This is a genomic window from Pseudomonas sp. GGS8, assembly GCF_024168645.1.
Classification (GTDB): Bacteria; Pseudomonadota; Gammaproteobacteria; order Pseudomonadales; family Pseudomonadaceae; genus Aquipseudomonas.
In genome coordinates, this window is record NZ_JALJWF010000001.1 from 735001 (window position 1) to 792671 (window position 57671).

The window sequence follows — 57671 nt, forward strand, 5'->3', positions numbered from 1 at the left end:
GCCAAGTGTTCTTCAATGAAAAGGGCCAGCCACAGGCTATTTATCAATTCAATGCGGATGGAGCGCCGAAGACGCGAATGATTGCGCCTGAAGCGTCCGAAACGGCAGACTGACTTTGCCCGAAATGCCATGAGCAATCATTACCCGGCCACCATGAACCTCACTCGCACCCTGATCATCGGCAACTCCGGTTCGGGCAAGAGTTGGCTGGCCAAACAACTGGCCGAGCACCTGCAAGTGCCTTGGACCGATCTAGACCTGATTCACTGGGTATCCGATGAACACAGCATCGCCCGGCCCCGCAACGAAGCACTGGGAATGGCGCGGGTGGCGGCGAGTGAAGAGCGCTGGGTGATCGAAGGTGTTTACGGCTGGATGGTCAGCGAACTTCTGGAGCAGGCCACTGCGCTGATCTGGTTGTGCCTGGACGACGAAGACTGTGTAAACAACATTCGCCAGCGAGAAGCGACGCGGGACGAGAAAGAAGAGTTGCTGATAGCGTTACTCGACTGGGCCGGTAGCTACCGCACTCGCGAAGGGTCCAGCGGATTTGCCGCGCATCAGCGCTTGTTTGAAGGGTTTAGCGGTTGGAAACGCCAACTGATGAGCCGGGTTGAACTCTCGGCTTTCGTCAGCGCAATGCAACCAACCGACTGATTGGCCTCGCCATTTTTTGGGGAGTTTATCCCACTGACGGAGACACCGGTTCTGTAGGAGCAGCCTTCTGCAGCTCCTACAGGGGAAACGGCGTATATCCAGAACGTGTCAGGCCGCTTTCACCGCCCGCCCCACCCCTCTGACAATCATCTCCACTTCCCGCTCATCGATCGTCAGCGGTGGCAGCAGGCGAATGGTCTTGCCCCGTGTCACGTTGATCAGCAAACCGTGATCCCGCGCGGCAATCAGGGTCAGATCGCGGATCGGTTGGACCAGTTCAATGCCGATCATCAAACCCTGTCCGCGGATTGCCAGAACGTTCGGGTCGTCAGCCAGTTCGACGCGCAACCTGGCAAGCAGACGTTCCCCCTGAAGTCTGGCGTTTTCCAACAGGCCCTGTTCTTCAATGATTTCCAGCACGGTGCAACCCACCCGACACGCCAGCGGATTGCCGCCAAACGTACTGCCGTGGCTGCCGGGCGTGAATAAATCCGCAGCTCTGCCCCGCGCCAGGCAGGCACCGATGGGCACTCCGTTACCCAGGCCTTTGGCCAAGGTCATGACGTCCGGGATGATGCCTTCGTGCTGAAATGCAAACCACTGGCCGGTACGGCCGATGCCAGTCTGGATTTCGTCGAGCATCATTAACCAGGCGCGCCGGTCGCAGAGTTCGCGCACCGCTTTGAGATAACCGGGCGGCGCCATTTGCACACCACTTTCGCCCTGAATCGGTTCCATCAGGATCGCCACGATGCGTGGGCCGTGGGCTTGCTGCACCGCCTCCAGCGCCGTGAGGTCGCCGAACGGCACTTTGATGAAATCCCCCGGCAACTCGTTAAAACCCAGGCGCACCGCCGGGCCATCGCTGGCCGACAAGGTGCCGAGGGTCCGGCCGTGGAATGCGTTCTCCATGACCACTACCAGCGGCTGCTCGATGCCTTTGTGCCAGCCATAAAGCCGCGCAAGCTTCAGCGCGGTTTCGTTGGCTTCGGCACCGGAATTATTGAAGAACGCCCGCTCCATGCCCGACAACCGAACCAGTTTCTGCGCCAGCCGCTGTTGCCAGTCGATGCTGTACAGGTTGGAAGTGTGCAACAGCAACCCAGCCTGTTCGCTGATGGCCGACACGATTCGCGGATGGGAATGGCCGACGTTGGTCACCGCCACACCCGCCACCGCGTCCAGGTATTCACGACCGGCCTGATCCCACAGGCGCGTGCCCAGACCTTTGCTGAAACTCAAGGCCAAGGGTTGGTAAGTGCTCATCAGGCAAGTGGCGGTCATGACATCAAGCTCCATCAATAGTCGGTGTTTTTGCAGTATGGTTAGCCACCTGAGCTGGATAAATACTGCAACACTTCAATCATTTTAAAGCTGAGCTTGATAATGGATTTATTCCAGGCAATGACGGTTTACGTAAGAGTGGTGGAAGCGGGCAGCATGACCGCCGCCGCTTTGCAGTGCGAAATGTCCACGACCATGGTCGGCAATCACCTGCGGGCTCTGGAGCAACGCTTGGGTGTGCGCCTACTTAACCGTACGACACGGCGTCAGCGTTTGACGGAATTTGGCACGGCGTACTATCAGCGGTGTCTCGAAGTGCTGGGGCTGGTGGCTGACTCCGAACGCCTGGCCGAACAAACCCTCGACGAGCCGAGCGGCACTCTGCGTATCACCGCACCGCTGACCTTCGGCACCGAACGGCTCGCGCCGGCCCTGAGTGAATTCACCCTGCGCTGTCCGCAAGTCAAACTCGACGTCGTTTTGACCAACCAGCGCCTGGACCTGCTCGATAACGGTTTCGATGTGGCGATTCGTCTGGGCACTACCGAACTATCCAACATGATTTCTCGCCCGCTCATCGACTACACGATGACCCTGTGTGCATCGAAGGATTATCTGGCGCGTCGAGGTACACCGGAAAAACCCGCCGACCTGCAACACCATGACTGCCTGGCCTTCGCCTACCCGGCCGGCGATGATTGGCACTCGGTAGCCAAACAATGGCGCCTGAAGGGACCAGAAGGCGAAGTCATGGTGGAGGTCAGCGGGCCGATGCTGATCAACAGTTCGGCGGGCCTGCATCAAGCGGCGCGAACCGGCATGGGCATCGTGATGGTGCCCGATGCGCTGGTGGAGCAAGACCTGCGAGATGGAAAACTGGTGGCCTTGATGCAGGACTACCAACTGCCGAGTCGGCCGATGAACCTGGTGTACGCCCAGGACCGCTACCGTTTGCCGAAATTGCGCAGCTTCGTCGACTTTGCACTGCAGTGGTGGGGCAAACACTAGCCGGGGCAATACGCCATGAACTAATCTCCTCGACTGACGAGTCACGTTGATATCAGGACGGCAGGGAGACCGATGATGGGTGAGGCATCGAAAATCGAGCCGTTGAAGTTCGATCTGTCAGATTTTAATGAAGACATGCTGCACACCATTCTGGAACTGGTCAGCGATGGCATCTGGGACTGGAACGCCAACACCGGGTTCGTCTACCGCAACCCCGGGTGGTACGAGATGCTCGGCTATTCGCCTCATTCCCTGGATAACAATGTGTTGACCTGGGAAAACGTGATCCACCCCGACGATTATTCGCGGGTCATGGCGTTGTTTGATGACTACCTGGATCAGCGCGCCCCCGGTTATCAGGCCGAGTATCGCTGCCGCATGCGCGATGGCACTTATACTTGGATCGAAGATCGCGGCTACGTATTGGCACGTAATGCCGACGGCTCGGTGGCGCGAATGATCGGCGCGCACCGTAGCATCGAAGACAAGAAGCGCCTGTTCGAAGAAATGGAACGGCACAATCAATCCCTCGAAGCCATCGTCGAAGAACGCACTCGGGAGTTGTCCCGGGTCAATCAACAGCTACAAATTCAACTCGAAGAAAACCGCAAACTGGCGGAAACCGATGTGCTGACCTCCATCGCCAATCGCTATCGCCTGGAAAAAGCCTTGCCTCAGGAATGCGATCGCGCCCAACGCTTTCGCCAGCCTCTGTCACTGATCGCGATGGACATCGATGACTTCAAAAACATCAACGATCACTACGGTCATGCCCTGGGTGATGCGGCGTTGGTGCAGGTGGTCGAGAGTGTGAAGCACTGTGTGCGCGAAGGCGATCTGTTGGCGCGTTGGGGGGGGGATGAATTCATCATGATCCTGCCTAACACCTTGTTGGCCGACGCCAGGTCACTCGCTGAAAGAATCCGTCATGGCCTGGCAAGCCTGCTGCCGGTCGGGGACTATCAAGTGACCATGAGTTTTGGCGTGGTGCAACGCTTTGAAGAAGAACAACAGACCGGGTTGCTGGCCCGGGCTGATCAGGCGCTGTATCGGTCGAAGATCGCGGGCAAGAATCTGATTTCGGGTTGAGGCCCGCTGTCTTCCTACATGCCCGCTTTCACCAACACTGGCTTTTCCTGATACCGATCCGGATACAGTTGCTTCAACTGCGCCACTTTCGGCAGGTCATTGATCACGATGTAAGGATACGTCGGATGCTCGGTCAGGAAGTCCTGATGCTCCTCCTCTGCCGGGTAGAAACCGTTGTAGCTTTCCAGCTTGGTGACAATCGGTTTATTGAACGAATGGGCAGCGTCGAGCTGGGTGATGTAGGCCTGGGCGACGCGTTGCTGTTCGGTGCTTTTCGGGAACAGCGCCGACCGGTACTGAGTGCCTCGGTCCGGGCCCTGGCGGTTGAGTTCGGTGGGGTTGTGGGCCACCGAGAAATAGATTTGCAACAGGGTTCCGTAACTGACCTGAGCGGAATCGAAGGTCACTTCGACAGACTCCGCATGGCCGGTGTCACCCTCGCTGACCCGCTCGTATTGAGCGGTGCTGGCTGCGCCACCGGCATAACCGGAAACCGCATTCTTCACTCCTTTGACATGCTGAAACACGCCTTGGACGCCCCAGAAGCAACCGCCGGCAAAAACCGCCGTTTCGCTGTGCGCCTGGGTGGTTTCGTCGAGCTTCGGCGCTGGAATGACGACCGCGTCTTCAGCGCCTGCGAAAGAAAACGCAGAGCACTGGCCGATAACGCTGGCGACGGCCAGACCCAGTAAGGTGCGACGCCAGTTGAATGGGGTTTTCATGGGCTGTCTCCTGAATGAATGGGTGGCGATCAACCAAAGGTAAACGCATACGCCGACACACCCGGATCGAGAAACTCGATGCTGAACGTCCGGTCCTTTACACCTGCGCTCTGGCGTACCAGTTGATACAACCGCTGCTCGGTGACGCTGCCACTGCCATCGGGCGCCACGTCAATACCGTGGGCATCGCCTGGGGGCTTGCCGTCAATCAACACTTTGAAACGCACCGGTTTGCGGTCGGCACCGGGGCCCAACACCAAGTGCAGGTCGCGAGCGTGAAAGCGATAGACGATACGACTGTCCGCTGCAATCGAGACGGCCCGCTCCGGACCGACAGCCCATTGACCGTCCAGGCTCCAGTCATTAAGGGCCAGTTGTGACGGTGGGCTATAGGCAGTCGCCTTGTCCGGTACCAGGCCGGTTTCAGGGGCGAAATGCTCCGCCCGCCGGTAGCCGACATAGGTTTCGGGCGATTGCACCTCATTCATATCCGGGGCGAGTTGAACACCCTGGGCGTTGGCATTGATCAGCCCGTCCGCGACTTTCGCCGCCCCAGCCTCACGCAACAGCTGCTGAATCACTTGCTCGGATTCGGCGTACTTGCCTTCACCAAAGTGGTGATAACGAATGCGTCCCTGAGCATCGGCAAAATAATGGGCCGGCCAGTATTCGTTGTTGAAAGCACGCCAGACCTTGTAGTCATTATCAATGGCCACCGGGTAGGTGATACCCAGGTCCTTCATGGCTTTGGTGACATTGCCCACATCCCGCTCGAAGGCAAACTCGGGCGCGTGGACACCGATCACCACCAACCCCTGATCGTGATACTTCTCGGCCCAGGCCTTTATATACGGCAGGGTGCGCAGGCAGTTGATGCAGGAGTAAGTCCAGAAATCCACCAGCACGACCTTGCCCTTCAACGCCTGGGCGGTAAGTGGGGGCGAGTTGAGCCATTGCACGGCTCCGTCCAGGGATGGAAGGTTGCCTTCTATCGGCAGTGTGTTCGGTGTATTCGCAGTCACTTTCATCGTGTCGCCAGCGGCCATCATGCTGCCAGCAGGTTGATCGTCGGCCCGTGGAATCTGCGCCATCATCGCTCCGCTGTTAGCCGGTGTATTACTGGCCAACCGGTTGACCAACGCCTGTTCGATACCGCCGGTGGACGCCGTTGAAACCCGCGCCAGAATCCCGGTGTCCAGCCCCAGGGCAATTGCCACCACACCGATCAGCATCGCGGCGCCCAGGCCACGACGTAGCCACTCGCCAGCGCCTATCGAGCGCTTCATCGCGGCAAAGACCTTACCGCCCAGCAGCAGTGCCGCGGCGAGAGAAGTGGCGGCACCGGCCGCGTAAGCCAGTAGCAACAGAGTGGTCGCGATGCTTGCCCCTTGCAGCGCCGCACCGGTCAGCAGCAGCCCCAGAATCGGCCCGGCGCAGGGTGCCCAGAGCAGGCCCGTGGCGACGCCGATCAGGAATGAAGCGCCGGGACGCGGCCGAGTATCGGCGCCCGCGGCTTCCGACAGCCGACCGCCGGCCGCCACCAGTGGACGCGTCAGGCGTTCGGCCAACCGCGGCAGCAACAGCGTCAGCCCGAACAGTGCAACGAACAGCAACGCGAGCCAGCGACCGTACTGATTGACTTGCACCACCCAACCGCCGCCCACCGCCGCCAACGAGGCGACGAGCGCGAAGGTCAGCGCCATCCCCGCCAGCAACGGCAAGCCACTCTTCATAAACGGCTGCCCGGTGCGAGCGAAGACAAAGGGCAATACCGGCAGAATGCATGGGCTGACAATCGTCAGCACACCACCGAGATAAGCGAGGACCAGAAGCCACATAACGTCGACCTGCATCAAGTGAGTGAAAGGAAGTGCCCATGGATCACGCCTGGGGCTTGAAGGTCAGCGCCAGGCCGTTCATGCAGTAGCGCAAACCGGTGGGCTTTGGCCCATCCTCGAAGACATGCCCCAGATGACCGCCGCAACGACGACAGTGCACCTCTTCGCGCAATACACCGAAGGAGCGGTCCTGTCGGGTGGCCACCGCGTTGTCCAGGGGCGCCCAGAAACTCGGCCAGCCGGTACGACTGTCGAACTTGGTGTCGGAAGAAAACAACGGCAGATCACAACCGGCGCAGGCAAAAACGCCCTTGCGGTGTTCATTGTTCAGCGGGCTGCTGTAGGCCCGTTCGGTGCCCTCTTCGCGCAGTATTTCGTATTGCTCGGCGCTGAGCCGGGCGCGCCATTCGCTGTCGCTGCGAGTCACCTCGAAAACCTCCTCCGCGCGGGCTTCATCGACCAGCGCGACGCTTGTGGAAAATTTTGGCAATACACCGATCACCAGGGCTGCAGCCCCCAGCCCGCCGCTCGCTACAAGAAACTGTCGCCGTGAAAACATGGCCTTCTCCAAAATTCCAGGTGCCTTGCATGGAACACAGCCTAGGCTTGAGTTGATCGCCAAATCCTCACGAGGAGTTAAATAATTCGTGATAACTCAACCTCAGGAAAACCCGCACAATGTGTTCATTGCGTCACAAAGGACTGAGCTCCATGGAACAGACCAAACGCGTGCTGGTGGTCGAGGACGACCTGCACATAGCCGACCTTATCTGCCTGCATCTTCGCGATGAGCAGTTCGAGGTGGTGCACTGCGCCGACGGCGATGAGGGCATGCGGCTGCTGCAGCAAGGAAGCTGGGACGCACTGATTCTCGACCTGATGCTACCCGGCGTCGACGGCCTGGAAATCTGCCGTCGCGCCCGGGCCATGGCCCGCTACACCCCGATCATCATCACCAGTGCGCGCTCCAGCGAAGTGCATCGGATTCTGGGGCTGGAGCTGGGCGCCGACGATTACCTGGCCAAACCCTTTTCGATGCTCGAGCTGGTGGCACGGGTCAAGGCACTGCTGCGACGGGTCGACGCCATGGCCCGCAATCTGAAAATGGACGCCGGCAGCTTGATCACGGACGGCCTGTCCATCGATCCGATCACCCGTGAAGTCGCCCTCGATGGCCGTCGCCTTGACCTCACGCCACGGGAGTTCGACCTGCTGTATTTCTTCGCCCGACAACCTGGCAAAGTCTTCTCGCGCATGGACCTGCTCAACGCAGTGTGGGGTTACAGTCACGAAGGCTACGAACACACGGTCAACACCCACATCAACCGCCTGCGGGCCAAGATCGAGGCCGATCCGGCGCAACCGGCGCGCATCCTCACAGTGTGGGGCCGTGGCTACAAATTCGCAGCAAGCGGAGAGCAGCCATGAGGCTGCCCCTGACGCAACGCCTGTCCCTGGTGTTTGCCGTGCTGTTGCTGGTGTGCTGCGGCACATCGGTATGGATGCAGGTGCGCTCCAACCAAATGCATGAACTGGAAGTGGTGCAGGGTTTGTCGCGGGATCTGGCGCAACACATCGCCCACGACACCGTGCTGATGGACCGCAATGGCCCGATGCCCAATGCCGTGCGCGAACTGTTCAGCCAACTGATGCTGGTCAATCCCAGTGTCGAGGTCTATCTGTTGGACACCGGAGGCCGGATTGTCGGCAGCGCCGCGCCCGAAGGCCGAATACATCGGGAGCAGGTCGATCTGGTGCCGATCCAGCGTTTGCTAAAAGGCGAGGCCCTGCCGATTCTGGGTGACGATCCGCGCAGCGTCGATGGTCGCAAGGTGTTCAGCGCCGCGCCATTACGGGTCAACGGTCAGCCGGCCGGTTATCTGTATGTGGTGCTGCTTAGCGAAGAACACGACCGCTTCGCCGAACGCGGGGCCACCAGCGCGGCGCTCAATACCGCATTGTTGTCCATTGGGCTGGTGGCGTTGCTGTGCCTGATTGCCGGCCTCACGGCATTTGCCCTGATCACCCGGCCATTGCGCCGTTTGACCGAGAAAGTCAGTCAATTCGATATCAACGGCGTTCCAACCGCTTCGCCCGAACCTGAGCCGGAGCCTTTAGAAAAAGCTGCCAGCCACGATGAAATAGCCGTACTCGACGCGGCCTTTCGGCAGATGCAAGCGCGCCTCGGTGAACAATGGCGCTCGCTGACCCGTCAGGATCAGGAGCGTCGCGAACTGGTGGCCAACATCTCCCACGACCTGCGCACACCGCTGGCCTCGCTACACGGTTACCTGGAAACCCTGTCGCTCAAGGACGCCACCTTGTCCCCCGCTGACCGCCGTCGTTATCTGGGAATCGCTCTGGATCAGAGCCGCAAGGTCGGCGGTCTGGCGCAATCGTTGCTGGAGCTGGTGCGGCTGGAACACGGTTTCGTGCAGCCGGTGCTGGAGCGCTTCTCCCTGACCGATCTGGTGCAGGATATTTTTCAGAAATTCGAACTCAGCGCCGAAGCGCGCCAGATCGAACTCAAGGCCACTTTCGCTCCCAACGTCGCGGTGGCCTGCGCCGACCTGGGGCTGATCGAGCGAGTGCTGACCAACCTGTTCGACAACGCCCTGCGCCACACCCCCCAAGGGGGAGAAATCGAACTCAGTCTCCGCCCTCAAGAGTCTTTTATCGAAGTGACCGTCAGCGACACCGGCCCCGGCATCGCCCCCGAATTACGCGAAGGTCTGTTTCTGCGTCCATTCAACATTGGCGGCGCACGGCGCGATGGCGGACTGGGATTGCGGATCGTGCACCGGATCCTGCAATTGCACGGTCGCAAGATCGAGCTGATCGATGTGCCGGGACGCGGCGCGACTTTTCGCTTCTCCTTGCCGGTGGATGAGCAAACGGCAGAGCAGTGGGTGGTTCGGTCTAAAACCTCTCACCAAAAATACTGACCAGCCACCTGTTCATCCGTGACAACGCAGCGCGGGTCCAATAGATTAGGCGGCCTGAAAAGGCCCTGTGCTTTCTCGCCTCAATCCAAGTTAAAGAAGTAGTGAAATTTCAATGTCCGATTCCAATACCGCTGAATCCGTAGTCACCTTGTCGTCCAAAGCGGAATACGAAAACTCCATCAATCTTTCACAGCACGTGCCTCAGGCCAAGACCATCAGCGAGATGGTTCTGGACGCTTTTCAATCCACCCGGGAAAGCGACCAGATCCGCGAACTGCGCGCCGCGATTCGCCAAGCTCACGACAGCTTCGATGACGATAAAGCCTACGAATTGATGGGCGAACTCAAGCAATTGAAAGACGCCGAAGCCGCAGACATTGCCGCCCTGGAAGACCTGAGCAGCAAATTCCCGATCAGCCGCATTCTGTCCAGCTTCAAGGATGACCCGGCGTTCCAGGAAATCGTTTATGGCCTGGCGCTGAAAGTGCTGAACCAGACTCACCAAGCCATCAGCAACCCGAGCAGCGGCAAGAGCAAAGCGGCTCGCGCCAAAAAAGAAGTTGAAGTGTTCACCATCAGCAAGGACGGCATCAGCGTCACCCTGCCCCTGCGCACCCCGCGCTCGCGCCTGAACGTTGATCGTGAAGCGCTGGAATTCCTGGGTTTCACTTTCGTCGGCGAAGGCGAAGAAGCGGAGCTGGAAAGCGAAACGTTCCTGGACAATGCCGGGGCCGAACAAGCGGTCAACCGCAAGAACATCATCACCGCGCTTCAGCAGCAAACCGCGTTCGACGGCTACAGTATCGCCGCGCAGTAACACGCCACACCTCAAAGCCCCGCCCTCGGAAGCGGGGCTTTTTATTGCTCGCTGGATTGATTACACCGACGGATGCAGCGCCGCGATCATGTCGATTTCGATAGGGGCATTTTTCGGCAACTGGTAAACACCGACAGTCGTTCGCGTATGTCGACCGGCATCGCCCAATACATGCGTGAGAACATCCGATGCACCGTTGGCCACTTCGCTCAGGTCCACAAAATCGAGTGTGGACTTCACATACACCGTGATGCGAAGGAGCGCCTTGACGTTATCCAGTGAACCAATAGCCCCTCGGATCAGCGCCAGCCCGCGTATCGCACTGATGCTGGCGGCCTCTTGAGCATCGGCCATGTTGAGTTCCAACCCGACACGGCCGGGGTACTGGACTTCGCCGTTCATGCGCGGCACCAGGCCACTGACATACACCTCATCGCCGTGCCGAAGCAGCGGCGCATAGTGCCCCCCGGCGGCGTTCTCGTCGTAGATATCAAAGCCGAGTTCTTTCGCCATCGCGAGGAAACGTTCATCGCGGGTTATCTGCTGAATCATCTATTGGACCCCTTTGGTCAATCATGCGAACCGCGCAGATGATGGTAGAGACAGACGTTCGCGTTGATCAGAGCAAGTTCGTATAGAATCCAGCGAACTTTACTGCCAGAGAGACCAGTAAAATGCAGGCTCAGCGCGCAGTGATCGCCGCCATCGAATTCCAGCCGGGAGTTCCGCTGGTGCAGCAGATTGTCGATCAGCTGTCTGTGGCAATCAGCCAGGGTGGCTTGCCTCACGGGGCCAAGTTGCCACCGATTCGCGAACTTTCCGAATTGATGAACGTCGGCAAATCCACGGTGGTCGATGCCTTGGACCGATTGCGCGCCAAGGGGCTGGTGGTTTCACGCCAGGGCTCGGGGCACTACGCCCAACGGGCCAACAGTCAGCCACCGACTGCGGCGAGCCTGGATCTGCAACCCCAGGATATTCTCAGTCGGGTCCGCCGTGCGTTGCTGTTGAACAATGGCGCGCTGCGTCCTGGTTGTGGATTCCTGCCCGGTTCGTGGCTGCCCGCCGAAGAACTGCTCAAAGCCGTACGCGGCACCCTTCGTGCGACCGCGCTGCGCATGGGCGAATACGGTGAGGTGGGCGGTTACCTGCCGCTGCGCGAGGCGTTGCGGGTGAAGTTGTCGACCGTCGGCATCGACGTGCCGCTGGGGCAGATCATTACCACCGCCAATACTGTGCAAGCCATTGACCTGCTGATGCGCCTGTTGATCAAACCCGGTGACACGGTACTGCTGGACGATCCGTGCTACTTCAACATGCACGCCAACCTGTCGTTGCATGGCGCCAAAGTCATCACCATTGCCCGCGATTGCGAGGGCCTGGATCTGGAGGCGTTCGAGCAATTGCTGATTGCCTATCGCCCCGTGCTGTACATGACCAACAGCACGCTGCACAACCCGACCGGGCACTCGTTCTCCGCCGCCCAGGTTTATCGTTTGCTGGAGCTGAGTCACCGTTACGGTTTCCACATCGTGGAAGATGACCTCTATGGCGATCTTCAGCAAAGACGCACCCCGAGACTGGCCGCGAGTGGTCTGGACAACGTCAGCTACATCTCCGGTTTCTCCAAGACCCTGACCGCCAACAGCCGGGTCAGCTATGCGGTGCTCTCGCCGCAACTGGCAGCACGCTTGATCCGTTTGAAGATGAGCTGCGGCGGTGTGACCTCAGAGCTGGCGGAACAAATTATCTGCACGATGCTCAGTAATGGCAGTTACACCAAACACACTCGCCGCACAGTCGATCGCCTCTACGAATCGAGCAGCCGCGTGGCACGCTGGTTGGTGGAGGCCGGATGCTCAGTGTCTTCGCTACCAGGTGAAGGCCTGTTTATCTGGACCCGTTTGCCCGAAGGATTGCACGCCGAGACGCTGGCCAGTAAAGGTCTTGAAAACGACCTCGTCCTGGCACCCGGCACCTTATTGAGCAAAGCGGCTGATGCCAGCAGCTTCCTGCGCTTCAACGTCGCGCACAGCGATAGCCCACAGGTGCGCGAACGGTTTTTCCGATTGCTTGATAGCTGAGTTTTTCTGATAAACCGAGTTGTTGCCATCGCGAGCAGGCTCGCTCCCACAGGGGGTCAGAGTCGGACTTGGAGTTGGTGGCAACACCGAACTAATGTGGGAGCGAGCCTGCTCGCGATGGTCTCACCACGGTCCACCAGAAAAGCCCCAACAAAAAGCCCCGCTCTTCTCTCGAAGGCGGGGCTTTTCTTTACAGCATCCGACGCTTAAGGCGCGTACGTCAGCAACAGCTCACTCGGCACTTTGAAGTCCAGCGACATCATCACGCTCAACGCAGTAATGGTGAAGATCGAGAACACGAACAGCTTGCGTGCCCAGACCGTGTCATCCACTGCCTTGTAACCGGTCCAGGCCATGTACAGCCAGTACATGCCCATGGCCGCGGCGACGGCGAGGTAGCTCATGCCGGCGTAGCCGCTGAAGGTCAGCATCAAGGTCGCCACGAGGAAGGCCAGGATGTAGAGCAGGATATGTTTTTTAGCCACTTCAATGCCGCGCTTCACTGGCAGCACCGGAATCGATGCGGCCAGGTAATCGTTGAAGCGGAAGATCGCAATGGCGTAGGAATGCGGCATCTGCCACAGGCTGAACATCACCAGCAACGTCAGTGCGGCCATGTCGAAGTTATTGCTGACGGCGACGTAACCGATCACCGGCGGCATCGCCCCCGACAAACTGCCCACCAGCGTGCCGTGAACCGACTTGCGCTTGAGGTACAGGCTGTAGAAGCCGACGTAGATGACAAAACCGATCACCGCGAACAGTGCGGCCAATGGGTTGGCCACCTTGTACAACAACGCAACGCCGGCGACACCCAGAACGGTCGCATAAGCCAGGGCCAGTTTCAGGGAGATCAAGCCCTGGACCAGCACCCGGTTCTTGGTGCGTTCCATCTTCAGGTCGATGTCGCGGTCGATGCAGTTGTTGAACACGCAACCGGAAGCCACCACCAGGGACGTGCCGATCATCGCGGCCAGGAAAATGGCCAGATCGACATGCCCTTTGGAGGCCAGGAAAAATCCGCCTGCCACAGAAAGCACGTTACCGAAAATGATCCCCGGTTTGGTGATTTGGATAAAGTGCTTAAAGGACATCCGGACTTTCCTCAGTGCGCCATCATGTTGGTGTGGATGCTGAACATGATCCACAGCGACAGGCCTACCAACAGGACAATCACGATCGCGGCAAAAACAAACGCAATCACGTTGTTACGCTGCGCCGCCGAACGGTCCAGGTGGAGGAAGTACACCAGGTGCACCAGCACCTGGATGACTGCGAAGGCCAGTACGATCCACAGAGTCATGGCTTTAGGCAGCGACGGGTACATCACCAGGCCGAAAGGAATGACGGTCAGGATCACCGACAGAATGAAACCGATAGCGTAGGACTTGACGCTGCCGTGGCCGGCGTCGTGGCTATCGTGGGAATGAGCGTTAGCCATTTACATAGTCCCCATCAGATAAACAACGGTGAATACGCAGATCCACACCACGTCCAGGAAGTGCCAGAACAGGCTCAGGCAGCTCAGACGGGTCTTGTTGGTCGCCGTCAGGCCGTTTTTCTGCACCTGATACATCATGATCGCCATCCAGATCAGACCGCTGGTCACGTGCAGACCGTGGGTGCCGACCAGGGTGAAGAACCCGGACAGGAAGCCGCTGCGGCTAGGGCCGAAGCCTTCGGAGATCAACTTGTGGAACTCGTTGACCTCCATGCCGATGAAGCCGGCGCCGAACAGGAAGGTCAGGGCCAGCCAGCCCAGGACCTGGTTCTTCTTGCCCTTGAACAACGCCAGCATGGCGAAGCCGTAGGTGATCGAACTGAACAGCAGCAGAGCGGTTTCGCCCAGTACGTATGGCAGCTCGAAGATGTCGTGGCCCGACGGGCCACCCGCTACGTTGTTAACCAGTACCGCGTACGCCGCGAAGATCGACGCAAACAGAATGCAGTCGGTCATCAGGTAGAGCCAGAAACCGAATACGGTCATCTCGCCCGAGTCGTGGTGATGGTCATCATGCCCATGTCCATCGACATGGGTGTGTCCAGCATTGGTCACTAAGTTCGACATGGTTTAAGCCTGTTCCAACGAGGTTTCAACACGGGTGGCGGTGGCTGGAATTTTCCCGGCCGCTACCAGACGCTTGTGCTGCTCGGCTTCGATGCGCTCGATCACGTCGACCGGCACCATATAGCCTTGATCATCGCGTGCAGCGTGGATCACGAAGTAGCCCACGGTGCCAACCAGACCAACGATGGCCAACCACCAGATGTGCCAGATCATCGCGAAACCGAACACGGTCAACAGAGCACCCATGACCAGACCGGTCGCGGTGTTGTTTGGCATGTGGATCGGCTCGTACTTGGCCGGAGCCTTGTACGCGGTGCCGTTTTCCTTGGCTTCGGTGAACGGGTCGATGCCTTCTGCTTTTGGCAGCACGGCAAAGTTGTAGAACGGTGGTGGCGAGGAGGTCGACCATTCCAGGGTGTGGGCATTCCACGGGTCGCCGTGCTCGCACATGTTCTGCGGCAGCTTGCGGTCACGGATACTCACGTACAGCTGGATCAGCTGGCAGGCGATACCCGCAGCGATCATCACCGCACCGAACATGGCCACGTACAGGTACGGTACCCACTCAGGGTTGGTGGTGGCGTTCAGACGACGGGTCATGCCCATGAAGCCCAGTACATAGAGCGGCATGAACGCGACGAAGAAGCCGGAAATCCAGAACCAGAATGCTGCCTTGCCCCAACCTTCGTGCAACTTGAAGCCGAACGCTTTCGGGAAGTAGAAGCCAAAACCTGCGATGTAACCGAATACCGCGCCGCCGATGATCACGTTATGGAAGTGCGCGATCACGAACAGGCTGTTGTGCAGCACGAAGTCAGCACCCGGGATGGCCAGCAGTACGCCGGTCATGCCGCCGATGGCGAAGGTCACCATGAAGCCCAGGGTCCACAGAACCTGGCTGGTAAAACGCAGACGGCCTTGATAAATGGTGAACAGCCAGTTGAATAGCTTCACACCCGTCGGGATCGAAATCAGCATCGTCGCCAGACCGAAGAAGGCGTTGACGCTGGCACCCGAACCCATGGTGAAGAAGTGGTGCAGCCAGACCATGAAGCCCAGGATCGAGATCGCACCCGATGCGTAGACCATCGAGTGGTGGCCGAACAGACGCTTGCCGGTGAAGGTCGAGATGACTTCGGAGAAGATCCCGAACGCTGGCAGAATCAGGATGTACACCTCGGGGTGACCCCAGGCCCAGAACAGGTTGACGTACATCATCGGATTGCCACCAAGTTCATTGGTGAAAATGTGGAAATCCATGTAGCGGTCAAGCGTCAGCAAAGCCAGGGTAGCGGTCAGGATCGGGAACGAAGCCACGATCAGGACGTTGGCCCAGGTGCAGGTCCAGGTGAAGATCGGCATGTCCATCAGCTTCATGCCCGGGGTACGCATTTTCAGCACGGTGGCCAGGAAGTTGACCCCCGTCAGCGTCGTACCTAGGCCGGATAGCTGTAGCGCCCAGATGTAGTAGTCCATCCCCACGCCCGGGCTGTATTGCAGGCCCGACAGCGGCGGATAGGCAACCCAACCGGTCTTGGCGAATTCGCCAACGCCCAGGGACAGGTTGATCAGCACCACGCCGGACACCAGCAGCCAGAAGCTCAGGGAGTTCAGGAACGGGTAGGCAACGTCACGGGCGCCGATCTGCAGCGGCACTGCAAGGTTCATCAGGCCGGTGAAGAATGGCATCGCCATGAAGATGATCATGATCACACCGTGAGCGGTGAAGATCTGGTCATAGTGTTCAGGTGGCAGGTAGCCAGGCGAACCCTCGGTGGCCATGGCCAACTGGGTACGCATCATGATGGCGTCGGCAAAACCACGCAGCAGCATGACCATGGCGACGACGATGTACATCACGCCGATTTTCTTGTGGTCGACCGAGGTCAACCACTCGGTCCACAAATAGGTCCACTTCTTGAAGTAGGTGATTGCAGCGAACAGTGCCAGACCGCCGAGCGCGATCATGGCGATGGTCACCATCACGATCGGCTCGTGGAACGGGACCGCTTCCCAACTTAATTTACCAAACATCGTTTACTCCTCTGCCCCGGCAGCTGAATGCGAACTCATGTCCATTCCTTCCATGGCGGCCATTTCGTGCTCTTTCTTCTCGTGGTGCATCGGCTTGCCCGGTTTCATACCTTCGTACTTGTCGACGATGATCTGGAACAGGTTCGGCGTGACCGAGGAGTAAAGCTCGACTGGGTTGTTCTGGCTCTGCTTGGACAGGGCTGCGTATTCAGCTTGTTCAAGCTGTTTAGGTGCCTTTTTGACTTCGCTTACCCAGGCGTCGAAATCTTCCTGAGAAGTGGCGATAGCTTTGAATTTCATGCCGGTGAAACCCGCGCCGCTGTAGTTGGCGGAGATACCGTCCATTTCAGCGTTCTGGTTGGCGATCAGGTGCAGTTTGGTCTGCATGCCCGCCATCGCGTAGATCTGACCGCCCAGAGCAGGGATGAAGAACGAGTTCATCACGGCGTCGGAAGTGATCTTGAAGTTGATCGGGGTGTGCGCCGGGAACACGATCTTGTTGACCGTGGCAATGCCTTGTTCCGGGTAGATGAACAGCCACTTCCAGTCCAGCGCAACCACTTCAATGGTGATCGGCTTGACGTCGGATTCCAGCGGCTTGTAAGGGTCCAGAGCGTGGGTCGACTTGTAGGTGACGTAACCCAGGGCAATGATGATCAGGACCGGAATAGTCCACACCGCGATTTCGATCTTGGTGGAGTGGGACCATTTTGGCGTGTAGACGGCGTCCTGGTTGGAAGCGCGGTATTTCCAGGCGAACAGGAACGTCATGACGATGACCGGCACGACGACCAACAGCATCAGCAGCGTTGCGGTGATGATCAGGTTTCGCTCATCCAGGCCGACCTGGCCCTTGGGATCGAGCAAGGTCATGTTGCAGCCTCCCAGCAACAACGTGCCGAGCAGCGGCAATAAGCCTAGTAGTCTGGGGTACCTGTTTTTACTCATCTCACGACCTCTAAAGCAGCTTGCGCAATGCAGTTGGGTTTTGATCGCCAACACTTCACCCTGCCAAGGGTTGGCATTTTTCTTGGATTGAATAAGGGCCTGCCCGTCGCGCGTCAGACGCAGTTCGACTATTGCTGGGCCTGCGGTGTGTTCTTATTCGAATTCGTGGTCAAGGGCCTTGTTACAGACCAATTCCATTTGGTGCGGATCGTCGGAAGGCACCGACAAATGGGGGTCGCATGAAGCCATCAGGCTTCTCGACGCCCTGTTCTACTCATACGCCTGAGTCAGGATGAGCAGTGCCGGGAATTCAGTGCGGGCGATTGTAGATATGTAGCGATTCATAAACCATGTCTCATCCCGAAATAATTTTTATCCGTTCCAGCAACAATCATTCACGGTTTTTGCAAAAGTGGGCCATGGTATCGAAATTAATTCTCAACAAAAACACCAAAAAATGTAGGTGTACCGCGCGAAGTTCAGACAGCTTCCTGGGCTCTGCGCTCGCCTCAGACCCTGCTCTACCCCCTATGTGACAAGGGCTTTGGCAATTCGCCAGCCCCTGTTAAAACTGCCTGTTTCAGCTGATTGGCGCTGGAACCGGCAGTGGCTTGCGGAGCCCAATTTTGGTGCCTGGAGGTGCTCCGATTCAGCGTCTTGAAATGACTTGCGCCACTCAAGCTGTGACAACATGTCGCAGACGTGTCGCACCCTTCCTTGTCGCGCATCAAGGTCATTTTGCGTGCCCCCCTGAATAGGCAAAACGCCCCGGCCTCTTAGCGAGGACCGAGGCGTTTTTTGTTTCAGGAAACGCTATGGCGGACGGTCTCAGCGCAATGCTTTGCGGTTACGCCAAGTGAGCAGCGGCACCAGCACCACGACCAGCACGAACGCCGTCAGCGCCCACTGTGCCAGGGACAAACCAAGGATCGGCGGGTACGGCGTGGAACAGAAACCGTCGACCTGGAAGCCCAGCGGGAAGATCTTCGCCAACGGCAGGCCGTCGACGATCGGTTGCAGCACATCGATGCCGCAGCTGACCTCAGGGTACAACTGGGTATAGACGTGATGCCCGGCCACCGCGACGCCCGCGATGGCGCTGATCACCACCAATGCCTCGAACAGCGTGATGCTGCGACGGGTGCGCATTGCCGCGCCGATAAACGCGAAGAGCGCGATCAGCAACAATGCGTAGCGCTGCAAGATGCACAACGGGCACGGCGCCTCGCCCAGCACCACTTGCATGTACAGCGCACCACCGATCAGCGCCAGGCAGATGATACCCAGCAACACCAGATAGCGCCGTTCACGTCCCAACCGTATTGTTTCCTCGCTCATCGCGTTTCCCTTCTGTGTCCGTGGATCAGCTCGCCGGCGGCTGCGCTTGCAGCTGCTGCATCAGGCTGATGTTGTCTTCGATATGCCAATTGGCCGCGATGCGACCGTTGTCGATCTGATAGATATCGGTTGCCCGGAAGTCTACACGCTGGCCCTGACCTTTGAGAGCCTTGAACGGGCCGGTGAAGTGCCCGCGAAAGTGCAGATGCACCACCACCCGATCACCGGCGATGATCATTTGCTCGATCTCGCAGCTCAGGTCCGGCACCGCCGTGCGAAAGAACTTCGACGCCAGCAGCGGCCCGGTCGGCCCCTGAACCCGGCCTTCGGGCGGGGTCTTGTCGACGAACTGCTCCGACAAGGCCGCCTTGGCCAAGGCCTCCTCCCCGGAGTTCCAGAAGCTGCCGTAACGCCGGGCGGCCAACTCCATGGCATCGCGTTGCGTCTTGGGCAGGCTCTGATCGACGATCAGGCTTTGGGGCTGGAGCAAGGCCGGTTCGGCAGAGGCAAACGGACTCGCCAGCAGCGCAGCGGTCAGGCTGAGACCGGCCAGGGTTAGACGGCGGGAGAAAGTGATGTGAGTCATGGGGCGATCCTGATCATGTAAACGAACGAGCGCCTATCATCAGCATCGGGGAATAAACGATAAACCGGTTAAGAACGGATTAAGTTTTAAGCGTTTTTTACGAATCGGGACCGTGGTGCGACTATCGCGGGCAAGCCCGGCTCCCACAGGATTGTTGTCGATCACAAATGTTGTGTACGACATCTATCCTGTGGGAGCCGGGCTTGCCCGCGATGAAGGCGACTCGGTCTACCCGAATCGCCGCAACTGCTTATTCCAACGCCGCTGCCGGCCCGAAGAACTCGTAACGGCTTTGCTTCTCCGGCACCCCCAAGGCCTTGAGGTGACGCTTGATCGCCGCCATGAAGCCTTTAGGCCCCAGGAAATAAGCATCCACGTCGCGCTGCTGCGGCAACCACTCGCCGAGTTGCTCCTGGCTCAACAGGCCAACCTTGTCCGCCGCCGGGCTGACACCATCATCTTCGGCGTAGCAATAGAAACGCTTGAGCTGCGGATGACGCTCAGCCAGCCCGTCGATCCAGTCGCGGAAGGCATGAACGCTGCCGTTGCGCGCGCAGTGGATAAAATGCACCGGCCGCTCGGTTGCCAGCGCCGCTTCGAGCATCGCCAGCGTCGGGGTGATGCCGACGCCGCCACTGATCAGCACCAACGGTTTGTCGCTGGCGGTCAGGGTGAAGTCGCCGGCTGGCGGGAACAGCATGATGCTCGCGCCGACGTGCAATTGATCGTGCAAATGGTTGGAAGCGCGGCCACCGGTTTCGCGCTTGACGCTGATGCGGTACTGGCCCTTGTTCGCCAGCGCCGACAGCGAATAGTTACGCCGGATTTCCTCTCCCTCGAGGATCAGTTTCATGCCGATGTACTGACCGGGCTCGGCCGCGAGAATCGGGCCTTTGTCGGCTGGCTCGAAGTAGAACGAGGTGATTTCCGCGCTTTCCTCGACCTTGGCCGCCACGATGAATTCCCGTGCACCGCGCCAGCCGCCCGGTGCCTGGGCTTTCTGGTCGTAGATGCTGGCTTCGGCACCGATCAGGATCTCGGCCAGTTGGTTATAGGCCGCGCCCCAGGCGCTCATCACTTCAGGCGTGGCAATTTCGTCGCCCAGCACTTCAGAGATGGCTCGCAACAGGCAGCTGCCCACGATCGGATAATGTTCCGGAAGAATTTGCAGGGCCACGTGCTTGTTGATGATTTTCGCCACCAGATCGCCCAACTGATCAAGCTGGTCGATGTGCCGCGCGTACATCAATACACCGTTGGCCAAGGCGCGAGGCTGATCGCCGCTGGCCTGGTGGGCCTGGTTGAACAGCGGGCGGACTTCCGGGTATTCGGAGAGCATCATGCGGTAGAAGTGAGTGATCAACGCTTCGCCACCGCTTTCCAGCAACGGCACGGTGGATTTGACGATGGCACGGTCTTGAACGCTAAGCATAAGAGCAACTCCTGGGCTTTATATGAATACCCTTTGCTTATCAGTTTCCATGCCAACAATTAAAACCTTACAAATCAAACAGTTAAAAACACAGTAGTCATATCGACACCAGAGACTTTATAGTCACACCGACTACACGGAGTCATTATGACTGCAAAATTATTGCTCACGACCCTGCTGCCCCTGGTCTCCGACCTGTCCCGCGAACTGCCCGAAGGCGAGCGCTATCGGCGCCTGCTCGAAGCCATGCGCGCCCTGCTCCCTTGCGACGCCGCCGCCCTGCTGCGACTCGACGGTGAATGGCTGGTGCCGCTGGCTGTGGACGGGTTGAGCACCGACACCCTCGGCCGACGTTTCAAGATCAGCGAACACCCGCGCTTCGAAGTGCTGCTCAGCAGCCCCGGCCCGACCCGCTTCGCCGCCGACAGCGACTTGCCCGATCCGTATGACGGCCTGGTCGATGGTCTGCACGAGCACCTGGAAGTTCACGATTGCATGGGCTGCCCGCTGTTTATCGACGAGCGTCCGTGGGGTTTGCTGACCCTCGACGCGCTTGACCCTGAGCGCTTCGAACCGATCGAACTGGACGCCTTGCAAGCCTTCGCCAGCCTCGCCGCCGCCACAGTCAACGCCGCCGAGCGCATCGAACGGCTGGCCAGTCGCGCCGAAGACGAACATCAGCGCGCCGAGGTATACCGTCAGGCCAGCGGCCAGCAGAACCGTGAAATGATCGGCCAGAGCAAGACTTACAAACGACTGGTGGAAGAGATCAACCTGGTCGGCGGCAGTGATCTTACGGTGCTGATTACCGGCGAAACCGGGGTCGGCAAAGAGCTGGTGGCGCAGGCTATCCACGCCGCGTCGCCCCGGGCCGACAAACCGATCATCAGCCTCAACTGCGCCGCCCTGCCGGACACGCTGGTGGAGAGCGAACTGTTCGGTCATGTGCGCGGTGCTTTCACCGGGGCGACGAACGATCGGCGCGGCAAGTTCGAACTGGCCAATGGCGGCACGTTGTTTCTCGATGAAGTGGGCGAACTGTCGCTGGCGGTGCAGGCCAAATTGCTCAGGGTGCTGCAGAGTGGGCAATTGCAGCGCCTGGGCTCAGACAAGGAACATCAGGTCGACGTGCGATTGATCGCAGCGACCAACCGCGACCTGGCCGAAGAAGTGCGCAGCGGTCGCTACCGTGCCGACTTCTATCATCGCCTGAGCGTGTACCCGCTGCTGGTGCCCGCTTTACGAGATCGCGGTCGGGATGTGCTGCTGCTTAGCGGCTACTTCCTGGAGCAAAACCGCTCACGCATGGGCCTCAATAGCCTGCGCCTGACCAGCGATGCCCAAGCGGCATTGTTGGCGTATGGTTGGCCGGGGAATGTGCGGGAGCTGGAGCACTTGATTGGCCGCAGTGCGTTGAAGGCGCTGGGTAATTGCACGCAACGGCCGAAGATTCTCAGCTTGAGCGCGGCGGATCTGGATTTGCCCAATGGCGGCGTTGTACCCGCGCCAGAACCGGTGGATGCTGCGCCAGCGGCTGTGTTGGTTCCGGGGGATTTGCGTGAAGCCACCGAGCACTATCAACGCCAACTGATCAGTGCTTGCCTGGAACGGCACCAGCATAACTGGGCCAGCGCGGCGCGGGAGTTGGGCCTGGATCGGGCGAACCTGGGGCGGATGGCGAAGCGGTTGGGCATGAAATGACGCGGTTATTATGTTGGGCGGAATCTTTGTGGCGAGGGGGCTTGCCCCCGTTGGAGTGCGAAGCGCTCCCCGCTTTTTCCAGCTAGAGCTTCATCGCTGGTTTCACGACCGCTTCGCGGTCGAACGGGGGCAAGCCCCCTCGCCACAGGCAAGCTCTCTCGCCACAAGGGTCACCGTTTGGCTGGCAATGGGCATTTCCCCTAAAGCCAGCCCCCAACAAGTCGATAACCCGGCATCGATAGCTGTTGGCGATGTTTATAATCGCCCATCACCTTTCCACAGAAGGTTTTTATGTCCTCCAACAAAGCCCGCGCAGATTCACTTTCGCTTCTGCTGTTTACCTTGCGCAGCGGCAAGCTGATGGCGATCAACCTGCTGAAAGTCAGCGAAATCATCCCCTGCCCGCCGCTGACCAGGCTGCCGGAGTCGCACCCTCACGTCAAAGGCATCGCCACCCTGCGCGGCGCGTCGTTGTCAGTGATCGACCTGAGCCGCGCCATCGGTGAACGACCATTGGAAGACCCGAACGGTGGCTGCCTGATCGTCACCGACGTCAGCCGTTCCAAACAGGGCCTGCACGTTCAGGCGGTGAGCAAGATCGTCCACTGCCTGACCACCGACATCCGCCCACCACCCTTCGGCTCCGGCGGCGTGCGCTCGTACATCACCGGCGTGACCTCGGTCGACGGCACGCTGGTGCAAGTGCTGGACATCGAAAAGGTCATCCACGGCATTGCACCGGCGCAGATCGAAATGGCCCCGACCGAACTGAGCATGGAAGAGGCTGAAGTACTGGGCAATGCGCGAATTCTGGTGGTCGATGACAGCCAGGTCGCCCTGCAACAATCGGTGCACACCCTGCGCAACCTCGGCCTGCAATGCCACACCGCGCGCAGCGCCAAGGAAGCCATCGACTGCCTGCTGGACCTGCAAGGCACCGCCCAGCAGATCAACCTGATCGTCTCGGACATCGAAATGTCGGAGATGGACGGCTATGCCTTCACCCGCACCTTGCGCGAAACCCCGGACTTCTCGCACCTCTACGTGTTGCTGCACACGTCGCTGGACAGCGCGATGAACAGCGAGAAGGCTCGACTGGCCGGGGCCAACGGGGTACTGACCAAGTTCTCCTCGCCAGAACTGACCAAGTGCCTGATCGAGGCGGCCAGGGTCGTCGCCGAACAAGGTCACTGAGTGTTGGCCGAGGACTTTTGCTTTCTGATGCGGCGCAACCTCGCCGAGGGTGTGCCGCTTTTTACTTGGCCAAATGGCATTGAGCTGACCGAATACCGCCCCGAACTCGCCGAAGCCGTTCATCACTTGATGGAACTGGGTTATCGGGATGGCGGCGGCCGCGTACCGGCGCTGAAAATCTGGCAACAGCGGTTTGAAACCGATCCCGAATACGATCCGGCCTTGTGCTTCATCGCTCTGGATGCCGAAGGCATCGTCGGCGTCGCCCAGTGCTGGACCAGTGCCTATATCAAGGATTTGGTGGTGCATCCGCGCGCTCAAGGCGTTGGACTTGGCCGTGCGCTGCTGCTTCATGCTTTCAAGGTGTTTGCGCAGCGCCGCGAAGGATTTGTGGATTTGAAGGTGCGGGAAGACAACCTTCGGGCGCAGCGTTTGTACGAAAGCGCCGGGATGTATGTGGTCCGGCGGGAGTTGATTCCAATCTGACACACCGTCATCGCGAGCAGGCTCGCTCCCACAGGATGTCACCGTCCATGTGGGAGCGAGCCTGCTCGCGATGGGGCTGAAATATTCAACCTCAAACCATCAGGCATACTCACATCTTGGCCAACACCAGCCCAAGGATGCCTGATCATGAAAGCCACCACCCTGACCTTCCTCTGTCTCACCACCCTCGCCACCCAGGCCTACGCCTCCAGCCCCGACGCCTGGGCTGCCTTCGACAAAGCCGTGCTCGCCAGTTGCACCAAGGCCAGCGGCCTGAAAAACCCCCAACCCGTCGGCAACCCCGCGCAGTTCGATGACCGGGTCGGTTATACCGCGCTCCTGCTGCAAGGCCAGTACCCGCAAAAACACATGAAAGGCCAGCAAGGCACCGAGCTGTGCCTCTACAACAAAAAAAGCAAAACCGCCTACGTCACCGAATGGGACTCCATCCGTCCAACGGCAAAAGCGCAGTGACTGGCGCATAACTTGCTTCGGCACTGGCCTTTGCGGTGCTTTCTGTCGCCGTTTCAAGCCCTTACAGGTCACTGGCCGTTCAATGAATACACCGTTTTCCTGCGTAGGTTGTGGCAAATGCTGCAACGACCACCATGTTCCCCTGACACTGGCCGAAGCCCGCATGTGGGCGGCCGATGGCGGCCAGGTGATCGTGCTGGTGGAAGCCTTTCTCGCCAATGGCCTGGGCCTGCCAACACAACAACGCGAACACGCCGAACGCCGTTCGATGCTGGTTCGTAGCGGCACCTGCGAGGCGCACGTGGCGATCACCTTTGCCGCCTATAACGTCGGTCCTTGCCGGAATCTTGACGAAAACAACCTCTGCCGTATTTACGAACGCCGACCGCTGGTGTGCCGTATCTATCCGATGGAAATCAACCCGCACATCCCGCTCAACCCGGCGGTAAAGGAATGCCCGCCCGAGTCATGGGACAAAGGCCCGGATCTGATTGTTGGCGGTGAACTGGTCGATCAGGAACTGGCGGGATTGATCCAGCGCTCCCGCCAAGCGGATCGTGATGAGATTCAGGCCAAAGATGCGATATGCGCGCTATTGGGAATTCGGACGACAGCGCTGAAGGGCGATGGGTTTACCGCTTATCTGCCGGACATGACCGCGTTTGCCATGATTATCGATCAGGTGGCGCAGCAATCGCCGGCGGGCTCGGGCAGTGAATGGGTGTTTCATGTGTCTGGCGATGACATCGCCGGGCAAGTGCTGGCCGCCGGGGCGCAGGTTGCGACTGAAGCGCCGCTGAACTATGCGTTTATTTCGTTGCGGGCGGCCTGAGCCAGAGGGTGTGTTGTAGGTGAAGGCCTCATCGCGAGCAGGCTCGCTCCCACCTTGAATCTTCATGACACAGATGTTGTGTACGACGAAAATCCATTGTGGGAGCGAGCCTGCTCGCGATGACGGCAGATCAGGCACCAGAGTTAGAAGCTCAGCGCTTACCCATCGAACGACGAGTGCCGGGAGGCGCTGCGCCGGGGGTCTTGGTGTGGCCGTTCTTGGCGCCATTCTTGTACCAAGGCTGACTGGCACTCTTCGCGGCGGCCAGTTCGCCCGGCTTGAACGGAAACTTGAACGCCGGGATCGCCGCTTTGGTTTCGCTGTCGGCGCTGGAGTCGACGCTGTCGGGCAGGTCTGCCTGATCGTCGCGCAAAGCGTCGGCAACCGGCGGTTGTGTCGGGGAAGTCATGAAAGCTCCGGGTGATGCTAAAGAGTCGGGCCCGGTAGGCGAGCCGCGAAAGGCGGCAGTATACCTGTGTCGAGGGCTGCAAGCTGCAGCGGGTCATGCGGGTTTTATGCTGACTGACCAACCGCCATCGCGAGCAGGCTCGCTCCCACCGTTGATCGGTGTCGTACACAAAATCCCCGTACGACGATAGCCCTGTGGGAGCGGTGTGCACTCGTCCCTCACCACTCATTAGCTCGCCTGCCGCTTTTGATCACGGGAATCAGCAGCAACCCAAAGAGGTCAAAACTGACAGCGCCGTCAGTTACCAGTCACGCTCCTGACCGGCGAACAGGTTTATAAAGGAAGGTATAAACCTGATAAAACCAGACCACTCAGCCCGGCGCCTCACTCGCATGCGAATTCAGAAAAAAACCGCCCTGCTCGCCGCCCTTCTGATCGCCCTGACAGCGACGGGCGTTTGGTACGCCACCAAACCCGTCACCGCCAAACTGGCCGCCCCCACCGCCATTCCCGTGCGGGTGGTCAGCGTTGTTGAAAAAGACGTGCCCCGTTACGTCAGCGGCATCGGCTCGGTGCTGTCCTTGCACAGCGTGGTCGTACGCCCGCAAATCGACGGCATCCTCACCAAACTGTTAGTCAAGGAAGGCCAACTGGTGAACCAGGGCGACCTGCTGGCCACCATCGATGACCGCTCGATCCGCGCCAGCCTCGATCAGGCCCGGGCGCAACTGGGCGAAAGCCAGGCGCAACTGCAAGTGGCCCAGGTCAACCTCAAACGCTACAAACTGCTGAGTGTCGACGACGGCGTGTCCAAGCAGACGTACGACCAGCAACAAGCCCTGGTCAATCAACTCAAAGCCACCGCCCAAGGCAATCAGGCCTCGATCGACGCTGCTCTGGTGCAGCTTTCCTATACACAGATTCGCTCCCCGGTCACCGGCCGCGTTGGTATTCGCACGGTGGACGAAGGCAACTTCCTACGCATGACCGACACCCAAGGCCTGTTCACGGTGACTCAGATCGACCCGATCGCCGTGGAGTTTTCCCTGCCGCAGCAAATGCTGCCGACCCTGCAAGGCCTGATCAACGATCCACAGCACACGCCAGTCAAGGCTTACATCGGTGCCGACACCGACGGCGAAACCAGCAACCTGCTGGGCGAAGGCCACCTGACCCTGATCGACAACCAGATCAACGCCAACACCGGCACCATCCGCGCCAAGGCCGAATTCGCCAACCCCACACAGAAACTCTGGCCGGGCCTGCTGGTGACGGTAAAGATTCAGACAGCACTGGATAAAAACGCGCTGGTGGTGCCGCCCACCGTCGTACAACGCGGGCTCGATCAACATTTCGTCTACCGGGTCAATGGCGACAAGGTCGAAGCCGTCCAGGTGCAGATGGTCTATCAAGGCAGCGGCCAGGACATCCTCAAAGGCGTTAAACCGGGCGATGTGCTGGTCAGCGACGGCCAATCGAGGCTCAAACCCGGCTCGACGGTTCAGGTACTGAGCGAGCCATCGCAAGTGGTCCAGTCAGAGCCAAAACCATGAAGGGCCACGGTTCGATTTCCGCGTGGTGCATCGATCATCCGGTGGCGACGGTCCTGCTGACCTTCGCCCTTATATTGCTCGGCGTCATCGCCTTCCCGCGACTGTCGATTGCGCCACTGCCGGAAGCGGAATTCCCGACCATTCAGGTGGCCGCGCAGCTGCCCGGCGCCAACCCGGAGACCATGGCCTCGTCGGTGGCCACGCCGCTGGAAGTGCAATTCAGCGCCATCCCCGGCGTGACCCAGATGACCTCAAGCAGCGCCTTGGGCTCGACCATCCTGACCCTGCAATTCACCCTCGACAAAAGCATCGACACCGCCGCCCAGGAAGTCCAGGCCGCAATCAACACCGCCGCCGGCAAACTGCCCAAAGACATGCCGAACCTGCCGACGTGGAGGAAGGTCAATCCGGCCGACAGCCCAGTGCTGATTCTCAGCATCAATTCACCGCAAATGCCCGGCACCGAACTCAGCGATCTGGTGGAAACCCTGCTCGCCCGTCAGATCAGCCAGATCGACGGTGTAGGCCAAGTCAATATCACCGGTCAGCAACGTCCGGCGATTCGCGTGCAGGCCTCGGCGGACAAACTCGCCGCCATTGGCCTGACCCTGGCGGACATTCGCCTGGCGATCCAGCAAACCAGCCTCAACCAGGCCAAAGGTGCGTTGTACGGCGAGTCGAGCATTTCGACCCTGTCCACCAACGACCAGTTGTTCCACCCCGAGGATTACAGCCAACTCATCGTTTCCTACAAGAACGGTGCTCCGGTTCATCTCAAGGACGTGGCCAAAGTGGTCAACGGTTCGGAAGATGCCTACATCCAGGCCTGGGCTGATGGCCAGCCGGGGGTGAACCTGGTAATTTTCCGGCAACCGGGGGCCAACATTGTCGAGACCGTTGATCGCATTCAAGCGGCCCTGCCCACGCTGAATGCCATGTTGCCGGCCTCGGTGCAGGTCAAGGTGTTGATCGACCGTACCCAGACCATCCGCGCCTCGCTGCATGAAGTGGAAGTCACCCTGCTGATCGCGATCCTGCTGGTGGTGGCGGTGATGGCGCTGTTCCTGCGGCAACTGTCGGCGACCCTGATCGTGACAGCGGTGCTCGGTGTGTCGCTGACTGCCAGTTTCGCCCTGATGTACATCATGGGCTTCAGCCTGAATAACCTGACGCTGGTGGCGATCGTGGTGTCCGTCGGGTTTGTGGTCGACGATGCGATTGTGGTGGTGGAAAACATTCACCGGCACCTGGAGGCCGGCGACGGCATGCGCGAGGCGGCGATCAAAGGCGCCGGCGAGATCGGTTTTACCGTGGTCTCGATCAGTTTCTCGCTGGTGGCGGCGTTCATTCCACTGCTGTTCATGGGCGGCGTGGTCGGGCGGCTGTTCAAGGAGTTCGCCTTGACCGCGACCTCGACCATCATGATTTCGGTGGTGGTGTCCCTGACGCTGGCGCCGACCTTGGCCGCGCTATTTATGCGCGCGCCGGTGCATCACGCTCATGGCAAACCGGGTTTCGGCGAACGTTTGCTGGCGTGGTACGAGAAAGGCCTGCGCCACGCCCTCGCCCATCAGAAATTGATGCTCGGTGTGTTTGGCTTGTCCCTCAGCCTGGCGGTCGCGGGATATATTTTCATTCCGAAGGGTTTCTTCCCCGTGCAAGACACCGGTTTCGTCCTCGGCACCACTGAAGCAGCTGCGGACATTTCCTACGGCGACATGGTGAAAAAGCACTTGGCGATGGCCGAAATCGTCGCCGCCGACCCTGCCGTCGAAACGTTCTCCCACTCGGTTGGCGTTTCGGGCAGCAACCAGACCATCGCCAACGGCCGTTTCTGGATTTCGCTGAAAAAACGCGGCGACCGCGATGTGTCCGCCAGCCAGTTCATCGACCGGATTCGCCCGCAACTGATGAAAGTCCCGGGTATCGTGCTGTACCTGCGCGCCGGGCAAGACATCAACCTCAGTTCCGGCCCGAGCCGCGCCCAGTACCAATATGTGCTCAAGAGCAACGACGGCGCCCTCCTGAGTACCTGGACCCAGCGCCTGACAGAAAAACTGCGCAGCAACCCGGCGTTCCGTGACATTTCCAACGACTTGCAACTGGGCGGCAGCATCACCCACATCAGCATCGACCGTAGCGCCGCGGCGCGTTTCGGCCTGACCGCCAGCGATGTCGACGAAGCGTTGTACGACGCCTTCGGTCAACGGCAGATCAACGAATTCCAGACCCAGACCAATCAATACAACGTGATTCTGGAACTGGACACCAAACAGCGCGGCAAGGCCGAAAGCCTCAACTATTTCTACCTGCGCTCGCCTCTGAGCGGGGAAATGGTGCCGCTGTCGGCCCTGGCGAAATTCGATGCGCCGACCATCGGCCCGTTGTCCATCGCTCACGACGGGATGTTCCCGGCGGCCAACCTGTCGTTCAACCTGGCGCCCGGCGTGGCGTTGGGTGATGCGGTAATCATGCTCAACCAGGCCAAGGCTGAAATCGGTATGCCAGCGGCCATCAGCGGTAACTTCCAGGGCGCGGCCCAGGCGTTCCAGAGTTCGCTGGCCAGCCAGCCGTGGCTGATTCTGGCGGCGCTAGTGGCGGTGTACATCATTCTCGGCGTGCTGTACGAAAGCTTCGTGCATCCGCTGACGATCATTTCGACCCTGCCTTCGGCGGGGCTCGGGGCGGTGATCATGCTGTGGATCTGCGGCCAGGACTTTTCGATCATGGCGCTGATCGGGCTGGTTCTGCTGATCGGTATCGTCAAGAAGAACGGTATTCTGATGATCGACTTCGCGCTGGATGCCCAGCGCAACCGTGGCCTGTCACCGCTAGAGGCGATCCATGAGGCCTGCCTCACACGGTTCCGGCCGATCATCATGACCACGCTTGCCGCCCTGCTCGGTGCCTTGCCGTTGATGCTCGGCTACGGCACCGGCGCCGAACTGCGCCAACCATTAGGCATCGCAGTGGTTGGCGGTTTGCTGGTGAGCCAGGCGCTGACGCTGTTCACCACGCCGGTCATATACTTGTGGCTTGAGCGGATATTCCATAGACCCACACCAGCACAGCAGCCGGTGCTGGCGACCACAGACTGAGGCGGGGTCATGCGCGTTCTGATTATCGAAGACGAGGAAAAAACCGCGGACTATCTGCACCGAGGTCTGACGGAACAGGGCTACACCGTGGACGTGGCCCGCGATGGTATCGAAGGCCTGCACCTGGCGCTGGAAAGCGAGTACGCGGTGATTGTCCTCGACGTCATGCTGCCGGGCCTGGACGGTTTCGGCGTGCTGCGGGCCTTGCGTGCGCGCAAGCAAACCCCGGTGATCATGCTCACCGCTCGCGAGCGGGTGGAAGACCGCATCAAAGGCCTGCGCGATGGCGCCGACGACTACCTTGGCAAACCGTTTTCCTTCCTCGAACTGGTGGCGCGCCTGCAAGCGCTGACCCGTCGCAGCGGCGGTCATGAACCGGTGCAAGTGAGCATCGCCGACCTGTGGATAGATTTGATCAGCCGCAAGGCCACCCGCGCCGGCACCCGCCTGGACCTGACCGCCAAGGAGTTCTCGCTGCTCAGTGTGCTGGCGCGGCGACAAGGGGAAATCCTCTCGAAAACCGCCATCGCCGAAATGGTCTGGGACATCAATTTCGACAGCGACGCCAACGTGGTCGAAGTCGCGATCAAACGCCTGCGGGCCAAGCTCGACGGGCCGTTCGACGAAAAACTGCTGCACACCATTCGTGGCATGGGTTATGTGCTGGAGAGCCGTGGTGTCCAGTAACTCCATCGCGCTGCGCCTGAGCGGCATGTTTACGCTGGTGGCGCTGCTGGTGTTTCTGCTGATCGGCGGCGCCCTGTATCAACAGGTCGACAAGGGCTTGGGCCTGCTGCCCGAAGCCGAACTCGACGCCCGCTACAGCGTGCTCGAATCGGCGCTCAACCGTTACGGCACGCCCGAGCATTGGGTGAAAATCAACGCCAAGCTCAAGCTGCTGAGCGAAGAAGACAAACGCATTCGCTTTTGGGTGGTCAGCGGAAATCCCGGTTATGAATATGGCCAACCCGACGCGTCGATCCGCGCGTTCGCCCAGGGCCCGTTGGGCATGCGCGACATGGTATTGCCCGACCATCCGTACCCGCTGAAAGTGCTGCTAACCGAGTTGCCGGCCAAGGACCAGCGCCCACCGCTGCGCTTCATGATCGGCATCGACACCGAAACCTTTTACGAGACGCAGCACCACTTGCTGATCGCCCTGATCAGCCTGGCGATCATTGGTGTATTGCTGGCTTCGCTGCTCGGTTATTGGGTGGCGCGGATCGGCCTCAAGCCGCTGATCAAATTGTCCCAGGAAGCCCAGCGCCTGGCGCCACCACGGCTGTCCGGGCGCCTGCAACTGTCGCCATTGCCACCGGAACTCGATCAGTTCGTCAGCTCGTTCAACGCCACGCTGGAACGGGTCGAACAGGCTTACTCGCGGCTGGAATCGTTCAACGCCGACGTGGCCCATGAACTGCGCTCGCCGCTGACCAACCTGATCGGCCAGACCCAGGTTGCGCTGACACGCGGGCGTTCAGCCGAACACTATTTCGAAGTGCTGCAATCGAACCTCGAAGAGCTCGAACGACTGCGCTCGATCATCAATGACATGCTGTTCCTTGCCAGCGCCGACCAGGGCAGCAAGGCCACTCAACTGACGTCCACCTCGCTGGCTGATGAAGTGGCGACGACGCTGGAATACCTGGATTTCATTCTTGAGGATGCGCAGGTTCAGGTCGAGGTCAGTGGCGACGCGCAGGTGCGAATAGAGATTGCTCACCTGCGCCGGGCGTTGATCAATTTGCTGAGCAACGCAGTGCAGCATACAGCGCCTGGGCAAGTGATTCAGGTGCGGATCGAAGTCGAGGAGCATCAGGTGAGCATCGGGGTCGCCAACCCGGGGTCACCGATTGCCAGTGAGCATTTACCGCGCCTGTTCGAACGGTTCTACCGGGTCGATGCATCACGCAGTAACAGTGGCAACAACCATGGCCTGGGGTTGGCGATCGTCAAGGCGATTGCGCTGATGCATGGCGGGGATGTGTTTGTGCGCAGTGATCATGGGATGAACACCTTCGGCATTCACCTCCCGGTTTGATCGCACAGGATGTCTTTCTCCGCTCAAAGACTGTTACTTTTACCGCAATAGTCCTTTCAACAATCTGGTCTTTTTCCCCTCGCCCAAGCCCCTTATCGTTGCCCCATCAAACAGCACTTGCCAAGCAAGAAGGTTTCAAGATGTCCAACAGCATGGGTATTGCCAGCGCTTTCGTTTTGTCCTCTTTGTTACTGTCTCCGTTCGCCATGGCTGAAGAATCACAGACATTCGTGGTGCAAAATGCCGAACGCGCCAAGGCCTACGAACAGTATCAAAGCGAGCTGACAGCCAAGGCCCAAGAGTCTGTGCAACCCCCTCAAGCATCGAGCACTCAAGCTCAACCGCGGGTTGAGAAAGACAGCTGATCCGTACATATCGCTCTGTTTCCCTCGACACTTTTCATCGGCTCTTCCCTTTGAAAAGTTGTCTTCAAAGCCGCTGCTATCAGCGGCTTTTCTTCGTTATGGGTCAGGACACGGATGAATACCGGGTAATTGTCGACTACCCGCTGAATGTCTTCTAAGCTTCAATTAGCAAAAGGCCAGCATGTTTTGCTGGCCTTTTTTGTATCCGGGATTTATACAGACGCGCTGGACGCGACCGGTTTCTGGGACTCTGCCCGATTCTTGTAAAAGCACTTTCATAACGCCTTATTTGCAGAAGTCAGAACCATGAGTGTGAACAGTGCGAAATCCCGTGATCCGATCTATTCGACACGCTCGGAGCGGCTTCTGGTTCTCAGTAGTGTGTTGTTGGTGATTGCAATACTGAGCATCGTCGCGTTCCTGCTGATCCGCGAACGCGCCAATGCCGAATTGTCCGCCGCTCGCGCCGCCAACAATATCGTGCAATTGATCGACGCCGACGTGCTGCGCAATGTCGAACTCTATGACGTGTCTCTGTTGGGTTTGATCGCTGCTTCCCAGCGGGAAGACCTCAAGAACGTTTCCCCAACCATTCGCCACCTTGCCTATTTCGACCGCGCCACTGCCGCGCCGTACAAGGGCAACATTTTATTGCTCGACAACAAGGGCGACGTCATCACCGACTCGGCCTCGGTGGAGCCCAGGCAGGGCAACTATGCCGATCGCGAATACTTCCAGTCTCACGTGAACAACCCGGACCCGGGCATGTTCATCAGTCGCCCCTACAGAGCCAGGTCGCCCGAACAGGATTGGCGTATCAGTTTCAGCCGACGGATGAACGGCCCCCAGGGCGAGTTCCTCGGTGTGGCCGAAGCCGCCATGCGGTTGAGTTATTTCGATCAGTTGTTCAACAGTTTGAGCATCGGCCGCGACAGCACGGTCAATCTGATCAGCAAGGACGGGACTCTTCTGGCTCAGCAACCCCGTCTGGCCGAAGAACTGATCGGCAAGAACTTCAGTAATCGCCCCAATTTTCAGCGCATCGTCAAAGAAGGCAACGGCAGCTTCACCGGCATGTCCAGTCGATACAAGGACGAGCGCTTGTACACCTTCTCCAAGGTCGGGAATTTGCCGTTGATTGTCATCGTTGCGCTGTCCAGCGATGAAGTCTTTGCGGCCTGGAAGCGCACCGCGGTGGTGGTCATTTCTGCGACCATTGCCCTGTGCGCGAGCCTGCTGTGGCTGACCTGGTTGCTCTGCCGGGAGCTGCGTCGGCGCCAAGGTGCCGAACAGGAACTGGCACAACTGGCCGCCACCGACCCCTTGACCGGTCTGGCCAATCGCCGAAGTCTGGATCAGGCCCTGCACCATGAGTGGTTCCGTGCCCAACGCTCCGGTCAGCCGTTGTCACTGCTGATGATCGATATCGATCACTTCAAGGCGTTCAATGATCGCCACGGCCACCAGGCCGGCGATGATGCCTTGCGCTCGGTGGCCAAGGTGATCGACACCCATGTTCGCCGGCCGGCAGACCTGGTCGCCCGGTATGGTGGCGAGGAATTTTCGGTGATCCTGGCTGAAACCGACAGCGCCGGCGCACGACAGATTGCCGAAAAAATCCGTATAGCGGTGGAGCAATTGCCGTTGGTGGGGGGTGATGCGTCGCCAATTACTGTCAGTATTGGTATCAGTACCTGGACGACGGCAACCGACATCAGCCTGGAACAGTTGCTGTTTGCGGCGGACAAGGCGCTGTATCAGGCCAAGGAAAACGGGCGGAACCGGGTGGTCGTTGCGCAGTGAAATCTGCGGTGTGACGGCTGGTCCCATTGCGGGCTTGCCCACGAAGGCGCCAGATCAGGCACCCCATTCTTTCCCGCAGGCATAAAAAAAGGCCACCCGAAGGTAGCCTTTAAAAACTAGAGAGGTTTTTGCTTACACGGCCGCAACAGGACGCATGTAAGAGATCGGTGCAGTGCTGGCGTCTTCGAAAGTCACGACTTCCCAAGCATCTGTCTGCTCAATCAACTTGCGCAGCAGCTGGTTGTTCAATGCATGTCCGGACTTGAAGCCCTTGAACTCACCAATCAGGCTATTGCCCAGCAGGTAGAGGTCACCAATTGCATCGAGGATCTTGTGCTTCACGAACTCGTCTTCATAGCGAAGGCCGTCTTCGTTCAGTACACCATCCGCGTCGACCACAATAGCGTTTTCAACGCTGCCGCCGAGTGCGAGGTTGTGCTTGCGCAGGTACTCGATGTCACTCATGAAACCAAAGGTACGGGCGCGGCTAACTTCTTTTACGAACGAAGTGCTGGAAAAATCCACGCTTGCACTTTGTGTGCGGTCACGGAAAACCGGGTGATCGAAATCGATCTCGAAGCTCACTTTGAAACCTTCGAAAGGGACGAAAGTGGCGCGCTTGTCGCCGTCTTCCACTGTCACTTCCCGCAGGATCCGGATGAACTTCTTGGCGGCGTCCTGCTCTTCCAGGCCGGCCGATTGAATCAGGAATACGAAGGGTCCAGCGCTACCATCCATGATCGGGACTTCGGACGCGGAGAGCTCGACGTAGGCGTTATCGATGCCCAGGCCAGCCATGGCCGAGAGCAGGTGCTCCACCGTGTCCACTTTGACGTCACCGTTAACAAGCGTGGTCGACATAGTGGTTTCGCCAACGTTTTCCGCGCGGGCAGGAATCTGCACCACAGGGTCGAGGTCAGCACGACAAAACACAATGCCGGTGTCGACAGGCGCTGGCTTGAGGGTCAGATAGACCTTCTCCCCGGAGTGCAGGCCGACACCTGTGGCACGGATAATATTCTTCAGGGTGCGTTGTTTAATCATGGCATGGGCCGCTTCAGCGCAAATTGCGAACTGGTATCAACAAAGGCTGGCGATGATAGCAGACCAGACCTTTGCTGAACACCAATCACCCTAATACCCCTGATACATTTCATCAATCGGCCTGACGACGCAGGAAAGCCGGGATGTCCAGGTAGTCCAGATCATCTTGCGGGTTCATCTTCGCGGCAGTCGCAGCACCGGCCTGAGCCTGGTTGCGCATGACGGTCGGACGGTCCAGGTCACGGTAGTTCACCGCAGGCTGTTCCTGACGAACAGGGGCTTGTTGTTGTGGCTGGGAAGCCATCGAGGTGTGAACGGTGTTGTCGATGACCTTCACAGGCTTCTCGATTTTAGCGCCCAAACCGGTAGCAACCACAGTCACGTGGAGCTCGTCGCGCATGTCCGGATCGATAACGGTACCGACCTTGACCATCGCGTGCTCGGAAGCAAAGGCTTCGATGATGCTACCCACGTCCGAGTACTCACCCAGAGACAGGTCAGGACCGGCGGTGATGTTCACCAGGATGCCGCGTGCACCTTGCAGGTTCACGTCTTCGAGCAGCGGGTTGCGAATGGCCGCTTCGGTGGCCTCGCGCGCACGGTTCGGACCGCTGGCGCAGCCAGTGCCCATCATCGCCATGCCCATTTCGCTCATCACGGTACGTACGTCGGCGAAGTCGACGTTGATCATGCCCGGACGCTTGATGATGTCGGAGATACCCCGAACGGCACCGGCCAGTACATCATCGGCCTTGGCGAAAGCCGACAAGAGGCTTGCGTCTTTACCGAGGATGGTCAGCAGCTTCTCGTTGGGAATGGTGATCAACGAGTCGACGCTTTCAGACAGCAGACGGATACCTTCGTCGGCGATCTGCATACGCTTGCGGCCTTCGAACGGGAACGGACGAGTCACCACCGCAACGGTGAGGATCCCCATTTCCTTGGCCACTTCGGCGATGATCGGCGCAGCACCGGTACCGGTACCGCCGCCCATGCCGGTGGTGATGAACACCATGTTGGTGCCCTGCAGGACTTCGGCAATGCGCTCACGGTCTTCCAGAGCGGCCTGACGACCCACTTCAGGGTTGGCGCCAGCGCCCAGACCTTTGGTCACGCCAGTGCCCAGTTGCAGGATGGTCCGCGCGCCGATGCTTTTCAGCGCCTGGGCATCAGTGTTGGCGCAGATGAATTCAACGCCTTCAATGTTGCTCTTGACCATGTGATTGACAGCGTTGCCGCCGCCTCCGCCAACACCGATAACTTTAATAACCGGGCTTGCGGGGATGTTGTCTACGAGTTCGAACATTTTCCCTCTCCTTACATTCTCTAGTTTTTTCGCCTACTGCTTTTGAAGCGGTGTTGCGGTAAAGCTTTAGAAATTGCCTTGTACCCAGCTCTTGATGCGATCGAGCAGAGCGGCTTTCGGTTCGTCGTTGCTATAGCTGTCGCGGCTGCCGATGCCCGAGAACGAAATCCCGTCGGACTGCTTCTGCAGGCCGTACATCAACAAACCAACGCCGGTGGAATAGATCGGGTTGCGAACCACGTCGTCCAGGCCCTTGACGCCATGGGGCACGCCCAGGCGAACCGGCATGTGGAAGATCTCTTCGGCCAGTTCGACCGCGCCTTCCATCTTCGACGTACCGCCGGTCAGCACGATGCCGGCCGGGATCAGGTCTTCGTAGCCGCTGCGACGCAGTTCGGCCTGGATCAGCGTGAACAGCTCGTCGTAGCGCGGCTCGACCACTTCGGCCAGGGCCTGGCGGGACAGTTCGCGCGGTGGACGGTCGCCGACACTCGGCACCTTGATGGTTTCGCCGGCACCGGCCAGTTTGGCCAGGGCGCAGGCGTAGCGAATCTTGATTTCTTCGGCGTACTGGGTCGGGGTGCGCAACGCCATGGCGATGTCGTTGGTCACCTGGTCGCCCGCAATAGGGATCACCGCGGTATGGCGGATCGCGCCTTCGGTGAAGATCGCGATGTCGGTGGTGCCGCCACCGATGTCCACCAGGCACACGCCCAGTTCTTTCTCGTCGTCGGTCAGCACCGAATACGCCGAGGCCAGTTGCTCGAGAATGATGTCGTCGATTTCCAGGCCGCAGCGGCGCACGCATTTTTCAATGTTCTGTGCGGCGTTGACGGCGCAGGTAACCACGTGAACCTTGGCTTCCAGACGCACGCCGGACATGCCCAGGGGCTCGCGAACGCCTTCCTGGTTATCGATCACGTAATCCTGCGGCAGGGTGTGCAGCACGCGCTGGTCAGCCGGGATTGCCACAGCCTGGGCGGCGTCGAGGACGCGTTCAAGGTCGGCGGAGCTGACTTCGCGATCACGAATCGCCACGATACCGTGGGAGTTCAGGCTGCGGATGTGATTGCCGGCCACGCCGACGAACGCCGAGTGGATCCGGCAACCGGCCATCAGCTGCGCTTCTTCGATAGCGCGCTGGATCGACTGAACGGTGGACTCGATGTTCACCACTACGCCTTTTTTCAGGCCGCGGGACGGATGTGTACCGATCCCGACGATTTCGAGCGTGCCGTCGTCCGCAACCTCGCCGACCAGCGCCACCACCTTGGAGGTGCCGATATCGAGACCGACGATCATTTTGCCGCTTTGCACGTTTGCCATGGGTCCTGCCTCTTCTTAATTCTTTGCGACAGCGGGTTGGGCTGTCGTCGGCGCTACAGGTTCCCGCCAGCCAACAGCAAGGCCGTTGGCGTAGCGCAGATCGATGCGCGCAATGTTCGTAATCTGCTCTTTGAGCGTCTTGTCATAGATGGCAATGAAGCGGCGCATCTTTTCCACCAGGTTGCCGCGTCCCAGCAGCAGTTCGATTCCCGGACCCGCGCTGCCGGCGCCGGTGGTCAGGAACCAGCTGCCTCGTTCACGCAACTCCAGGCGTGCAATCGAGAAGCCCAATGGCCTGAGCATCTGGCTCAGCACCTGGTATTGCTGCATCACTTGCTGCTGGGCCCGCTGCGGGCCGAACAGCTGTGGCAAGTGTTCGTAGTTCGCCAGCTCGCGCGGGGTGAACGCCTGTCCCTGGTTGTTCAACAGCGACTCATCGCCCCAACGGGCCACCGGCAGTTGTTCTTCCAGACGAATCACTACCTGATCCGGCCACACCCTGCGCACTTCGGCGTGGGCAATCCATGGCATCTGTTCAAGCTCGGTGCGCATGCTCGCCAGGTCGATGGTGAAGAAGCTCGACGCCACGTACGGGGCGATCCGCTGCTGCACGGCTTGCTGGCTGATGTAACTCAAATCGCCCTGCACGGCGATTTTGGTGATCGGCCGGTCGGCGTACGGCAGCAAACGCTGTGCGCCTTCATAAGTACCGAACCCCAACGCCACCAGCAGCACGGGCCAGAACAGGCTTTTCAGAAAACCGAAGTTGGCTTTCGGCAGACGCACGGACATCGGCTCTTTGGCCACCATTCGGCTGGCACCCCGCGGCACCGGCTTGCGGCCGGGTGGTGCGGAGGGCTGATGTCTCAGCTGTGCGCCTTGCATGGTCTTACCCTCGCGGCTCAATGCTTGCGGCCAGAATCGCCAGAACCAGTTGCTGGAAATCCAGGCCGGCGGCACGCGCCGCCATCGGCACCAGACTGTGATCTGTCATGCCCGGTGCGGTGTTGACTTCCAGGAACCAGAACTGCCCGTCGGCGTCCTGCATCACGTCCGCCCTGCCCCAACCGGCAATACCCAGCGCCTCACAGGCTTTGGCCGTGAGGTCCATGAGTTCCTTTTCTTTGTCGCTGTCCAGGCCGCACGGAATGCGGTACTGGGTATCGTTGGCGATGTACTTGGCGTCGTAGTCGTAGAAACTGTGCGTCGTGCCCAGGGCAATCGGTGGCAACACCTGGTCACGCAGGGTGGCGATGGTGAACTCCGGACCGTGAATCCATTGTTCTACCAACACTTGCGAATCGTAGGTACTGGCCGCTTTCCACGCCTCGATCAACTCGGGCGCAGAAGTCACTTTGGCCATCCCGATACTGGAACCTTCATGGGCCGGTTTGACGATCAAAGGGAAACCCAGTTCCGTGGCCGCCGAAATACAATCGGCCTCAGAGCTCAGTACCGCGTGGCGTGGCGTCGGAATGCCGAGGCTATGCCAGACTTGCTTGGTGCGCAGTTTGTCCATCGCCAGTGCCGAGGCCAGAATGCCGCTGCCGGTGTACGGAATCCCTGCGCATTCGAGCAGGCCCTGCATGCTGCCGTCTTCACCGCCACGGCCGTGGAGGATGATGAAAGCGCGGTCGATTTTTTCGCTCAGCAGGCGTTGCAGCAGGTCATCGCCCACATCAATGCCGAACGCGTCCACACCGGCGCTTTGCAGTGCCTGGAGCACCGCGTTACCCGACTTCAGGGACACTTCACGCTCAGCACTCTTGCCGCCGAACAGCACGGCGACGCGACCGAAATCTTTCGGTACGACAGTGGAGACGAGGTTGGCGTAAGCAGCAGTCATTTCAACTTCCCCTCTACCGGTGCGGCTACGGCCCCGGCGAACAACGGACTGTTCAACAGTTTGGGTGCGAGACCACCGATATCACCGGCACCCTGGCACAGCAGAATGTCGCCGGCACGCAGCAGCGGCTTGACGATCGGCGCGAGGTCGATGCCGCGCTCGATGTAGATCGGGTCGAGCTGACCGCGCTGACGGATGCTGTTGCACAGCTTGCGGCTGTCGGCGCCCGGAATCGGCTCTTCGCCGGCCGGATAGACTTCCATCAGCAGCAGCACGTTGGCGTCGGCCAGCACATTGACGAAATCGTCGTACAGGTCGCGGGTGCGGCTGTAACGGTGCGGCTGGTAGACCATCACCAGACGGCGCTCCGGCCAGCCACCGCGCACGGCTTTGATCACGGCCGCGACTTCGGTCGGGTGGTGACCGTAGTCGTCCACCAGCATGACGTTGCCGCCTTCGACCGGCAGTTCGCCGTACACCTGGAAGCGACGGCCAACACCCTGGAACCCGGACAGCCCCTGGACGATGGCTTCATCGCTGACGCCTTCGTCGGTGGCGATGCAAATGGTCGCCAGCGCGTTCAGTACGTTGTGGTTGCCCGGCATGTTCACCGAGACATCCAGCGGCTCGCGGTCAGGGCGCAGCACGGTGAAGAAAGTCTGCATGCCTTGCTGGCGTACGTTGATGGCACGCACGTCGCAGTCATCGCCGAAGCCGTAGGTGACCGTAGGACGTTTCACCAGCGGCAGGATTTCACGCACCACCGGATCGTCCAGGCATACCACCGCCAAACCGTAGAACGGCAGGTTGTGCAGGAACTCGACGAAGGTTTTCTTCAGCTTGTTGAAGTCACCGTCGTAGGTCGCCATGTGATCGGCGTCGATGTTGGTGACCACGGCCACCAGCGGCTGCAAGTGCAGGAAGCTGGCATCGCTTTCGTCGGCTTCGGCGATCAGGTAGCGGCTGGTGCCGAGCTGGGCATTAGTGCCCGCGGCGTTCAGACGGCCACCGATGACGAACGTCGGGTCCAGACCACCGGCCGCGAACACCGAAGCGATCAGGCTGGTGGTGGTGGTTTTGCCGTGGGTCCCGGCGACGGCGATGCCGTGGCGATAGCGCATCAGCTCGGCCAGCATCTCAGCACGCGGCACCACCGGAATCCGGCGTTCCAGCGCGGTCGCGACTTCCGGGTTGGACGTGTTGACGGCGCTCGACACCACCAGCACGTCGGCGGCTGCGGCGTTCTCGGCACGATGGCCGATGAAAATATGCGCACCAAAAGATTCCAGGCGTTCGGTCACCGGCGACGCTTTCAGGTCGGAACCGGACACTTGATAGCCCAGGTTCAACAACACTTCAGCGATGCCGCACATGCCCACGCCGCCGATGCCGACGAAGTGGATTTTACGGATGCGGCGCATTTCCGGTTGCGGCATGGCTTTCTGATTCTCAACCATGAGCCACCTCCAGACAGGTATCGACCACGTTACGGGTTGCATCGGGTTTGGCGAGGCGGCGCGCCGCGCTGGCCATGTCGTTGAGTCGTTGCGGTTGCATCAGGACCTCTGTCAGGCGTGCAGCAAGATCCGCTGCGCCAGTCGTTCTTTGCGGCATCAGGAAGGCAGCGCCTTCACGGGCCAAATAATCGGCGTTGCGGGTCTGGTGATCGTCGATCGCGTGGGGCAAAGGCACCAGCATCGAGGGCAGACCGGCGGCCGCCAGTTCACTGATGGTCAGCGCTCCTGCGCGGCACACCACCAGGTCGGCCCAGCCATAGGCTTGGGCCATGTCTTTGATGAAAGGCTGCACTTGCGCCTCGACGCCAGCCGCGCGATAGCGCTCTGCAGTCACTTCATCGTGGTTTTTGCCGGCCTGGTGAAACACGTCCGGGCGCAGGTCGGGGGCGACTTGCGACAGGGCTTCAGGCAGCAACTTGTTCAACGGCTCTGCGCCCAGGCTTCCGCCCAGGATCAACAAACGCGCCTTGCGACCGGCCAGGGCAGGTCGCGGTGTTTCGAGGAACAGCTCGGTGCGCACCGGGTTACCGGTGGTCCGACGGCTGTCCGACAGGGTAAAGGTGTCGGGGAACGCTTCACAGACTCGGGCGGCCAACGGCACCAGCAACCGATTGGCGGTACCGGCCACGGCGTTCTGCTCGTGAACGATGACCGGCACGCCGGCCAGTCTGGCTGCAACGCCGCCAGGGCCAGTCACAAAACCACCAAAACCGACCACACAGACCGGCCGCAGCTGACGAATGATCGCCCGCGCCTGCCAGATCGACTTGAGCAACATGACCGGCGCCTTGAGCAGAGACAATTTGCCCTTGCCGCGCAAACCGCTGGCGTGGATCCGATGCAATTCAATACCGGCCGCCGGCACCAGATCGTTTTCAATCCCGCGGGGCGTGCCGAGCCAGTGCACGGTGTAGCCGCGGGCCTGGAACTCGCGAGCACAGGAAAGTGCCGGGAACACGTGGCCCCCGGTGCCGCCGGCCATGATCAGTACGTTAGCGCCCATGGTTCGGCTCCTCGGCAAAGTCGCTCTCATGGAATTCCATCTCTTCGCTGCCCAGGTGGGTTCGACTCTCCCACTCGATGCGCAGCAACAAGCCAAGACAGGCACAGCAGATCACCAACGAACTGCCGCCATAACTGAGGAATGGCAGGGTCAAACCTTTGGTCGGCAGCAGGCCGACGTTCACGCCGATGTTGATCAGGAATTGGCCGATCCACAGGAACGACAAACCGTAGGCAACGTAGGCGGCAAAAAACTGTTTGGCTTTCTCGGCCCACAGGCCGATGTACATGCCACGAATACAAACGAAGACGAACAGCGCCACCGTGCACAGGGAACCCACGGCACCCAGTTCTTCAGCCAGCACCGAAAACACGAAGTCGGTGTGGGCTTCCGGCAGGTAGAACTGTTTCTGCACGCTGTTGCCCAGGCCGACGCCCAGCCATTCGCCGCGACCAAAAGCGATCAATGCCTGGGAGAGCTGATAGCCGGCACCGAACTGGTCGGCCCACGGATCGGCGAAGTTGGTCAGACGCGCCATTCGATACGGCTGCATCTGAATCAACAACACCACCGCTGCGACGGCCAGGACCACCATCAGGGAAAAACGGAACAGTCCGACCCCACCGAGGAACAGCATCGCCGCAGCCGCCCCCATCATCACGACGGTGGCACCGAAGTCCGGTTCCATCAGCAACAGCCCCGCCATCGGCAGCAGCACGATGAACGGCTTGAAGAAGCCCATCCAGCTTTCACGCACTTCTTTCTGGCGACGCACCAGATAACCGGCGAGGTAGATCACCACGAACACCTTGGCGATCTCGGAAGGCTGAACGTTGAAGAAGCTGAAGCCGATCCAGCGCATCGAACCGTTCACCTCGCGGCCGATCCCCGGAACAATCACCATCACCAGCAAGCCGAACGCACCAATCAGCATCAGCCAGCCCAGGCGTTGCCAGGTGGCAATCGGAATCATCATGGTGACGATGCAGGCACCCAGGCCCAGCACAACGTAGATAAGGTGGCGAATCATGTAGTACAGGGCGCTGCCCGACTGCACCGCCCCCACCTCGGTCGATGCCGAGGCAATCATGATCAGTCCCAGGCCGAGCAGTGCCAGGCAACCGGCGAGCATCGGGAAATCGAGGTCGATACCGCGCCCGGTAATGAGCGGCGATGGATACGGCTTGATGATGTTTCTCAAGCTCATGCCAGATCCTCCACGGCGCGGACGAACTGGTGACCACGGTCTTCATAGTTCTTGAACATGTCGAAACTGGCGCAGGCCGGCGACAGCAGTACCGCATCGCCCTTTTCGGCGATGTTGCGGCATTGCTCGACCGCTTCGATCAGCGAGCCGACGCGAATCAGTGGCACGGCAACGCCAATGGCCTCACCGATCTTGTCGGAATCACGGCCCATCAAAATGACGGCGCGGCAGTTGGCCGCCACCGGATCACGCAAATCCTTGAACTCGGCGCCCTTGCCATCGCCACCGGCGATCAGCACAAGCTTGCCGTCGATGTCCGCGCCCAGGCCTTCGATGGCCGCCAGAGCGGCGCCAACGTTGGTGGCTTTGGAGTCGTTGTAGTAGCTCACACCATCGAGGTCGCGGACCCACTGGCAGCGATGCTCGAGCCCGGCGAAAGTGCGCAGGGCCGAAAGCATGGCATCGAATGGCAGGCCGACGGCGTGGCCGAGCGCCAATGCCGCGAGGGCGTTGGACTGGTTATGCGCGCCACGAACTTTCAACTCGCGCACCGGCATCAGGTTCTGGAATTCGAAGGCCAGGTATTTCTCGCCATCCTCTTCCCGAATGCCGAAGGCCTTGAAGTCGGGTTTGTTCAAACCGAAGGTCCAGCACGGCTGACCTTCGCCCATCAGCGGACGGCTCAAGACGTCGTGACGGTTGACCACAAACTGCCTGGCGCCCCGGAAGATCCGGTGCTTGGCCAGGTGATAGGCCGGCAGACCGCTGTAGCGGTCCATGTGGTCTTCACTGATGTTGAGCACGGTCGCCACTTCAGCGTTGAGCTGATCGGTGGTTTCGAGCTGGAAGCTCGACAGTTCCATCACGTACAGCTCGACGTCATCGCTGAGCAAATCCAGCGCCGGCGTGCCAAGGTTGCCACCGACGGCAACACGTTTACCGGCCGCAGCTGCCATCTCACCGACCAGGGTGGTGACGGTGCTTTTGGCGTTGGAACCGGTAATAGCAACAATCGGCGCTTTCGCGTTACGCGCGAACAGCTCGATGTCGCCGGACATCTTCACGCCACGGGCGGCGGCAGCCTGCAGGGCCGGGGTCGCCAGCGCCAGGCCGGGGCTCACGTAGAGCTCGTCGGCGCGGCACAGGAATTCGACGTCCAGCTCGCCACAACGCACTTCCACGTGCGGATAGTCACGCTTGAGCGTGGCCAGTTCCGGTGGATTTTCCCGCGTATCGGCGACAGCAAACGACACGCCCCGGTTCGCCAGGAAGCGAACCAGGGACATGCCGCTCTTGCCGAGGCCGACAACGATGCGGAAGTGGTCAGAAGCGATCAGAGACACTCGTTCTACCTCAGCTTCAGGGTGGCAAGGCCGATCAACACGAGAATCACGGTGATGATCCAGAAACGGACGATCACGCGTGGCTCGGGCCAGCCCTTGAGTTCAAAGTGGTGGTGAATCGGCGCCATGCGGAACACGCGGCGACCGGTCAGCTTAAAGGACGCAACCTGAATCACGACTGACAAGGTCTCCATCACGAACACACCGCCCATGATGAACAGGACGATTTCCTGACGGACGATCACCGCGATGGTGCCCAGGGCCGCGCCCAGCGCCAGCGCGCCAACGTCGCCCATGAAGACCTGTGCCGGATAGGTGTTGAACCAGAGGAAGCCCAGGCCCGCACCGATCAAGGCGCCGCAGAACACAATCAGCTCACCCGCGCCCGGTACGTAAGGAATCAGCAGGTATTCGGCGAACTTCACGTTACCCGACAGGTAGCAGAAGATCCCCAAGCCACCGCCGACCATCACGGTAGGCATGATCGCCAGACCGTCGAGGCCGTCGGTCAGGTTGACCGCGTTGCTCGAGCCGACAATCACGAAATAGGTCAGAACAATAAAGCCTGCGCCCAGCGGAATGCTGTAGTCCTTGAGCATCGGCAGGATCAGGGTGGTTTCCACCGGCGTCGCGGCAGTCATATAAAGGAAGATCGCGGCGCCCAGGCCGAACACTGACTGCCAGAAATACTTCCAGCGGCTCGGAAGGCCGCGAGAGTTTTTCTCGATGACTTTGCGGTAGTCGTCAACCCAGCCGATGGCGCCGAACAGCAGGGTCACCAACAACACGACCCAAACGTAACGGTTGGTCAGGTCAGCCCAAAGCAAGGTGCTGACGCCGATGGAGGAAAGAATCAGCGCGCCGCCCATGGTCGGGGTGCCCGACTTCGACAGGTGCGATTGCGGCCCATCGTTACGAACGGACTGACCGATCTGACGGTTCTGCAGCGTCCGGATCATCCACGGGCCATAGCACAGCGACAAGACCAGCGCGGTCAGCACACCGAGGATCCCGCGCAGGGTCAGGTACTGAAAGACCGCGAAGCCTTTGTAGAACTGTTGCAGATACTCCGCTAGCAGCAGCAGCATTAATGTTTCTCCAGGCTGGTCCCGCACAAAGCGGCAACGATGTTTTCCATCGCTGCACTGCGCGAACCCTTGATCAAAATGGTGGTGTTTGTGTCCTGCTCGGCTTCCAGGGCCTTGATCAGTTCAGCCTGTGTGCTGAAGTGAAAGGCCTGCTCGCCGAAAGCGTTCACGGCGTGAGCCATCATTGGCCCGACGGCGTAAAGCGCGGAAACCTTGCCGCGGGCGTAATCGCCCACATCGCGGTGCCCCTGCTCTGCCCACGCGCCCAACTCGCCGATATCCCCGAGCACCAAAACGGTGCGACCGGAAAAGCCGGCGAGTATATCAACGGCGGCGCACATAGAGGTGGGGTTCGCGTTGTATGTGTCATCTATTACGCGCATGCCGTTAGGCGCCAATTGCGCGACGGTGCGGCCCTTGACCGGTTGCACCGCGCCAAGGCCGGTGGCGATGCCGAACAGCGACACACCCAAGGCATGCGCGGCAGCGGCAGCGGCCATGGCATTGGCGACGTTATGGGTGCCGAGCAGATTCAGCTGAACCCGTTCCACACCTTCAGGGCTGTGCAGGTTGAACGCTGGGCAACCGCGGGCATCGCGGTCCAGATCGCTGGCATGGAAATCGGCCTTGACGTTACTCAGGGCAAAAGTCAGCACTTTTCGACCGGCGGCACGGGTTTTCCAGATGTCGAAGGCCTTGTCGTCAAGATTCAGCACGGCGATGCCATCGTCATCCAGCCCTTCGAGAATCTCGCCCTTGGCTTCGACGATTTTTTCCGGCCCGCCGAACTCACCAACGTGGGCGGTCCCGGCGTTATTGATGATGGCCACGTGGGGTTTGGTCATGGCGACGGTGTAGGCAATCTCGCCAATGCGCGAAGCGCCGAGTTCGATCACGGCGGCGGTGTGCTCCGGCGCCAGTTCGAGCAGGGTCAGCGGTGCGCCGAGGTCATTGTTCAGGTTGCCACGGGTCGCCAGCACCGGACCGCGTGTGCGCAGGATGCTCGCCAGCATTTCCTTGACCGTGGTCTTGCCGCTGGAGCCGGTAACGGCCGCGACCGGCTGAGTGAACGCGGCACGGTTGATCGCACCCAACTGGCCGAGGGCCTGGCGGGTGTCCTTGACCAGCAGTTGCGGCAGCGAGCTGTCAGCCACTTCACGCTCGACCAGGGCAGCCACGGCGCCTTTGCCGGCGACGTCATTCAGGTAGTCATGACCGTCGAAACGCGGGCCGGCCAGCGCAATAAACAGCTGGCCGGGCTTGATCGCGCGACTGTCGATGCTGACACCGTCAAAGCTGGCATCGGCGCCGATCAGACGGGCATTCAGTGCACCGGTCAGCTCACTCAGTTTCAAGGCTTTAAGCATGGGCCACCTCCCACGCGGTCAGGGCATGATCGGCCTCGACCAAATCGGAGAAGGCGTGGCGCTCGCCGTTGATTTCCTGATAGTCCTCATGACCTTTTCCGGCCAGAACAATCACGTCATCCGCAGAAGCGCTGGCGATCAGCTGGGCAATCGCCTGGCCACGGCCGGCAACGAAGGTGACTTTATCCACAGCGGTGAAACCGGCGCGGATGTCGTCGAAAATCGCGGAGGGGTCTTCGGTGCGCGGATTGTCGTCGGTGACCAGTACACCATCGGCCAGACGCTCGACCACTTCAGCCATCAGCGGACGCTTGCCGCGATCGCGATCACCACCGCAACCGAACAGGCACAGCAACCGCCCTTTGGCGTGAGGACGCAGGGCCATCAAGACTTTTTCCAGCGCATCCGGCGTGTGGGCGTAATCGACCACCACCAACGGCTGAGAGCCGCCCCCCAAACGCTGCATGCGACCGGCCGGGCCTTCGAGCTTGGGCAACACGTTGAGGATTTCGTCCAGCGCATAGTCCAGACCGAGCAAGGCACCGACTGCGGCCAACACGTTGCTCAGGTTGAAGCGGCCGAGCAAGGTGCTGCGCAAATGGTGTTCGCCTTGGGGCGTAACCAGCGTGGCGCGCACGCCTTCGTCATTGAACTGCGCTTCGCGGCAATACAGGTAAGCGCTGGAGTCTTCCAGGCTGTAAGTGATCAGCCGCGACTCGCCCTCATCAGCCGCCAGTTGCCGGCCGAAATCGTCGTCGAGGTTGACCACCCGGCACTTCAGATCATTCCAGGCAAACAACTTGGCCTTGGCTTCGCCATAGGCCTGCATGGTGCCGTGGTAATCCAGATGATCGCGCGACAGGTTGGTCATCACTGCCACATCGAAGGCCAGCGCGGTTACGCGGCCCTGATCCAGCCCATGGGAAGAGACTTCCATGGCCACGGCTTTGGCACCGGCCTTTTTCAGATCGGCGAGGGTCGCTTGCACTGCAATCGGATTCGGCGTGGTGTGCAGGCCGCTTTCCAGCGCGCCGTAGAAACCGGAGCCCAAGGTGCCGACGATGCCGCAGTGTTGCCCGAGCAAGTCGAGTGCCTGCGCGACCAATTGAGTCACGCTGGTTTTACCGTTGGTGCCGGTCACGCCGATCAGGTTCAAGTGACGGCTCGGGTCGCCATAAAAGCGCCCCGCGATGTCCGACAGCTGCGCCGCCAGGCCTTTGACCGGAATCAGCGGCACGTCGGTAATCGGCAGCACGGTCGCGCCTTCGACTTCATAAGCCACGGCGGCAGCACCGCGCTGCAAGGCGTCGGCGATGTGCGCACGACCGTCAAACTTGCCGCCTGGGACCGCAAGGAACAAATCGCCTGCCCGTACGTTACGGCTGTCCAGCGCCAGTTCGCGGATCAACAGATCATGACCGGCATGGGCGAAAATCTTGTTCAGGCTCAGCGACATCAGCCGCGCCCTCCATTAGCTTTCAGCGGAACGACCGGTGCGGCGTTCGCTTGTTGAGTGGCTGGCAGGTTGTCCGGGGTGATGTTCATCAGGCGCAGAGTCCCGGACATCACTTTGCTGAACACCGGCGCCGATACCAGACCACCGAAGTAACCGGCCTTGGTCGGTTCATCGATCACCACCACGATCGCGTAACGCGGGTCGCTCATCGGGCCGAAACCGGCGAACAGCGAGCGGTAGGAGTTCTCGGCGTAGCCTTTGGTTCCGACCGACGTTTTACGCGCGGTACCCGACTTGCCACCCACGTGATACGCCGGCACCTGCGCACGGAATACGCCGCGCGGCGCTTCGATCACTTGTTGCAGCATCCCTTGCATGGTTTTCGCGACGGCTTCCGGCAGCACCTGAGTGGTTTGCGGCGCTTTGTCGGTTTTGATCAGGGTCAACGGTGCGAGACGACCGTTGTTGGCCAGGGCCGAAAAGGCGTGGACCAACTGGATCGCGGTCACGGAAATACCGTAGCCGTAGGACAGCGTGGCGGTTTCAGCCTTGCGCCATTCGCGGTAGTTCGGCAGGTTGCCAACGCGCTCGCCCGGGAAACCCAGGCCGGTGTCCTGGCCGAGGCCGACTTTCTGTGCCAGACGGAAAATCGTTTCGCCGCCGATATCGAACGCGACCTTGCTCATGCCGACGTTACTGGAGTTGATCAGAATACCGGTCAGGTCGAGCACCGGACCTTCGGTCTTGGACACGTCCTTGATGGTGTATTTACCGATCTGCAAGCTGCCCGGGTACACCTCGACGGTGTCGCTCGGTTTCCAGCGCCCGGTTTCGATCGCGGCGCTCATGGAAATCGCTTTCATGGTCGAACCCGGCTCGAACACGTCAATCATCGCGCGGTTGCGCATCATCGCCGGTTGCAGGTTGCGACGGTTGTTCGGGTTGTAGGTCGGCTGGTTGACCATGGCGAGGATCTCGCCGGTCTTCACATCCATGATCACCAGGCTACCGGCCTTGGCGCCGTTCTCGATGATCGCGTTGCGCAGTTCGCGGTTGGCCAGGTATTGCAGACGCAGGTCAATCGACAACGCCAAGGGCTTGCCGGCCTTGGCGTTTTTGGTGACCTGGACATCTTTGATGAGCCGGCCGCGCCGGTCCTTGATGACCTGTCGCTTGCCGGGCACCCCGGCCAGCCATTCGTCGTAGGCCAGCTCGACGCCTTCGCGTCCGTGATCGTCGATATCGGTAAAGCCGACCATGTGGGCGGTGACTTCACCGGCCGGGTAGAAACGCCGGAATTCTTCGATGCCATAAACCCCCGGTACTTTCAGATCGAGCACAGCCTGGCCCTGCTCAGGCGTCAGCCCGCGCACCAGATAAATGAACTCTTTGTTGGCCTGGGCTTCGAGACGTTCGGCCAGGGCCTTCGGGTCCTGCCCCAACGCGGCCGCCAGTGCTGGCCATTTCTCTTTGGCCAGCTGCATTTCCTTGGCGTTGGCCCACAGAGTGGTGACCGGGGTACTCACGGCCAACGGCTCGCCGTTACGGTCGGTGATCAGACCACGGTGAGCCGGAATCGGAATATGACGAACACTGCGCGCGTCGCCCTGACCTTTAAGGAAGTCACGGTCGACCACTTGCAGATCAATGATGCGCCAGGAAATCGCCGCCACCATGATGCCGAGCAAGCCCAGCACCACACGGAACCGCCATGGAAAAAGTGCACCTTCAAGTTTCATCATGGCGCCACCATCTGCACTTCAGCGGCGCCAGGAATGCGCATTTTCAACTGTTCGGTCGCCAGCACTTCGATACGGCTGTGGGCAGTCCAGGTGCTCTGTTCGAGAATCAACCGCCCCCACTCCGCCTGCGCCTTGTCGCGCACGCTCAATTCGTTGTACAGCGAATTCAACAGCTGACGGTTCCAGTGCGCGCTATAGGACACGCCAATGGCCGACACGAGCACGCCGATAAATAGCAGCAGCATGAAAAAGCTTCCGCCTGGAAGTGGCTTGGCGAAAAGCTTACTCACCGCAGCTTCTCCGCGACGCGCATGATGGCGCTACGGGAACGTGGGTTGGCTTTGAGTTCGGCCTCGGAGGCGGACTGCGCTTTGCCATGGACTTTGATTTTCGGTTCGAAGGCAACGTGACGTACCGGCAGGTTGCGCGGCAGGTTGTCGGCTTCGCCTTTCACCAGTTTGCGCATGAACAGTTTGACGATGCGGTCTTCCAGCGAATGGAAACTGATCACCACCAGGCGACCACCGACCTCCAGACATTCCAGCGCGGCTTCGAGACCGGTTTCCAGATCGCCCAGTTCGTTGTTGACGTGAATACGCAGCCCCTGGAATGCACGGGTAGCCGGATTCTTGCCCTTTTCCCACGCTGGGTTGGCGACTTTCAACACTTCAGCCAGATCGGCAGTGCGCTCGAACGGCTTGATGTCGCGACGCTCGGCCACGGCACGCGCCATGCGGCCGGAGAAACGTTCTTCGCCGTATTCCTTGAACACCCGGGCGATTTCTTCCACCGGCGCGGTGTTGACGAACTCGGCGGCGCTGATCCCGCGGGACGGGTCCATGCGCATGTCCAACGGGCCGTCGTTGAGAAAGCTGAAACCGCGCTCAGGGTCGTCGAGCTGCGGCGAAGAGACGCCGAGGTCAAGCAGAACGCCGCTGACCTTGCCGGCCAGACCGCGTTCGGCGACTTCCGAACCGAGCTCGGCAAAGCTGCGCTGCACAACGACAAAGCGGCCGTCTTCGGCCGCTAGCGTTTGCCCGGTGGCAATCGCTTGAGGATCCTTGTCGAACCCGAGCAACCGACCATCAGGCCCGAGCTTGCTGAGGATCAACCGGCTGTGTCCGCCGCGTCCGAACGTGCCGTCCAGATAGCAGCCATCAGGACGTACGGCGAGAGCCTCGACGGCTTCGTCAAGCAGTACGGTGATGTGGTTAAAGCCGCTATCAATAGTCACAGGATTAAATCACGCAGTTCATCAGGCATGGCGCCCGGTTGTTGAATAGCAGCCAGGTCAGCGGCAGAAACCGCATTCCAGGCATCCTCGTCCCACAATTGGAACTTGTTCAGTTGGCCTACCAACATTGCGCGCTTATCCAACTTGGCATATTCGCGAAGACGCGGCGGAACCAGAAAACGACCACTGCCATCGAGCTCGAGGTCGACGGCATTACCAATCAGTAAACGTTGCAGGCGGCGGTTTTCTTCGCGAAGCGAAGGCAGCGCGCGCAGTTTTGTTTCGATAACTTCCCACTCATCGAGGGGATAAACACACAAACACGGATCAACGGCATCGATGGTGACGATTAATTGACCGGAACTACGCGAAACGAGCTCGTCACGGTACCGGCTCGGCATGGCGAGACGGCCCTTTGCATCGAGACTGATAGCGTTAGCTCCGCGAAACACGTCAGCGTTTCTCCAAATATTAGCGTTTTGCGCTCAAAAAACCCACTTCATGCCACTTTCCGCCACTTGCGCACACTATAGGAATGCGCCCACCACACCGTCAAGGCGCGGATAGAAGGAAAAGCCTTACAGAACGGAGATTTAGGAGCGTAAAAGGAGGGGAAACGAGAATCTGACGGGTGAATTTGTTCAATAACTTGAATCAGCACAGAAGGCTGCGTTCAGAAGTTAAAGTAGTTTGTTAAGAGTAAGATTTTTTCGGTATTACAAAAGCGCTTCTGCTATTGATTCAGCAGGGAGGGGAATTGCCATTACGCATATCGCTGCCAATGATTGAAGCAGAGAAGAAAAAAGGTGGAGAGTCGATCTGTAAGCCGGGTTCTGTCTTGAACAGTCATTCGTCTACGATGGCCATCACTGGACATCTTTAGCAACCTACCCGGTCCCAGCGCGGGCCACGCCTTGGGACCCTATTTGGTCTTGCTCCAAGTGGGGTTTACCTAGCCACGAACTGTTGCCAGACGTGCGGTGCGCTCTTACCGCACCTTTTCACCCTTACCGGCGCCGAAGCGCTTAGGCGGTTATTTTCTGTGGCACTTTCCGTAGGCTCACGCCTCCCAGGCATTACCTGGCACTTCGCCCTATGGAGCCCGGACTTTCCTCCCCCCCCTAATTTTCATAGAGGGCAGCGACTGTCCGATCGACTCTCCGCCGCGAAGGTTAACGGCAGAGCGGCCGAAGAACAAGCGCTAAAAGCCTCTGCCCGGCGTTGCGCGTCGCTTTTTTACTCGCCCTTCTGCTTATCCAGCGCCACCTGATAGAGCACATTCTTGCGCTCGCCGGTAATTTGCGCCGCCAATGCCGCCGCACGCTTGAGCGGCATTTCTTCGAGCAGCAGGTTGAGAATACGCATGGCTTCGCTGCTGACAGCCTCCTCAGTTTCGGGAGCAGACCAGCCAGCGACCAGCACTACGCACTCCCCGCGCTGCTGGTTGCTGTCCGATTCAACGAACTCGCGCAACTCGGCCAGCGGCAAGCCTTTGAGGGTTTCGAAGGTTTTAGTCAGTTCGCGCGCCAACAATGCTGGACGATCGGCGCCGAATACCAGCTCCATGTCTTGGAGGCACTCGAGGATGCGGTGTGGAGCCTCATAAAAAATCAGCGTGCGCGGTTCTTCCTTTATCAGTTCCAGGCGAGCGCGTCGGCCGACAGCCTTGGCCGGTAGAAACCCTTCGAAGATGAAACGGTCCGACGGCAACCCCGCCGCCGAGAGTGCCGCAATCAATGCACAGGCACCCGGAACCGGCACCACATTGATCCCCGCGGCACGGGCCTGACGCACCAGGTGATAACCCGGATCGGAAATCAGCGGCGTCCCGGCATCGGAGATCAATGCCACATCGTCGCCAGCGAGCAAGCGAGTGATAAAGCGGCTACCTTCATCCCGTTCGTTGTGTTCATGGCAGGCCGCCAGCGGCGTAGGGATACCGAAGTGCTGCATCAATCGCTGGGAATGGCGAGTGTCTTCGGCAGCAATCAATGAAACCTCGCGCAGGATCTTCAGCGCACGCGCACTGATGTCGTCCAGGTTGCCGATGGGCGTCGCCACCACATAAAGCGAGCCAGCAGCGGAATTCAAAGCACCTGGAGCAGTCAAAGCGCACACCTCATGATCGGTAAAAACCGCCATTGTAGCGCGTAGCGACATTCGCGATACCTGCAAGCAACCCTCGGTTTTCCAGCCTTTTGTGCCGTACTGCAACATTTGCATGAGCTAAATTGATCGATTCACGCCAGTAACATCGCGCCCCGGCCAGCGCTTGGGTACAATTCCACGCCTATTTGATCGAGTATCAGGAACACTTACATGATCGCTTGCCTGCGGCTGTTCTCTGCCCTCTGCCTCGCTGCCTTGCTGGCGGCTTGCGCCAGCTCGCCCTCCTCCAGCCTTGGCGAACTTCCACGCACCCCGGATGCCAGTATCGAGCAACTGCTCGAACAGGCCGCTCAAAGTAAAACGCCGGACAAGGCAGCCTTGCTGCGCCTGAGCGCGGCTGACCTGGCTTATCGTCAGGGCAATGCCGGCCAGTCCGCGCAAATTCTGCAACAAGTACCGATGGAACAACTCAAGCCTGGTCAACAGGTCTTCGCCAGTACCCTGGCGGCTGAATTGGCCATGGTGCGCAATCAGCCCAAAGCGGCGCTGACGGCCCTGAGCCATCCGAGCCTGCAACGCCTGAGCGAACTGCCAGTCGAACAACAGGTCCGCACCGGCACCGTTCATGCGCGCGCCCTTGAGGCCGATGGCCAGACCCTGGCCGCCGCACGGGAGCGCATTTTCATCGCCCCCATGCTGAACGATCAAGCCGCGAGCAAAAACCACGAGGCGATCTGGACCCTGATCTCTTCGCTGCCGACCGAGCAATTGCAGCCGACCACCGACGACGACCTCGGCGGCTGGTTGAGCCTGGCCCAAGCAGTGAAAACTGCCGGCACCCTGGAACAGCAGCAAGCCGCGATCGACAACTGGCGTGCGAAGAATCCAAAGCACCCGGCCGCCATCCAGTTGCCGTTGCCACTGACCAAACTCAAGGAGCTGGCCAGCCAGCCCCTGAGCAAAATTGCCCTGCTGCTGCCGCAAGACGGCCCACTGGCTTCGGTCGGCAAAGCATTGCGCGAAGGCTTCATGGCTGCTCACTACCAGGCGCAACAAGCCGGGCAGAAGCCGCCAGCCATCGAGTTCTATGACAGCGCGCGCCTGACCTCCCTCGACGAGTTCTATCGCAAAGCCCAGGCCGACGGCGTGCAACTGGTGGTCGGACCGCTGGAAAAACCGCTGGTCAAACAGCTCAGTGCTCGCCCGCAACTGCCGATCACCACTCTGGCCCTGAACTACAGCGAAGGCGAACAAGGTCCGGCCCAGCTGTTCCAATTCGGCCTAGCCGCTGAAGACGAAGCGCGCGAAGTGTCCCGTCGTGCACGCGCCGACGGCCTGCATCGCGCCGCCATCATGGTGCCAAAAGGCGAATGGGGCGACCGCGTACTCAGGGCGTTCAGCCAGGATTGGCAAGCCAACGGCGGCAGCATCGTCGCGATGGAGCGCGTTGACCAACCGGTGCAACTGGCCCAGCAAATTGCCGAGATGTTCCAGCTGCGTCAGAGCGAAGGCCGCGCCAAGAGCCTGCAAAGCACCGTTGGCTCACAGGTAGCCGCCCAGCCTTCACGTCGCCAGGATATCGAGTTCATCTTCCTGGCCGCCACGCCACAACAGGCTCAACAAATCAAACCGACCCTGAACTTCCAATACGCAGGCGATGTGCCGGTTTACGCCACCTCTCACGTGTTCAGCGCCAGCGGCGACCAAAACCAGTACAACGACATGAACGGTATTCGCTTCTGTGAAACCCCATGGCTGCTGGATGCCAACGACCCACTGCGCAAACAGGTCACAGCACAATGGCCACAAGCCGGCGGCAGCCTTGGCCGCCTGTACGCAATGGGCGTTGACGCCTATCGCCTGGCACCACGCCTGGGGCAACTCAAGGCCTTGCCAGACAGCCGCATCGAAGGCCTATCGGGCAGCTTGGGCATGACTCAGAATCAACGGGTCGTGCGTCAATTGCCATGGGCAGAGTTCGTCAACGGGCAGGTTCAACGCCTGCCGGACACCTCGCGCTGATGCCCGACAGGTCACGCCAGCAAAGCGGTAAGGATGCCGAGCGCCATGCGCTCGAGCATCTTCAGCAACAGGGTCTGCGCCTGCTGGCGCAGAACTGGCTGTGTAAACGCGGCGAGCTTGATCTGGTCATGCTTGATGGCGATACAGTAGTATTCGTCGAAGTCCGCTACAGAAAAAACACCCAATGGGGTGGCGCGCTCGATAGCATCGATGGGCGCAAACGGCAGAAACTGATTTTCGCCGCGCAGTATTTTCTTCAGCGCGAGTCGCGTTGGGCCAATTCCCCTTGCCGCTTCGACGTGGTTGCCATCGACAGCAACCTTGATCAGTTGAACTGGTTGCAGAATGCCTTCGATAGCTGACTGCTTGCGCCCGAACAGGACACCTTCACCCAACACTTTTGCTCTTTGCTTTGCGGGCTGCACATTCATGTGCCGAGTAGCCGCGCTAATTAAGGTCACACAGATGGACATGCAATCGCGAATTCGCCAGCTTTTTCAGGCCAGTATCGACACCAAGCAACAGGCGATGGACGTACTTGCACCGCACATCGAGCAAGCCAGCCAGGTCATGGTCAACGCCCTGCTCAACGAGGGCAAAATGCTGTCCTGCGGCAACGGCGGTTCCGCCGGTGACGCACAGCACTTCTCGTCCGAACTGCTCAACCGCTTCGAGCGCGAGCGCCCGAGCCTGCCGGCCATCGCGCTGACCACCGACAGCTCGACGATCACCTCGATCGCCAATGACTATAGCTACAATGAAATATTCTCCAAACAGATCCGTGCCCTCGGTCAACCGGGTGACGTATTGCTGGCTATTTCCACCAGCGGCAACTCGGCGAACATTATTCAAGCGATCCAGGCCGCACATGATCGCGAAATGATTGTCGTAGCATTGACGGGCCGTGATGGCGGTGGCATGGCGTCACTGCTTTTGCCGGAGGACGTCGAGATTCGCGTACCGGCCAATGTCACTGCACGTATTCAGGAAGTCCACCTGCTGGCGATCCATTGCCTTTGCGATCTGATCGACAGCCAACTGTTCGGGAGTGAAGAATGACCCCTAATCGCCTAGGCCTTCTGGCCTTGACCCTGTGCCTCGGCATCAGCGGCTGCACCTCGGTGGTTAACGCCAGCCGCGAAGCGCCAATCGACGATGACCGCGGCACCCGCACCTTCGGCAGCAAAATCGACGACTCCCTGATCGAAACCAAGGCCGGTGTAAACATCGCCAAGGCCGATCCGGACCTGGACAA

General features: G+C 59.7%; 54 protein-coding genes and 1 other RNA gene (2 of these 55 only partly in view). 23 read left to right on the forward strand and 32 right to left on the reverse strand.

All coding sequences use genetic code 11. The features are described 5' to 3' along the window. Together J3D54_RS03225 and J3D54_RS03230 are read left to right on the forward strand one after the other, a co-directional pair. Nucleotides 1-113, forward strand: partial view of an alkaline phosphatase D family protein gene (locus J3D54_RS03225; protein WP_253416673.1) — the 3' end only. 1825 nt of this gene lie to the left of the window's left edge; the window shows 113 of its 1938 coding nt (coding positions 1826-1938); its start codon lies beyond the left edge, outside the window; it ends in the stop codon at nt 111-113. A 16-nt stretch (nt 114-129) separates the two neighbouring features. Further along, complete coding sequence (locus tag J3D54_RS03230; RefSeq protein ID WP_253416674.1) at nt 130-657, forward strand: adenylate kinase; 528 nt, start codon at nt 130-132, stop codon at nt 655-657. A gap of 108 nt (nt 658-765) precedes the next feature. Here J3D54_RS03230 and J3D54_RS03235 read toward each other — a convergent pair whose 3' ends face one another. Further along, the gene (locus J3D54_RS03235) at nt 766-1941 is read right to left on the reverse strand and encodes an aspartate aminotransferase family protein (protein WP_253416675.1); all 1176 of its coding nucleotides are present in this window, start codon (nt 1939-1941) and stop codon (nt 766-768) included. A 102-nt stretch (nt 1942-2043) separates the two neighbouring features. Here J3D54_RS03235 and J3D54_RS03240 point away from each other — a divergent pair, with 102 nt between their 5' ends. Together J3D54_RS03240 and J3D54_RS03245 are read left to right on the forward strand one after the other, a co-directional pair. Further along, on the forward strand, nt 2044-2949 hold the full coding sequence (locus J3D54_RS03240) for a LysR family transcriptional regulator (protein ID WP_253416676.1): 906 nt from the start codon (nt 2044-2046) through the stop codon (nt 2947-2949). Nucleotides 2950-3024: 75 nt separating this feature from the next. Then, nucleotides 3025-4038, forward strand: a complete 1014-nt coding sequence (locus tag J3D54_RS03245; RefSeq protein WP_253416677.1) for a sensor domain-containing diguanylate cyclase — start codon at nt 3025-3027, stop codon at nt 4036-4038. A gap of 14 nt (nt 4039-4052) precedes the next feature. On the opposite strand, the gene msrA is transcribed toward J3D54_RS03245, so the two are convergent. The 3 genes from msrA to msrB are packed head-to-tail and all read right to left on the reverse strand — an operon-like array spanning nt 4053 to nt 7157. Beyond that, on the reverse strand, nt 4053-4760 hold the full coding sequence (gene msrA / locus J3D54_RS03250) for a peptide-methionine (S)-S-oxide reductase MsrA (RefSeq protein ID WP_253416678.1): 708 nt from the start codon (nt 4758-4760) through the stop codon (nt 4053-4055). 29 nt (nt 4761-4789) lie between these two features. After that, nucleotides 4790-6598, reverse strand: a complete 1809-nt coding sequence (locus tag J3D54_RS03255) for a cytochrome c biogenesis protein DipZ (protein WP_253416679.1) — start codon at nt 6596-6598, stop codon at nt 4790-4792. Nucleotides 6599-6641: 43 nt separating this feature from the next. Then, complete coding sequence (msrB, locus tag J3D54_RS03260) at nt 6642-7157, reverse strand: peptide-methionine (R)-S-oxide reductase MsrB (RefSeq protein WP_253416680.1); 516 nt, start codon at nt 7155-7157, stop codon at nt 6642-6644. Nucleotides 7158-7309: 152 nt separating this feature from the next. On the opposite strand from msrB, the gene J3D54_RS03265 reads away from it, so the two are divergent. From J3D54_RS03265 to J3D54_RS03275, 3 genes are all read left to right on the forward strand, one after another. Beyond that, nucleotides 7310-8026, forward strand: coding sequence for a response regulator transcription factor (locus J3D54_RS03265; RefSeq protein WP_105347824.1), 717 nt, complete (start codon nt 7310-7312; stop codon nt 8024-8026). Then, nucleotides 8023-9543 (forward strand): HAMP domain-containing sensor histidine kinase, encoded by a 1521-nt coding sequence (locus J3D54_RS03270; RefSeq protein ID WP_253416681.1) that lies wholly within the window; start codon nt 8023-8025, stop codon nt 9541-9543. Before J3D54_RS03265 ends, J3D54_RS03270 begins: the two co-directional genes overlap by 4 nt. A 112-nt stretch (nt 9544-9655) precedes the next feature. Then, nucleotides 9656-10360, forward strand: coding sequence for a hypothetical protein (locus J3D54_RS03275; RefSeq protein ID WP_007941627.1), 705 nt, complete (start codon nt 9656-9658; stop codon nt 10358-10360). Between the two features lie 60 nt (nt 10361-10420). Here the strand turns inward: J3D54_RS03275 and J3D54_RS03280 are convergent, their stop codons facing one another. Then, on the reverse strand, nt 10421-10912 hold the full coding sequence (locus J3D54_RS03280; RefSeq protein WP_253416682.1) for a RidA family protein: 492 nt from the start codon (nt 10910-10912) through the stop codon (nt 10421-10423). 122 nt (nt 10913-11034) lie between these two features. Between J3D54_RS03280 and J3D54_RS03285 the strand changes: the two genes are divergently transcribed. Then, nucleotides 11035-12444 (forward strand): PLP-dependent aminotransferase family protein, encoded by a 1410-nt coding sequence (locus J3D54_RS03285; protein WP_253416683.1) that lies wholly within the window; start codon nt 11035-11037, stop codon nt 12442-12444. A gap of 206 nt (nt 12445-12650) precedes the next feature. Here the strand turns inward: J3D54_RS03285 and cyoE are convergent, their stop codons facing one another. From cyoE to hmpA, 8 genes are all read right to left on the reverse strand, one after another. Beyond that, a complete protein-coding gene (gene cyoE / locus J3D54_RS03290) occupies nt 12651-13538 on the reverse strand; it encodes a heme o synthase (protein WP_007941628.1) in 888 nt (295 codons plus the stop codon). 11 nt (nt 13539-13549) lie between these two features. Beyond that, nucleotides 13550-13885 carry a cytochrome o ubiquinol oxidase subunit IV gene (cyoD, locus tag J3D54_RS03295; protein WP_096481055.1) on the reverse strand — a complete coding sequence of 112 codons (336 nt, stop codon included), beginning with the start codon at nt 13883-13885 and terminating at the stop codon, nt 13550-13552. After that, nucleotides 13886-14512: a cytochrome o ubiquinol oxidase subunit III gene (locus J3D54_RS03300; protein ID WP_253416684.1), complete on the reverse strand. Its 627-nt coding sequence runs from the start codon at nt 14510-14512 to the stop codon at nt 13886-13888. A gap of 3 nt (nt 14513-14515) precedes the next feature. Continuing rightward, complete coding sequence (gene cyoB / locus J3D54_RS03305) at nt 14516-16546, reverse strand: cytochrome o ubiquinol oxidase subunit I (protein WP_105347834.1); 2031 nt, start codon at nt 16544-16546, stop codon at nt 14516-14518. Nucleotides 16547-16549: 3 nt separating this feature from the next. Further along, nucleotides 16550-17494, reverse strand: a complete 945-nt coding sequence (gene cyoA / locus J3D54_RS03310; RefSeq protein WP_253416685.1) for a ubiquinol oxidase subunit II — start codon at nt 17492-17494, stop codon at nt 16550-16552. Nucleotides 17495-18322: 828 nt separating this feature from the next. Next, nucleotides 18323-18832, reverse strand: a complete 510-nt coding sequence (locus tag J3D54_RS03315) for a disulfide bond formation protein B (protein ID WP_253416686.1) — start codon at nt 18830-18832, stop codon at nt 18323-18325. Between the two features lie 25 nt (nt 18833-18857). After that, entirely contained in the window at nt 18858-19418 is a 561-nt protein-coding gene (locus tag J3D54_RS03320; protein ID WP_253416687.1) for an ester cyclase, read from the reverse strand. Between the two features lie 250 nt (nt 19419-19668). Further along, entirely contained in the window at nt 19669-20850 is a 1182-nt protein-coding gene (hmpA, locus tag J3D54_RS03325; protein WP_253416688.1) for an NO-inducible flavohemoprotein, read from the reverse strand. Nucleotides 20851-20997: 147 nt separating this feature from the next. On the opposite strand from hmpA, the gene norR reads away from it, so the two are divergent. The 5 genes from norR (at nt 20998) to J3D54_RS03350 (ending at nt 25537) form a co-directional block, all read left to right on the forward strand. Next, nucleotides 20998-22551 carry a nitric oxide reductase transcriptional regulator NorR gene (gene norR / locus J3D54_RS03330; protein ID WP_253416689.1) on the forward strand — a complete coding sequence of 518 codons (1554 nt, stop codon included), beginning with the start codon at nt 20998-21000 and terminating at the stop codon, nt 22549-22551. 291 nt (nt 22552-22842) lie between these two features. Then, nucleotides 22843-23745 carry a chemotaxis protein CheV gene (locus J3D54_RS03335; RefSeq protein WP_253416690.1) on the forward strand — a complete coding sequence of 301 codons (903 nt, stop codon included), beginning with the start codon at nt 22843-22845 and terminating at the stop codon, nt 23743-23745. A gap of 27 nt (nt 23746-23772) precedes the next feature. Continuing rightward, nucleotides 23773-24231 carry an N-acetyltransferase gene (locus J3D54_RS03340; RefSeq protein WP_253416691.1) on the forward strand — a complete coding sequence of 153 codons (459 nt, stop codon included), beginning with the start codon at nt 23773-23775 and terminating at the stop codon, nt 24229-24231. A 147-nt stretch (nt 24232-24378) separates the two neighbouring features. Then, a complete protein-coding gene (locus J3D54_RS03345; protein WP_253416692.1) occupies nt 24379-24705 on the forward strand; it encodes a hypothetical protein in 327 nt (108 codons plus the stop codon). An 82-nt stretch (nt 24706-24787) separates the two neighbouring features. Then, the gene (locus J3D54_RS03350; RefSeq protein ID WP_253416693.1) at nt 24788-25537 is read left to right on the forward strand and encodes a YkgJ family cysteine cluster protein; all 750 of its coding nucleotides are present in this window, start codon (nt 24788-24790) and stop codon (nt 25535-25537) included. A gap of 151 nt (nt 25538-25688) precedes the next feature. On the opposite strand, the gene J3D54_RS03355 is transcribed toward J3D54_RS03350, so the two are convergent. Continuing rightward, a complete protein-coding gene (locus J3D54_RS03355; RefSeq protein WP_018930146.1) occupies nt 25689-25946 on the reverse strand; it encodes a hypothetical protein in 258 nt (85 codons plus the stop codon). Nucleotides 25947-26338: 392 nt separating this feature from the next. Here J3D54_RS03355 and J3D54_RS03360 point away from each other — a divergent pair, with 392 nt between their 5' ends. From J3D54_RS03360 to J3D54_RS03385, 6 genes are all read left to right on the forward strand, one after another. After that, nucleotides 26339-27499, forward strand: coding sequence for an efflux RND transporter periplasmic adaptor subunit (locus tag J3D54_RS03360; protein ID WP_253416694.1), 1161 nt, complete (start codon nt 26339-26341; stop codon nt 27497-27499). Next, a complete protein-coding gene (locus J3D54_RS03365; protein WP_253416695.1) occupies nt 27496-30597 on the forward strand; it encodes a multidrug efflux RND transporter permease subunit in 3102 nt (1033 codons plus the stop codon). The genes J3D54_RS03360 and J3D54_RS03365 overlap by 4 nt, the downstream gene beginning before the upstream one ends. Before the next feature lie 9 nt (nt 30598-30606). Then, nucleotides 30607-31284: a heavy metal response regulator transcription factor gene (locus J3D54_RS03370; protein WP_253416696.1), complete on the forward strand. Its 678-nt coding sequence runs from the start codon at nt 30607-30609 to the stop codon at nt 31282-31284. Further along, nucleotides 31274-32638 carry a heavy metal sensor histidine kinase gene (locus J3D54_RS03375; RefSeq protein ID WP_253416697.1) on the forward strand — a complete coding sequence of 455 codons (1365 nt, stop codon included), beginning with the start codon at nt 31274-31276 and terminating at the stop codon, nt 32636-32638. Before J3D54_RS03370 ends, J3D54_RS03375 begins: the two co-directional genes overlap by 11 nt. 140 nt (nt 32639-32778) lie before the next feature. Further along, a complete protein-coding gene (locus J3D54_RS03380; protein ID WP_253416698.1) occupies nt 32779-33003 on the forward strand; it encodes a hypothetical protein in 225 nt (74 codons plus the stop codon). Between the two features lie 306 nt (nt 33004-33309). Then, the gene (locus J3D54_RS03385) at nt 33310-34806 is read left to right on the forward strand and encodes a sensor domain-containing diguanylate cyclase (RefSeq protein WP_253416699.1); all 1497 of its coding nucleotides are present in this window, start codon (nt 33310-33312) and stop codon (nt 34804-34806) included. Between the two features lie 132 nt (nt 34807-34938). On the opposite strand, the gene lpxC is transcribed toward J3D54_RS03385, so the two are convergent. The 18 genes from lpxC to rsmI all read right to left on the reverse strand — a co-directional run bounded on the left by lpxC (nt 34939) and on the right by rsmI (nt 54427). Then, nucleotides 34939-35850, reverse strand: coding sequence for a UDP-3-O-acyl-N-acetylglucosamine deacetylase (lpxC, locus tag J3D54_RS03390; protein ID WP_007939852.1), 912 nt, complete (start codon nt 35848-35850; stop codon nt 34939-34941). Between the two features lie 112 nt (nt 35851-35962). Next, the gene (ftsZ, locus tag J3D54_RS03395; RefSeq protein ID WP_007904318.1) at nt 35963-37156 is read right to left on the reverse strand and encodes a cell division protein FtsZ; all 1194 of its coding nucleotides are present in this window, start codon (nt 37154-37156) and stop codon (nt 35963-35965) included. A gap of 66 nt (nt 37157-37222) precedes the next feature. Further along, entirely contained in the window at nt 37223-38482 is a 1260-nt protein-coding gene (ftsA, locus tag J3D54_RS03400; RefSeq protein WP_007939849.1) for a cell division protein FtsA, read from the reverse strand. Between the two features lie 15 nt (nt 38483-38497). Beyond that, the gene (locus tag J3D54_RS03405; protein WP_007939848.1) at nt 38498-39367 is read right to left on the reverse strand and encodes a cell division protein FtsQ/DivIB; all 870 of its coding nucleotides are present in this window, start codon (nt 39365-39367) and stop codon (nt 38498-38500) included. 4 nt (nt 39368-39371) lie between these two features. Continuing rightward, entirely contained in the window at nt 39372-40328 is a 957-nt protein-coding gene (locus tag J3D54_RS03410; RefSeq protein ID WP_253416700.1) for a D-alanine--D-alanine ligase, read from the reverse strand. Beyond that, nucleotides 40325-41785: a UDP-N-acetylmuramate--L-alanine ligase gene (murC, locus tag J3D54_RS03415; protein WP_253416701.1), complete on the reverse strand. Its 1461-nt coding sequence runs from the start codon at nt 41783-41785 to the stop codon at nt 40325-40327. The genes J3D54_RS03410 and murC overlap by 4 nt, the downstream gene beginning before the upstream one ends. Then, complete coding sequence (gene murG / locus J3D54_RS03420; RefSeq protein WP_018930134.1) at nt 41778-42848, reverse strand: undecaprenyldiphospho-muramoylpentapeptide beta-N-acetylglucosaminyltransferase; 1071 nt, start codon at nt 42846-42848, stop codon at nt 41778-41780. The genes murC and murG overlap by 8 nt, the downstream gene beginning before the upstream one ends. Beyond that, nucleotides 42838-44049, reverse strand: coding sequence for a putative lipid II flippase FtsW (ftsW, locus tag J3D54_RS03425; RefSeq protein WP_253426481.1), 1212 nt, complete (start codon nt 44047-44049; stop codon nt 42838-42840). The genes murG and ftsW overlap by 11 nt, the downstream gene beginning before the upstream one ends. A gap of 2 nt (nt 44050-44051) precedes the next feature. After that, the gene (gene murD, locus J3D54_RS03430; protein WP_253416702.1) at nt 44052-45398 is read right to left on the reverse strand and encodes a UDP-N-acetylmuramoyl-L-alanine--D-glutamate ligase; all 1347 of its coding nucleotides are present in this window, start codon (nt 45396-45398) and stop codon (nt 44052-44054) included. Nucleotides 45399-45403: 5 nt separating this feature from the next. Next, nucleotides 45404-46486: a phospho-N-acetylmuramoyl-pentapeptide-transferase gene (gene mraY / locus J3D54_RS03435; RefSeq protein WP_008016698.1), complete on the reverse strand. Its 1083-nt coding sequence runs from the start codon at nt 46484-46486 to the stop codon at nt 45404-45406. Next, nucleotides 46486-47853, reverse strand: a complete 1368-nt coding sequence (gene murF / locus J3D54_RS03440) for a UDP-N-acetylmuramoyl-tripeptide--D-alanyl-D-alanine ligase (RefSeq protein ID WP_253416703.1) — start codon at nt 47851-47853, stop codon at nt 46486-46488. Before murF ends, mraY begins: the two co-directional genes overlap by 1 nt. Further along, the gene (locus J3D54_RS03445; protein ID WP_253416704.1) at nt 47846-49309 is read right to left on the reverse strand and encodes a UDP-N-acetylmuramoyl-L-alanyl-D-glutamate--2,6-diaminopimelate ligase; all 1464 of its coding nucleotides are present in this window, start codon (nt 49307-49309) and stop codon (nt 47846-47848) included. The genes murF and J3D54_RS03445 overlap by 8 nt, the downstream gene beginning before the upstream one ends. Next, entirely contained in the window at nt 49309-51048 is a 1740-nt protein-coding gene (locus tag J3D54_RS03450; RefSeq protein ID WP_253426484.1) for a penicillin-binding protein 2, read from the reverse strand. The genes J3D54_RS03445 and J3D54_RS03450 overlap by 1 nt, the downstream gene beginning before the upstream one ends. Beyond that, nucleotides 51048-51341: a cell division protein FtsL gene (gene ftsL, locus J3D54_RS03455; RefSeq protein WP_003205353.1), complete on the reverse strand. Its 294-nt coding sequence runs from the start codon at nt 51339-51341 to the stop codon at nt 51048-51050. The genes J3D54_RS03450 and ftsL overlap by 1 nt, the downstream gene beginning before the upstream one ends. Then, on the reverse strand, nt 51338-52279 hold the full coding sequence (gene rsmH, locus J3D54_RS03460) for a 16S rRNA (cytosine(1402)-N(4))-methyltransferase RsmH (RefSeq protein WP_086776265.1): 942 nt from the start codon (nt 52277-52279) through the stop codon (nt 51338-51340). The genes ftsL and rsmH overlap by 4 nt, the downstream gene beginning before the upstream one ends. Before the next feature lie 2 nt (nt 52280-52281). Further along, nucleotides 52282-52737 (reverse strand): division/cell wall cluster transcriptional repressor MraZ, encoded by a 456-nt coding sequence (mraZ, locus tag J3D54_RS03465; protein WP_072459358.1) that lies wholly within the window; start codon nt 52735-52737, stop codon nt 52282-52284. 354 nt (nt 52738-53091) lie between these two features. Continuing rightward, nucleotides 53092-53445, reverse strand: an RNA gene (rnpB, locus tag J3D54_RS03470) — RNase P RNA component class A. A 76-nt stretch (nt 53446-53521) separates the two neighbouring features. Continuing rightward, nucleotides 53522-54427 carry a 16S rRNA (cytidine(1402)-2'-O)-methyltransferase gene (rsmI, locus tag J3D54_RS03475; RefSeq protein ID WP_253426487.1) on the reverse strand — a complete coding sequence of 302 codons (906 nt, stop codon included), beginning with the start codon at nt 54425-54427 and terminating at the stop codon, nt 53522-53524. Between the two features lie 177 nt (nt 54428-54604). Between rsmI and J3D54_RS03480 the strand changes: the two genes are divergently transcribed. From J3D54_RS03480 to J3D54_RS03495, 4 genes are all read left to right on the forward strand, one after another. Next, complete coding sequence (locus J3D54_RS03480) at nt 54605-56416, forward strand: penicillin-binding protein activator (RefSeq protein WP_253416705.1); 1812 nt, start codon at nt 54605-54607, stop codon at nt 56414-56416. Further along, nucleotides 56416-56778 (forward strand): YraN family protein, encoded by a 363-nt coding sequence (locus J3D54_RS03485; RefSeq protein ID WP_007904371.1) that lies wholly within the window; start codon nt 56416-56418, stop codon nt 56776-56778. The genes J3D54_RS03480 and J3D54_RS03485 overlap by 1 nt, the downstream gene beginning before the upstream one ends. Before the next feature lie 103 nt (nt 56779-56881). Continuing rightward, a complete protein-coding gene (locus J3D54_RS03490) occupies nt 56882-57475 on the forward strand; it encodes a phosphoheptose isomerase (protein WP_007904374.1) in 594 nt (197 codons plus the stop codon). Continuing rightward, nucleotides 57472-57671, forward strand: the 5' end (the start) of a protein-coding gene (locus J3D54_RS03495; protein WP_019582358.1) for a BON domain-containing protein. 379 nt of this gene lie beyond the right edge of the window; 200 of the gene's 579 nt are visible here — the first part of the coding sequence; its start codon is at nt 57472-57474; the stop codon falls past the right edge of the window. Before J3D54_RS03490 ends, J3D54_RS03495 begins: the two co-directional genes overlap by 4 nt.

Bases quoted from the DNA above. Each gene is read 5' to 3' on its own strand.
- J3D54_RS03230 (WP_253416674.1), top strand. From the start codon at position 130: ATGAGCAATCATTACCCGGCCACCATGAACCTCACTCGCACCCTGATC.
- J3D54_RS03235 (WP_253416675.1), bottom strand. From the start codon at position 1,941: ATGACCGCCACTTGCCTGATGAGCACTTACCAACCCTTGGCCTTGAGT.
- J3D54_RS03240 (WP_253416676.1), top strand. From the start codon at position 2,044: ATGGATTTATTCCAGGCAATGACGGTTTACGTAAGAGTGGTGGAAGCG.
- J3D54_RS03245 (WP_253416677.1), top strand. From the start codon at position 3,025: ATGGGTGAGGCATCGAAAATCGAGCCGTTGAAGTTCGATCTGTCAGAT.
- msrA (WP_253416678.1), bottom strand. From the start codon at position 4,760: ATGAAAACCCCATTCAACTGGCGTCGCACCTTACTGGGTCTGGCCGTC.
- J3D54_RS03255 (WP_253416679.1), bottom strand. From the start codon at position 6,598: ATGTGGCTTCTGGTCCTCGCTTATCTCGGTGGTGTGCTGACGATTGTC.
- msrB (WP_253416680.1), bottom strand. From the start codon at position 7,157: ATGTTTTCACGGCGACAGTTTCTTGTAGCGAGCGGCGGGCTGGGGGCT.
- J3D54_RS03265 (WP_105347824.1), top strand. From the start codon at position 7,310: ATGGAACAGACCAAACGCGTGCTGGTGGTCGAGGACGACCTGCACATA.
- J3D54_RS03270 (WP_253416681.1), top strand. From the start codon at position 8,023: ATGAGGCTGCCCCTGACGCAACGCCTGTCCCTGGTGTTTGCCGTGCTG.
- J3D54_RS03275 (WP_007941627.1), top strand. From the start codon at position 9,656: ATGTCCGATTCCAATACCGCTGAATCCGTAGTCACCTTGTCGTCCAAA.
- J3D54_RS03280 (WP_253416682.1), bottom strand. From the start codon at position 10,912: ATGATTCAGCAGATAACCCGCGATGAACGTTTCCTCGCGATGGCGAAA.
- J3D54_RS03285 (WP_253416683.1), top strand. From the start codon at position 11,035: ATGCAGGCTCAGCGCGCAGTGATCGCCGCCATCGAATTCCAGCCGGGA.
- cyoE (WP_007941628.1), bottom strand. From the start codon at position 13,538: ATGTCCTTTAAGCACTTTATCCAAATCACCAAACCGGGGATCATTTTC.
- cyoD (WP_096481055.1), bottom strand. From the start codon at position 13,885: ATGGCTAACGCTCATTCCCACGATAGCCACGACGCCGGCCACGGCAGC.
- J3D54_RS03300 (WP_253416684.1), bottom strand. From the start codon at position 14,512: ATGTCGAACTTAGTGACCAATGCTGGACACACCCATGTCGATGGACAT.
- cyoB (WP_105347834.1), bottom strand. From the start codon at position 16,546: ATGTTTGGTAAATTAAGTTGGGAAGCGGTCCCGTTCCACGAGCCGATC.
- cyoA (WP_253416685.1), bottom strand. From the start codon at position 17,494: ATGAGTAAAAACAGGTACCCCAGACTACTAGGCTTATTGCCGCTGCTC.
- J3D54_RS03315 (WP_253416686.1), bottom strand. From the start codon at position 18,832: ATGAGCGAGGAAACAATACGGTTGGGACGTGAACGGCGCTATCTGGTG.
- J3D54_RS03320 (WP_253416687.1), bottom strand. From the start codon at position 19,418: ATGACTCACATCACTTTCTCCCGCCGTCTAACCCTGGCCGGTCTCAGC.
- hmpA (WP_253416688.1), bottom strand. From the start codon at position 20,850: ATGCTTAGCGTTCAAGACCGTGCCATCGTCAAATCCACCGTGCCGTTG.
- norR (WP_253416689.1), top strand. From the start codon at position 20,998: ATGACTGCAAAATTATTGCTCACGACCCTGCTGCCCCTGGTCTCCGAC.
- J3D54_RS03335 (WP_253416690.1), top strand. From the start codon at position 22,843: ATGTCCTCCAACAAAGCCCGCGCAGATTCACTTTCGCTTCTGCTGTTT.
- J3D54_RS03340 (WP_253416691.1), top strand. From the start codon at position 23,773: ATGCGGCGCAACCTCGCCGAGGGTGTGCCGCTTTTTACTTGGCCAAAT.
- J3D54_RS03345 (WP_253416692.1), top strand. From the start codon at position 24,379: ATGAAAGCCACCACCCTGACCTTCCTCTGTCTCACCACCCTCGCCACC.
- J3D54_RS03350 (WP_253416693.1), top strand. From the start codon at position 24,788: ATGAATACACCGTTTTCCTGCGTAGGTTGTGGCAAATGCTGCAACGAC.
- J3D54_RS03355 (WP_018930146.1), bottom strand. From the start codon at position 25,946: ATGACTTCCCCGACACAACCGCCGGTTGCCGACGCTTTGCGCGACGAT.
- J3D54_RS03360 (WP_253416694.1), top strand. From the start codon at position 26,339: ATGCGAATTCAGAAAAAAACCGCCCTGCTCGCCGCCCTTCTGATCGCC.
- J3D54_RS03365 (WP_253416695.1), top strand. From the start codon at position 27,496: ATGAAGGGCCACGGTTCGATTTCCGCGTGGTGCATCGATCATCCGGTG.
- J3D54_RS03370 (WP_253416696.1), top strand. From the start codon at position 30,607: ATGCGCGTTCTGATTATCGAAGACGAGGAAAAAACCGCGGACTATCTG.
- J3D54_RS03380 (WP_253416698.1), top strand. From the start codon at position 32,779: ATGTCCAACAGCATGGGTATTGCCAGCGCTTTCGTTTTGTCCTCTTTG.
- J3D54_RS03385 (WP_253416699.1), top strand. From the start codon at position 33,310: ATGAGTGTGAACAGTGCGAAATCCCGTGATCCGATCTATTCGACACGC.
- lpxC (WP_007939852.1), bottom strand. From the start codon at position 35,850: ATGATTAAACAACGCACCCTGAAGAATATTATCCGTGCCACAGGTGTC.
- ftsZ (WP_007904318.1), bottom strand. From the start codon at position 37,156: ATGTTCGAACTCGTAGACAACATCCCCGCAAGCCCGGTTATTAAAGTT.
- ftsA (WP_007939849.1), bottom strand. From the start codon at position 38,482: ATGGCAAACGTGCAAAGCGGCAAAATGATCGTCGGTCTCGATATCGGC.
- J3D54_RS03405 (WP_007939848.1), bottom strand. From the start codon at position 39,367: ATGCAAGGCGCACAGCTGAGACATCAGCCCTCCGCACCACCCGGCCGC.
- J3D54_RS03410 (WP_253416700.1), bottom strand. From the start codon at position 40,328: ATGACTGCTGCTTACGCCAACCTCGTCTCCACTGTCGTACCGAAAGAT.
- murC (WP_253416701.1), bottom strand. From the start codon at position 41,785: ATGGTTGAGAATCAGAAAGCCATGCCGCAACCGGAAATGCGCCGCATC.
- murG (WP_018930134.1), bottom strand. From the start codon at position 42,848: ATGGGCGCTAACGTACTGATCATGGCCGGCGGCACCGGGGGCCACGTG.
- mraY (WP_008016698.1), bottom strand. From the start codon at position 46,486: ATGCTGCTGCTGCTAGCGGAGTATCTGCAACAGTTCTACAAAGGCTTC.
- murF (WP_253416703.1), bottom strand. From the start codon at position 47,853: ATGCTTAAAGCCTTGAAACTGAGTGAGCTGACCGGTGCACTGAATGCC.
- J3D54_RS03445 (WP_253416704.1), bottom strand. From the start codon at position 49,309: ATGTCGCTGAGCCTGAACAAGATTTTCGCCCATGCCGGTCATGATCTG.
- J3D54_RS03450 (WP_253426484.1), bottom strand. From the start codon at position 51,048: ATGAAACTTGAAGGTGCACTTTTTCCATGGCGGTTCCGTGTGGTGCTG.
- rsmI (WP_253426487.1), bottom strand. From the start codon at position 54,427: ATGGCGGTTTTTACCGATCATGAGGTGTGCGCTTTGACTGCTCCAGGT.
- J3D54_RS03480 (WP_253416705.1), top strand. From the start codon at position 54,605: ATGATCGCTTGCCTGCGGCTGTTCTCTGCCCTCTGCCTCGCTGCCTTG.
- J3D54_RS03485 (WP_007904371.1), top strand. From the start codon at position 56,416: ATGCCCGACAGGTCACGCCAGCAAAGCGGTAAGGATGCCGAGCGCCAT.
- J3D54_RS03490 (WP_007904374.1), top strand. From the start codon at position 56,882: ATGGACATGCAATCGCGAATTCGCCAGCTTTTTCAGGCCAGTATCGAC.